The organism is Haloactinomyces albus (genome assembly GCF_031458135.1).
GTDB lineage: Bacteria > Actinomycetota > Actinomycetes > Mycobacteriales > Pseudonocardiaceae > Haloactinomyces > Haloactinomyces albus.
On sequence record NZ_JAVDXW010000001.1, the window covers coordinates 2,410,137 to 2,467,807 of the forward strand.

Genomic DNA, 57,671 nt, shown 5'->3' on the forward strand with positions numbered 1-57,671 from the left:
CCGCGACCTGCGCAAAGAGCTCGACGAGGGTCGGCTCGAACTGGATCCGTTCGACGTCTCGCTGATCCAGCCGTCGAGCATCGACGTGCGGCTCGACCGGTTCTTCCGGGTGTTCGACAACAGCAAGTACACCCACATCGACCCCTCCCGGCAGCAGGACGAGTTGACCTCGCTGGTCGAGAACACCGACGACGACCCGTTCGTGCTGCATCCCGGTGAGTTCGTGCTCGGCTCCACCTTCGAGGTCGTGCGCCTGCCCGATGATCTCGCGGGCCGCCTGGAGGGCAAGTCCTCACTGGGCCGCCTCGGCTTGCTGACGCACTCCACCGCGGGATTCATCGATCCCGGCTTCAGCGGCCACATCACGCTCGAGCTGTCCAACGTGGCGAACCTGCCGATCACCCTGTGGCCGGGTATGAAGATCGGGCAGCTCTGCCTGTTCCGCCTGTCGAGCCCCGCCGAGTATCCCTACGGGTCGAAACAGGCCGGCTCGCGCTATCAGGGCCAGCGCGGTCCCACACCTTCGCGCGCGTACCTGAACTTCGCCCGAATCGACACCCGGCGCTGATTCTCCCCGGACTTCTTCGGTTTTCTCCGCCCACTACGGGACTCTCCTGTTGAACAGGATTCATGCTGTTCAGAAACCCTCGAGTATCGATTCAGTCACCGACTGTTTCTGTACCCGTCACAGTGAGCAGCATCACGCTGAATCGAGGAAGTCAACACGGGTCAACGTGATTTAACTTATCCGAAACCCGGCGCTCCACAAACGGTCATGCAAAGAGGCGACCGGCGATCGGGTGCAGGAGTATTCGATGTCGTTAACGCAGCCACGAGGTGGTTCCACCGACCACCTCGGGCACGTGGTGATGATTGCAGGCGCCGCAGCGCTCGGTGGGTTCCTGTTCGGCTACGACACTTCGGTGATCAACGGTGCCGTGCAGTCGATCCAAGCCGAATTCCAGGTGGGCGCGGCCATTACCGGTGTGACCGTGGCGGCGGCTCTGCTGGGCTCGGCCGTGGGAGCAGGGATCGCGGGCGGCCTGGCCAACCGGATCGGCCGGATTCGGGTGATGCAGACCGCTGCCCTGCTGTTCATCGCCAGTGCCATCGGTTCGGCCATGCCCTTCACCATCTGGGATCTCGCCATCTGGCGTGTCGTGGGCGGTATAGCTGTGGGTATCGCCTCGATGATCGGCCCGGCCTACATCGCCGAGGTCGCTCCCGCTGCCTATCGTGGTCGCCTCGGTTCCCTGCAGCAGCTGGCGATCGTGCTGGGCATCGCCATATCCCAACTCGTCAACTACGCCCTGGCCGCCTCGGCGGGCGGTAGCGCCTCCGCCCAGCTCGGGCCGTTGGACACCTGGCAGTGGATGCTGGCCGTCGAAGCCGTCCCCGCCCTGATCTACCTCGTGGTCTCCTCGGTGATTCCGGAGTCGCCGCGCTACCTCGTGGCCACCGGAAAGATCGATCGTGCCCGCAGCGTCATCGCCAAGATCGAAACCGGCGATCCCGACGACAAGATCACCGAGATTCGCGATGCTCTCGGCGGCGAGCGGAAGCCGAGGCTCAGCGACCTGCGTGGACGGCTCGGCCTGCTGCCGGTGGTGTGGGTCGGCATGGCGATCGCCGCCCTGCAGCAGTTCGTCGGGATCAACGTCATCTTCTACTACTCGGCCTCGCTGTGGCAGTCCGTCGGCGTCAATGCGAGCAACTCGCTGCTGCTGAGCCTGTTCACCTCGATCGTGAACATCATCGGTACGTTCATCGCGATCGCGCTGGTCGACAAGGTCGGCCGCAAGCCACTGCTGATCGTCGGCTCGACCGGAATGACGATCGCCCTCGCGATCACCGGTTGGTCGTTCAGCCACGCCAATGTCGTGGGCGAGAACGCGCAGCTGCCGTTCCAGTGGGGTGTGGCCGCACTGCTGTCGGCGAGCGCCTTCGTGCTGTTCTTCGCAGGCTCCTGGGGTGTCGTGATGTGGGTGCTGCTCGGCGAGATGTTCCCGCCGCGCATCCGTGCTGCCGCGCTCGCACTCGGCACGGCGACCAACTGGATCGCGAACTGGCTGGTCACCGTCAGCTTCCCGGTCATGCGGGACTGGAACCTGCCCGCGACCTATTACATCTACGCGGGCTTCGCCTTCCTGTCGCTGGTGCTCGTCATGCGCTACCTGAAGGAGACCAAGGGCCGCTCCCTGGAGGAGATGGGTACCTGAGGTGCCGTGCACGGGTGGCGGCCGTAGTGGTCCCGGCGGCCGCCACCCCTTTCGGTCGGGCTCGCACCGGTCGGCTCAGACCCACACCAGGGCGAGGCCGAAAATCGGGCCGTACAGGGCTGCGGCACCGTCTGCCGAGTCGAACAGGCCGAACTGGGAACAGCGATCGGGACCCTCCCGCCAGTGCATGATGCTCCGTTCTCGGATTCCATGCCCCAGATCCGGACGCGTTGCGGATCACCCTCTCCGGTTTCCTCGTCGATCTCGACGAGTCCGAACACTCGTGGCTTCATGGGATGCCTTCCGTTGTCGGTTCCTCCGTGGCATCGAGTTTCCGAGCGGGAATTCGAGATCGGGAGCCGTGCTGATGGGATCGCCGAAAGCGGGAATCCCGGTTTCGGGTTCCCGCTGCGATCATGGAGTGATCACCGCTACTCGGGAGATCGCTCAATGGCAGCACGGACAAGCCCCACGTTCCGTCGTAGGCAGCTCGCGCGCAGGGTGCGCTGCCTGCGCGAACAGGCCGGGCTGACGCAGGAACGAGCCGCCGCCGAGCTGGACATGTCCACCAGCGCACTCAGCCGCAAGGAAACCGGCGAAGCAACGACCTCGGTGCACGAGGCACGATCCATGATGGATCTCTACGACGTCCACGACCCCGGCCTGCTCGACCTTGCCCGCACGGCCAGCCGGAAAGGGTGGTGGCGTGCCTACGGTATCGAAGACCGCGGCTACGTCGACCTGGAAACCGAAGCCTGCACCGTGCGAGACTTCCAGGTCACGAACATTCCGGGTCTGCTGCAGACGGAGAGTTACGCGCGGGCACTGCTCAAGTCGGGTCGTCTTGCCGGTTCGAATCGGCAGATCGAGAACGATGTAGCAGTGAGAATAGATCCGTCGCCAACGACTGGCTGAAGACATTCCGGTTCAGCTCAGTGCCATCATTGACGAGGCTGCGCTATGGCGGCGGGTCGGTGGACAAGTGGTTGCGCGCGAGCAGCTGTGTTATCTACTGGAGCAGGCTGAGCTTGCGAATGTCACCCTTCAAGTCCTTCCGCTCGACTCGGGTGCACACAGCGGGATGAACGGTGCCTTCACTTTGCTCGAGTTTCCCGATCCCAGCGACCCGGGAGTGCTCTACGTCGAGTATCCGACTGGCTCGCTACACGTGGAAAAGGACACGGAAGTAGCAGCAGGTAGGCTTGCCTTCGATGCTCTACATTCCGAGGCTCTTGACGTGATCGAGTCGAAGTCGCTGATCAGGAATCTCTCGGAGAAGCTCTAAGGAGAAGCCATGCCGACTGTGGACATGTCTGCTGTGACGTGGCGGAAGAGCGCACGTAGCGGTAATCACGGGAGCGGTGGTAACTGCGTCGAGGTCGCGTTCACCGGGCCTGCGGTGGCGGTGCGGGACTCGAAGGAGCCCGAGCGCGGGGCACTGGCCTTCACGCCACAGGCGTGGTCGGCGTTCCTGGCGAGCCTGCGCTGAACGATACCGCGCACATGAATTCGAAGGAGCCGAACATATTAAGATCATTGGGTGATCGATCCCGCTGTTCGGCAGGCTTTTGTCGACGAGTCGTTCCACGAAGCGGCCATCGACGGGTTCTACGTACTGGCGGCAGTGGTCTTCGAGGCAGCCACCCATGAGGCCGTACGTACCGCTATGCACGAGCTGCGGGGCAAGCGTGGCACCGGCAAGCTGCACTGGAACGAGATGGACACCCAGCAGCGGCACGCTGCTACCAAGACCGTGGCTGATCTTGAGGGATTCCACATTGTCACCATCGGTGCTCCCGTGCCGGGGAGACGCCAGGAGCGCGCCCGCTCAGCCTGCTTGAACCGCTTGGTCGCCGAGCTGCACGGCTATGAGGTGACCCAGTTGTTCATGGAGAGTCGTACTCAGTCGTTGAACAAGCGCGATATCGACACGGTGCGCGGTGCCCGTTACGCCCTTCCCAAAGGCACGCTTTTTCACATCGACCACATACCCGGCAAGCAAGACGCACTGTTTTGGGCCGCCGATATCGTGGCCGGTGCGGTGCGCGCTCACCGTGAAGGTATTGAAGACTACCGTCGGCTGCTCGACGAGTGCCTCTACGAGGTAGAGGTCATGACCGATTGCTGATCGGTCTTGTGCATGCGTAAGGCCAGGGTCCCGGTCTGCCCCAGGTGCACCTGGCCTTGCGTCTCGCCCGGCACCCACGATGTCAGGCTCCTCATCATCATAGCTCATGCGTTCGCACAACTGCGATGCCACACAGCACCACTGTTGCCCGGGATCATGGCGCGGTAGGTCAGTGAAGTCCGGGCATGCGACGCTGGCCTCCACGCCACAGGCGTGGTCGGCGTTCCTGGCGAGCCTGCGCTGAGCCGACCCGGTTCTCCGGCGAACTCAGTCCTCCAGCAGTTCGGCGGGGTCGAAGGACAGCGGGAACGGCACCTCGGTGGTGAACGTGCTGCCCGCCAGCGCCTTGGCGTGTACGCGGTAGTCGCCCTTGTCGAGACGCATTAGCACGATCTCCGCGTGCCGGTGCGCGTAGGAGACCTCCACCTGCATGAAGTACTCGATCCCGGCTGCGGCGCACAGGGCGGGCTTGTCGATGCGGTCGGCCTTGCGGCTCGACGGGGAGACACACTCGCCGACCAGCAGAACCTGCTCCGGCGGGATCCAGACCTGCCCCCGGGCGGGTTGTTTCAGCACCGCGAAGTCAGGCTGAATCCAGCGCTTCGGCCCGAGCTGGATATTCAGCGTGGTGTAGGCGCCCCCTCCCGCGCTATGCGCCGGTTTACGGAGCCGCACGAAGATCTCGTCGGCGGCATGGATGTTCGCGGAACCTTCGTAGGGGCTCAAGATCAGCTTTCCGTCCAGGCACTCGTACTTCGCCGGGGGCATCCCGGGAATCGGTAGGTACCGGTCGGCGAGCTCAGGGGTCCACAGTCCGTGCAGCTCGACCAGCGGGTCGAACTCGTCCGGGTCGTACGCCGGTGCGGCCACGGTCATCACCCCTCCCGTCACCACAGTACTCATGGGTCCATGATCCCGGCATCGGTGACATCACCGCCGAAATCCGGTGATCTTCACCCGAACGTGTGAAAATATCGCCGCTTACACGAAGAGGGGCGGACCCGGGTGGATCCGCCCCTCGTTCATGTGTATCGCTGTGTGTCTCGGCCCGAGTTTTTCACCCGATTGTGTGATCTTTTTGCAGTTTCGCGCGAAACTGCAAAAAGATCACACGAGGATCAGCCGTTTGTCTTGTCCTCCTGCGGAAGTGTGGTGCCGGTGGGTTCGACGTCGGTGGGGACATCGGCCTTGCCGTCGGCCTCGGCCTCCCCGCCGATCTCGGTACCACCGGGCTGCTCGGCCGAAGCACCGTCGGTGCCGCGTTTGACGCTGGACAGCAGCAGCTGGGCGACGTCGACGACCTCGACGTTGTCCGAGGCGGCCTGTTCGTTCTGTCGGGTGGTGAGGCCGTCGGTGAGCATCACCTTGCAGAACGGGCAGCCGGTGGCGACCTTCGACGGCGCGGTCCCGAGGGCCTCGTCCACGCGCTCGTTGTTGATGCGCTTACCGGTCTTTTCCTCCATCCACATGCGCGCGCCGCCGGCACCGCAGCACATCGCGCGGTCGGCGTGCCGGGGCATCTCGCGGAAGGAGGCGCCCGAGGCGTTGACCAGCTCGCGCGGCGGCTCGTAGACCTTGTTGTGGCGGCCGATGTAGCAGGGGTCGTGGTAGGTGACGTCCTCGGCGATCGGGGCGACCGGCGTGAGTCGCTTCTCGCGGACCAGCTTGTTCAGCAGCTGGGTGTGGTGCACCACCTCGTAGTTGCCGCCGAGCTGGGTGTACTCGTTGGCGAGGCTGTTGAAGCAGTGCGCGCAGGTGGCCACGATCTTGCGCTTGCCCGGCTCGCGGCCCTCGAACACCGAGTTGAGGGTCTCGACGTTCTGCTGGGCCAGCATCTGGAAGACGAACTCGTTGCCGGCACGGCGTGCCGGGTCGCCGGTGCAGGTCTCCTCCGGGCCGAGTACCCGGTAGTTGACCCCGGCGATGTGCAGCAGCTCGGCCACGGCACGGCTGGTCTTTTTCGCACGGTCCTCGAACGCACCTGCGCAGCCGACCCAGAACAGGTACTCGACGTCGTCGTCGAGCTCCCCGTCGGCCACCGGGACCTCGAAGTCGAGGTCCTCGGTCCAGGCCAGCCGGTCCTTGGCGTTCTGGCCCCACGGGTTGCCCTTGTTCTCGAGGTTTTTGAACATCCCACCGAGCTCGGTCGGGAAGTTCGACTCGATCATCACCTGGTAGCGGCGCATGTCGACGATGTGGTCGACGTGCTCGATGTCGACCGGGCACTGCTCCACACAGGCACCGCAGCTGGTGCAGGCCCACAGCACCTCGGGATCGATGACCCCGGCTTCCTCCGGACCGCCGACCAGGGGCCGCTCGGCCTCGGCCAGCGCGAGCGCGTCGATCTTGCCCAGGCGTTGCTCGGCATCCTCACCGGTGATGCCGACCTCGTCGCCTGCCATGTCCTTGCTGCCCCCGGCCAGCAGATAGGGGGCCTTGGCGTGCGCGTGGTCGCGCAGGCTGGTGACCAGCATCTTCGGCGACAGCGGCTTGGCCGTGTTCCAGGCCGGGCACTGGTCCTGGCAGCGGCCGCACTCGGTGCAGGTGGTGAAGTCCAGCCAGCCCTTCCAGGAGAAGTCCTCGACCTTGCCCGCACCGAAGACGTCCTCGTCCGGATCGGCCTCCTCGAAGTCGAGTTCCTTGCCGCCGCTCATCATCGGCTTGAGCGGGCCGAGTGCGGTCCGCTCCGGATCCCGCTTGAAGTAGATGTTGAAGAACGCGGTGAACCGGTGCCAGGCCACACCCATCGTGAGGTTCGCCGAAATCACGATCAACCAGATCATCGCCGAGAGGATCTTGAACGCGGCGAAGACCGACACGGCCGCGGCACTGGCGGGCAGGACGCCGCCCAGCGCGTAGGTCACCGGAGAGGACCATACCGGGGCGTGGAACAGTCCCGAGGACTCCTTGAACGCGCGCAGCCCCAGGATGCCCACACCTTCGAGGATCACCACGGCCTCGACGAAGTAGGCCTGCCAGAAGTTGGAGCCGGCAAAGCGCGACACCCGGCCCGCGCGGCGCGGGTGGTTGAGTTGGCGTACCCCGATCAGCCAGAAGCCGCCGAGGATCGTGGTAATGCCGAGAATCTCGATGAGCAGGTTCCACGGGCCGAACCCACCGAGGAAGGGGAACTCGAAGGACGGGAAGAGCACTTCACCGTAGGCTTCGAGCACGCTCAGGCTCAAACCAACGAAACCGAGCATGACGAACCAGTGGGCGATGCCCACGTGGGTCAGCTTGAGCATCTTGGTGTGCCCGAGAACTTCTTTCAGCATATTGCCGAACCGGGGACCGAACGGTCCCTTCCGGTCCGGATCCGGTTGTCCGAGTCGGATGGAAGCGACCATCCGCCGCACGGCCCTGACGACCATCACCACCGCGACAACGGTCACGGCCAGACAGATCAGGCCCAGGACGAGCTGTAGCGCACCCATGCTCGCGGCCTCCTGTTCGCAGGTTTGGTGGGAGCGTACGCCCTGTTACTCGTCGGTAACCACCAGGGCGGCACTCGCGGTGGGAACAGAGGGTGATTCTGCGAGACAGTGCGGTGAAAAGCCAGTTGGGTCATGGTGCGATTTTCACCACGCCTACCGCTGTGCAGCGGCCGGTTCCGCGCTGGTAGACACCACCCGCGCTGCTGCCTTGTCTGCGTGGCGGGAAACGCAATCTTCGGCGCCGTACAGCATGCACGGCAATCACGGCCGGTCGACGGCGGCGGCTCCAACGGTTTCGCCGGCCCGCTGCGACCGGAGAGTTCGCAGTCTTGCGGAAGCGTTTCCCCGCAGGCCCTGCGGTCCCGGCAGCGGAAGTGCGTGCGGGCCGGATGCGACCACCGGGAGTATCCTGAAAACTGGTGCAGTCGTTCAGGTTTTTCTGTTCGAGTGCGGGCCTGGCATTGGGAGGACCAGTTGGTGTACATGGTGTTGGCGGCGGCGATCCTGTGCGAGGTCGTCGGCACGGTCTCGCTGAAATTCATCGACGGCCTGAGCAGACCATTACCCCTGATCCTGGTGATCCTCGGATACGGATCGGCCTTCGTTGCCCTGGCCAGCGTGCTCAAAATGGGCCTGCCGGTCAGCGTCACCTATGCCATCTGGTCCGGGGCCGGTGTCGCCCTGGTCGCCGTCATCGGTGCTGTCTTCCTCCGGGAAAGCATCACGCTCGTGCAGGTGGGCGGTATCGCGCTGATCGTCGGTGGTGTGGTCGCGCTGGAGTTGGGAGGCGCGCATTGACGGCGTCGAGTGGTACGTCCCGATCGCAGGCCGGGGCGCAGGAGTCCGGGCCGCAGGAGTCCGGGCCGCAGGCCGAGCGGAGTCGTGACGGCCGGCGGGCCAAGGGTGAGCGCCGTCGGCGCGCGATCATCGACGCGACACTCCGGGTCATCGAGTGCGACGGGATCTCCGGCGTCAGCCACCGCAACATCGCGCGTGCGGCGGAAGTGCCTCCGGCCTCGATCGCCTACTACTTCGACAACATCGACGACCTGTTGGTGGCGACGCTCCTCGACAGTTGCGAAACGTTGATCGCCGAGATGCACCGGCTCCCCGACGCGGTGGCCGACGACAGCTCGCGATGGGTGTCGGCCACCGCGGCGATGCTGGCGAACATGGTCCGCAATCACCGCGGACGCACGATCGCCGAGTACGAGCTCTACCTGCTCGCAGCGCGCCGACCGGCGCTGCGCTCCGCGGCACGCCGTTGGATCGAGGCCGCTTCGGGGTATGTCGGCGCCGGTGCGGAGGGCTCCGAGGGCGCGGCAAAGGCGCTGTTCGCGGTGATCGACGGTTTGCTGCTGCAGGCGCTGATCGCCGATGAAACACCGGGCCCGGAGTACTTCGAACCCGCACTGGCCTATCTCGTGCGGCCAGCGCATCCATAGTGCACCGGCCGCACCCGCGATCACATTGAAGCATCAAATCATCAATTACGTCGTGCTCTGATGTATGAGAACGACCGTCACCCTCGAAGACGAGCTTGCGGTGTTGCTGGGGAAGCGGCGAAGCGAGCGTGGCCAAATTTTCCAGGAAGCACTCAACGAGGCACTGCGGAATGGTCTTGTCGAACATGCCGCAAGTCCCATGCCCGGCCGGAGGGCCGCTGAATACGAGTTCAAGAGCTTCGATCTCGGCCGTCCGTTGATGGAGAACATGGACAACGTTCACGAGGTTCTCGCCGCTGTGGAGGGCGAGGACCATCGGTGAGCTATCTCGTCGACGCAAACCTTCTGGTCCATGCGATCAACCAGCGTGCGTCCGCGTATCGACTCGCGCACGAGTGGCTTGCCGAGCAACTGCCCGGGCCGGTCCGCACTGTGGGTATCCCCTGGCAGAACGTACTGGCGTTCCTCCGGGCGTGACGCACCCCAAGCTATTCGAAACACCGCTTTTGCCCGCCGAAACCGGTCCGGGGAACTTCCGGGGCGACTCGGGGACACCCCGGATGTGGTCGCGCCCGTGCCTGCGTAGGTTCGCTCGTGACGGTGGACGCAAGGGGGCGGACATGGCTCGTACGGGACTGGCGGTCGGTGGGGTGCTTCTCATTCTGGCCGGTATATCGGTGCTGACCTGGGGAGGTTCCGACAGCGCCGAAGTCCGCACCACGGCTTTGGGTGACATTCGCGGTATCGAGATCGACAGCGGCAGCGGTAGTGTCGATGTGCGGTACGAGCCCGGTGCCGAGGCCGTGGTGCAGCAGCGGGAGCACCGCTGGTGGGGTGGTTGGTGGGCCGACGATTCCAAGCCGAATCACAGCGTCGCCGACGGCGAACTGCTCCTCGACACCCACTGCGGTTGGAACTGCACTGTCGACTACGTGGTGACCCTGCCGAAGCGAGTACCGGTCACCGGCGAGCTCGGCTCCGGCTCGCTCGGGATCGCGGGCATGTCCTCGGTGGATGTCGAGGTCGGTGCCGGCTCGGTCCTGGTCCGCGAGGTGTCGGGGCCGGTCACGGCCCACACCGGATCCGGTGGGATCGAACTCGTCGACATCGCCGGGAACATCGAGGCCGATACCGGCAGCGGTTCGATCGAGGGCCGGGATCTGCGCGGAGGTGACATCACGGCGCACACCAGCTCCGGCGGTGTCACGCTCGACCTGCTCTCGCTCCGCTCGGTCGACGTGGACAGCGGCAGCGGACGGATCGAGCTGACCGTGCCGCGCGGTCCCTACCGGGTCGACGCGGAGACCGGCAGCGGCTCGAAGGAGATCGACGTCGGCCGCGCCCCGGCGGCCGAACGCAGCCTGACACTGTCCACCGGCAGCGGCGGAATTCACGTCGACCGCGCCTGAGCGGTGGTGGCTCCCGGGGCGAGCAGGACGTAGTGGCTTCCGGCAGGACCGCATGCCCTGTGCCGCTGGCTATTGCCCTGCCGAGGAAATATTCATCGCAGGTCAGGCGTTGCACAGGCAGAAAGATTGAGCCTGCTGTACTCAACCCCGGTTTGACGTCCGGGTGGAGTCGGCGGTAAAACTTGAGTCGTGAAGGCTCAGGGCCGATGAGCCCCGGAGCATGTACTGCAAGAAGCTGGAGGAACTTCCATGTCGCGAGCGGTCGGTATCGACCTGGGGACGACCAACTCCGTCGTTTCCGTCCTCGAGGGCGGTGAATCGACGGTGATCGCCAATTCCGAGGGCTCGCGGACCACTCCGTCCACCGTCGCCTTCGCCAAGAACGGCGAGATCCTCACCGGTCAGCCCGCCAAGAACCAGGCGGTCACCAACGTGGATCGCACGATCCGGTCGATCAAGCGCCACATGGGCACCGACTGGAAGACCACGATCGACGAGAAGGAATACACCCCGCAGGAGATCAGCGCCCGCGTGCTGATGAAGCTCAAGCGGGACGCCGAGGCCTACCTCGGCGAGGACGTCAGTGAAGCCGTGATCACCGTCCCCGCCTACTTCGAGGACGCCCAGCGGCAGGCCACCAAGGAAGCAGGCCAGATCGCCGGCCTGGACGTGCTGCGCATCGTCAACGAGCCGACCGCCGCCGCACTGGCCTACGGCCTGGACAAGGGCGAGAACGAGCAGACCATCCTGGTCTTCGACCTCGGTGGCGGTACCTTCGACGTCTCCCTGCTGGAGATCGGCGAGGGTGTGGTCGAGGTCCGCGCCACCAGCGGTGACAACCACCTCGGTGGTGACGACTGGGACGAGCGCATCGTCGAGTGGCTGGTCGAGAAGTTCAAGAGTGCCAACGGCATCGACCTGACCAAGGACAAGATGGCGCTGCAGCGGATCAAGGAAGCCGCCGAGAAGGCGAAGATCGAGCTGTCCAGCTCCTCGCAGGCCAACATCAACCTGCCCTACATCACCGTCGACGCCGACAAGAACCCGCTGTTCCTGGACGAGACGCTCTCCCGCGCGGAGTTCGAGCGGATCACCTCCGACCTGCTGGAGCGTGCCCGCAAGCCGTTCGAGTCGGTCCTCAGGGATGCCGGTATCAAGGTCGACGACATCAACCACGTGGTGCTCGTGGGTGGTTCCACCCGCATGCCCGCGGTCACCGACCTGGTCAAGAACCTCAGCGGCAAGGAGCCGAACAAGGGCGTTAACCCGGACGAGGTCGTCGCGGTCGGCGCCGGCCTGCAGGCCGGCGTGCTGCGCGGTGACGTCAAGGACGTCCTGCTGCTCGACGTCACGCCGCTGTCCCTGGGCATCGAGACCAAGGGTGGCGTGATGACCAAGCTGATCGAGCGCAACACCACGATCCCGACCAAGCGTTCGGAGACCTTCACCACCGCCGACGACAATCAGCCGTCGGTGCAGATCCAGGTCTTCCAGGGTGAGCGCGAGATCGCCGCGCACAACAAGAAGCTCGGCATGTTCGAGTTGACCGGACTGCCCCCCGCCCCGCGTGGCGTGCCGCAGATCGAGGTCACCTTCGACATCGACGCCAACGGCATCGTCCACGTCCAGGCCAAGGACCAGGGCACCGGCAAGGAGCAGTCGATGACCATCACCGGTGGCTCCGCGCTGCCGAAGGAGGACATCGACCAGATGGTCGCCGACGCCGAGGCCCACGCGGAGGAGGACAAGAAGCGCCGCGAGGAGGCCGAGACCCGCAACCAGGCCGAGTCGCTGGTCTACCAGACCGAGAAGGTGCTCAAGGACAACGACGAGCAGCTTCCGGACGAGACCAAGCAGAAGGTCCAGGCGGCGATCGACGAGGTCAACGAGGCCCTGAAGGGCGAGGACACCTCCGCGATCTCCTCGGCGGTGGAGAAGCTGGCCACCGAGTCGCAGTCGCTGGGTCAGGCCCTCTACGCCGACGCGGGCGCAGGCGCCGCGGGCGCCGGTGCCGATGCGGGCGCAGCCGGGGACACCGGTGAGGCCACCTCGGGCTCGTCGAGCTCCAGCGCGGAAGAAGATGTGGTGGACGCCGAGGTCGTCGACGACGAGGACGAGAAGAAGAAGTGACCCCGAACAGGCCAGACAACGCGGACAGGTCGAACGCACCGCAAGAGCAGGGCGAGCAGGAGCCCGTGGTGGTGCGGGACCGGCGCCGGATCGACCCGGAAACGGGCGAGCGCCGGTCCCCGGCCGAAGGGGACGAACCGACTCCGGCCGACCGGCCGGGCGGGGAGGTTACGGAGAGCATGTCCGGAACGTTGGACGACGAGCTCGTCCAAGTGGCAGCCGAGTCCGGCGAATCCGGGGACACCGGCGAGCAGGACGACCTGCAACGGCAGGTGGACGAGCTCACCGCGGATCTCAAGCGGGTCACCGCCGAGTACGCCAACTACCGCAAGCGTGTCGAGCGCGATCGGGAGTCGGTGATCGAAGGCGCGAAGGCCTCCGTGGCGGGTGAGCTGCTCACCGTGCTCGACGACATCGAGCGGGCCGACTCGCACGGTGATCTCACCGGAGCGTTCAAGGCGGTGGCCGACAAGCTCACCGACTCGCTCGGTGGTGCGGGTCTGGAGTCCTTCGGGCAGGAGGGCGACGAGTTCGACCCATCCGTGCACGAGGCCGTGCAGCACGCCACCTCTCCGGAGGTGTCCGGGCCGACGGTGACCATGGTGATGCGCCGCGGTTACCGACTCGGGGAGAAGGTGCTGCGGCCCGCGATGGTCGCGGTCACCGATCACGAACCGGAGGAGTCCGGCGGCCAATCCGCCGCTGAGGAACAGCCTGTCGTGGAACAGCCGGGCGCCGACGAATCCGGCGGCGATTCGGCACGAGAAGGCTGATCTTCAGCGAGAGGAGGGACGTCCGGTGAGTGCAAGGGAATGGCTGGACAAGGATTTCTACGCCGAACTGGGCGTCTCTTCGGACGCTTCGGCGGACGAGATCAAGAAAGCTTACCGGAAGTTGGCTCGGGAGAATCATCCCGACGCCAACCCCGGTAACTCTCGTGCGGAGAACAAGTTCAAGGCCGTCTCCGAAGCCTACGGCGTGCTGTCGGACCCGGAAAAACGCAAGCAGTACGACGAGGCACGCTCGTTGTTCGGTTCCGGCGGGTTCGGCGGTGGCGTCGGTGCCGGTGGCCGCGGTGGTTTCGGCGGTCCCGGCGGAGCAGGTGGCCCCGGTGGAGCGGGCGGATTCGACCTCGGGGATCTCTTCGGAGGCGCCCAGCGTGGTGGCTCCGGTGGCCTCGGGGACCTGTTCGGCGGACTGTTCGGCAATCAGCGTGGCGGTGGAGCGACGACCGCGAACCGTCCGCAGCGGGGCGCCGACGTCGAGACCGAGGTTCGTATCGACTTTACCGAGTCGGTGCGTGGGGCCACGGTCCCGCTCCGGCTGTCCAGCCCCACGACGTGCGCCACGTGCCACGGCTCGGGCGCACGTCCGGGGACTCGTCCGCGGACGTGCTCGAACTGCTCGGGCGCGGGCCTGGTCACCCGGAATCAGGGTGCTTTCGCGTTCAGCGAGCCCTGCCCCGACTGTCGCGGGCGGGGCAGCATCATCGACAACCCGTGTCAGGAGTGCCGCGGTGAGGGAGTCAGTACCAGTACCCGGACGCTGACCGTGCGGATTCCGCAGGGAGTGTCCGACGGACAGCGCATCCGGCTGGCCGGGCAGGGTGAACCCGGACGCCAGGGTGCGGGCTCCGGAGACCTCTATGTCGTGGTGCATGTGCGCCCACACCAGGTGTTCGGCCGCTCCGGGCATGATCTGACGATCACCGTTCCGGTCACCTTCCCCGAACTGACGTTGGGTGCGACATTGACTGTGCCCACACTCGACGGGAAGGTGTCCCTGAAGGTCCAACCCGGCACGAGCAGTGGTCGCACGCTGCGGGTGCGTGGCAAGGGCATCGGCAAAAAGGACGGTGGAAGCGGGGATATGCTGGTCACGTTGCAGGTGGCTGTTCCGTCCAAACTGGATGACAAGGCGAGTGCGGCGCTGGAGGCGTACGCGCAGGCCACCGCCGAGCACGATCCGCGCGCCGAGCTCCACGAACTGCTCGGAGGATCGGCATGACCGGAGAGCAGTGGCCCCGAGGAGCCGGTGTCACGATCGGATTCCCCCCGGGAGCGACCGAGGACACACCGGTGTTCGTCATCTCGGTCGCGGCCGAGCTTTCCGGACTGCATGCTCAGACACTGCGCAGCTACGATCGTCTGGGGCTGGTCTCGCCCGGCCGTACCCCGGCTGGCGGTCGGCGTTATTCGGCCAAGGACATCGCCGTGTTGCGAGAAGTGCAGCGCCTGTCCCAGGAGGAAGGTGTCAACCTCGCGGGCATCAAGCGGATCATCGAGCTGGAGAACCAGGTCGATGCTCTGCGGGGACGTGTGCAGGAGTTGATGGAGGAACTCGCAACCGCACACGCCGCCGCGGAACAGGCGGCGGCGCAGGTGCATGCTTCCTACCGCCGCGATCTCGTTCCGGTGCGGCAGGAGACGGCACTGGTGGTCTGGAAACCGAATCGCAGGCGCAGGCGCTGACTCGGTGATTTTTACAGTTTCGCGCGAAACTGCATTTTTCTATGTGCGGTTTCGCGCGAAACTGCATTTTTCGGGCGGGTCAGTCCGCGGTGCGGTGCGACCCGGCCACCGACCGGAAGGTGACGCCGAACCGGTTCCATGCGTTGATCGTGGCGATCGCCGTGACCAACGCGACGAGCGTGCGATCGTCGTAGTGTCGACAGGCCTCGTTCCAGACCTCATCGGACACACCCTCCGGGCCGAGCCGGGTCGCCTCCTCGGTCAGGGCGAGGGCTGCTTGCTCGGCTGAGGTGAAAAACGGTGCCTCGCGCCAGGTGACCACGGAGAACAGCCGCTCATCCGTTTCCCCCGCTGCCTTCGCGTCGTGGCTGTGCATGTCCACGCAGAAACCGCAGCCGTTCATCTGGCTGGCTCGTAATTTCACCAGTTCCAGTGTGGCTTTCGGCAGCGTGCTTTGGTTCAGGTACTTCTCCAGGCCGACCATTGCCGTGTAGGCGTCCGGATCGGCTTCGATGGACAGGCGAGCGTTCATCATTGCCCCTTTTCATTCCGTTTCATTCCGGCACGCGCATGCGCGCGCGAGCTTTTCCGGGTGTAGAACGATGTCGATGGCGGTGATCCGGTCGTCGCCGATGGTCGGTGCGATCACCGAGGTCAGGTACTCCCCGTTGAACTTCAGCAGCCCTGCCGCACCGTTGACTCGGGCAGGCCACAGCTCGGTGTCGGGTTGCTTGCGGCTGATCCCGGCCAGGAAACGAGCCACCTTGCCCGCGCCCCGGACAGGGTGCCGGGCCGCCGTGACCACTCCGCCGCCGTCGCTACGCAGGACGATGTCCGGGTCGAGGAGATTCAGCAAGGCGGTAGGGTCCGCACCTTCGCACGCAGCGGAGAATGCCCGCACCACTTCGCGTTGCCGGACCGGATCGGCATCGAACCTCGGTGTGCGGCCCCGCACCTGTTTGCGGGCACGCGCGGCGAGCTGGCGAACCGCAGCGGTACTGCGCCCCACGGCTTCGGCGACCTCGGTGAAGGGAAGCCCGAAGACATCGTGCAGCACGAAGGCGGTCCGCTCGGCTGGGGACAGTGTCTCCAGCACGACGAGCACGGCCATGCTCACCGAATCGGCGAGCGCGGCCCGATCGGCAGGATCCGTATCGGCGGATTCGACCAGAGGATCGGGCAGCCACGGACCGACGTAGTCCTCCCTGCGCTTGCGCGCGGAACGCATCACGTCCAGGGCGAGTCGCGAGGTGGTGACCACCAGCCAGCCGCTGGTGTCGTCGATCTCCGCCGATGCGCGGCACAGGCGCAACCATGCTTCTTGCACGACGTCCTCGGCCTCGCCGAGATCACCGACGATGCTGTAGGCGATGCTGAACAACCGTTGTCGTTCGTGGAGAAACCGTTCCGTCGTCCCGTTGTCCCTGTCGTGCACACCTATAGGACGACAGAGCGCTCCGGCGGTGTGACATCGCTGCGGCGACATCCGGTGTGTTCTCGGTCACGGAAGCTGTGTTGTGTACCCGGCGCCGGCGCCGGCGATTTTTACAGTTTCGCGCGAAACTGCATTTTTACCAGTTCAGTCCAGAGTGAACGGGTCGTAATGGATCCGATCGAGCGGTGTGCCTGCAACGAGCATTCGTGAGACGGTGCCGCGAATCATCGCAGGCGAACCACTGACCAGTACGTCATGTTCGGACCAGGAACCGTGTCTGGTGACGGCATCGGCGAGTGTGCCGTGCTCGGCGCCCTGGGCGTCCGGATCGTTCTCCAGTACCGGAGTGATCGTCAGCCAAGGATTGCTCATGGCCAACCGCTGCAGGTTTTCCAGATCGTGGAGGTCCTCGCGGGTCCGTCCACCGTAGAAGACCTGTACCTGCGGGTTGTTGCCGTACTGGGCGAGTTCGTCGAGGATCGCGCGCATGGGAGTGAGCCCGGTGCCGCCTGCGATCATCAGCACACTTCGCTCGGAGTGCCGGTCCACGGAGAGGCGCCCCATCGGTGCACCGATGCGCCACTGGTCACCCAGGGCGGAGTGGCCGACGATGGCACGGCTGACCCAGCCGCCGGGCACGCTGCGGACGTGAAATTCCAGAATCCCGTCGTCTGCGGGAGCGTTGGCCGGAGTCAGGTAGCGCCACAACCTGGGGCGCTGCGGCACTTCGATGCTGACGTACTGACCGGGCTGGTGGGGAACCGGTTGATCGGGCTGAACCCGGACCACTGCCACGTCCCAGCTGATTCGCTCATGGTGGATGACCTTCCCGGTGTACCAGGCAGGTCCCTCGTCGTTGGCGGCGGCTTCGGTCATGGCCGAAGCCATCACTGTGTAGGCCTCGGCCCAGGCGTGCTCGACGTCTTCGGTCCAGGTGTCACCGGCGTATTTCTTGATGGCGGCGAGCAGTGCGGTGCCGACGGCCTCGTAATGATCGGCCACGACACCGAACTTGCGGTGATCCCGACCGAGCTGGTGCAGGAACGGCAGTAGCTCGTCGGGGCGGTCCACCATCTGGATGAAGTGCACCAGGGCGCGCAGCAACCTGCTGCGCTGCACTTCCATGTTCACCGGGAACAGCTCGCGGGTGGCGGGCGAGAGGCTGAACAGCATGCCGTAGAAGAACTGCGCGACCTCTTCGGTGTGCGGCTCGACCACGGCCCAGCTTTCGCGGATCAGGCGGACCATCGTGCTCGCCCCGGGCGACACGTCGTCATTCGGGGACGGTTCGGGGTTCAAAACGGCGTTCGCTGTCATGGTTCGCGCGCAGTCTTCTCCACGTTGGCGGGCGTACCTGTACGGGCACGCCGTCTCCGATATCTGTCCCCCGACATGAGAGACCCTAACGTGTATTCGGGCGAATGTAGCTCATATGCCACTTTCGGGTAAGTCGCGGTTACTCGGTGCCGGTATTCGGTCACTCTGGAGAGTGATAATCGGTTCCCGAGGCTGCCGGGATGACCCACATAGTGGTTTGCGGGGTTCGGGCGTGGCACGGTGTCCGTCGTGATCTCCGATCGCCACCCCTCCCCCGATCCGCTCCCGCCGACCGGCACGGCGACCGCCGATCTCCTGGAACTGGAGATCGCCGACTCGCCCACTCCGGTTCGGGAGCACGCCACCCGTCCGATGATCCGGCCTCCGAGTCAGGAGGCACCGGCCACCCGGCGGATCACACCGGCAGCTTCCGCAGACCTCCGATCTCCCGAAAGTGTCGGCCTTGAGGACCCGCTCGGAGGGCACGAACGGACCGTGCGCCTGCACGAGCCCGGATCGTCCGGCGAGCATCTGCTGCAATGCGCCTACTCCAGCGAGCAGCGAGCCAAGCGGTTCTACGATGAGCAGGTTCTGGATCACCTCAATTCGGCCATGAAGGAGTTCGTCGCGCGAATGGAAATGATGTTCATTTCCACCGCCGATGCTCGAGGCGAATGCGACTCCAGCCTGCGTGCCGGCCCGTGTGGCTTCATCGAGGTGCTCGACAGCCGACACCTCGCCTATCCCGAATACCGGGGCAACGGCGTGATGGCCAGTCTGGGCAACATCAGCGAGAATCCGCACATCGGGATTCTGCTGGTGGACTTCGTCACCGACCTCATCGGCCTGCACGTCAACGGCAAGGCCCGCATTGTCGAGGACCCCGACCTGCGTGCGATCCACCCGCAGTTGCCCACGGATTTCGAGCGGGGCCGCACCCCCGAGCGCTGGGTGGTCGTCCAGGTGGAGGAGGCCTACATCCACTGCCGCAAACACATCCCGCGGATGGAGCCGGCCCAGCGGCAACGCGCTTGGGGAACCGACAATCCCAAGCGCAAGGGCGGTGACTACTTCGCGGCCAAGGGGACGCCCAGGCCCTGGCATCAGACGGAAACTCAGCGGTCTTAGGGGCCTTGGCTGCAAGCTCGCGCGGGCGGTGGCTCATCGCCCGGTGGGCAGGTGGTCTCCTGTTTCGCATGTCCGGACGGGCACACTGGTGTCGAGCATCGGCTCGACGGGTGGAGGGACAGGTCTTGAGCGACCAGGGCCAGTACGACGAGAGTCGGCGTAGTGCGGCGGACGCGATCGAGCGTGAGTTGGCGATGATGTTCCGGCGTGCGCGCAAGCTGTCCCTGACCGCGGCAACGGAGATTCATCCCGACCTGGACCCGGCCTCGTACAGCCTGTTGCTGCTCGTGGACGACGCGGGTTCCCTGCGCGGCATGGACGTGGCCGATCGGATGGGGCTCGACAAGTCCACTGTGAGCAGGCAGATCGCCACCCTGGTAGCTCTGGATCTGCTGGAACGTGTGCCGGATCCCGACGACGGCCGCGCCCGGCGCATTCAACTGTCCGAGGAGGGCAGGAGCAGATTGACCGAGTTTCGCAGGCAGCGAAGCGAGAGCCTGCACGACGAGTTCGCCAACTGGTCCACCGATGACCTGCGGGAGTTCGCACGCCTGCTGTCGAAGCTGAATACTCCGTCCTGATTTCGGTACGGGTCCGTGTCCTTTGTCATACGTGGAACTCATCCAGAAAGTTGCCTTTAGCAACTAAACAAATTATAGTTGCATGCAGCAACCAAGGAGATGGCTACATGGAACCGGATCCCGCAACCTGCGGTGAGCTCCTCGGTCCACTGCGAGCGCTGATCGGACTCAAGCAGCTCGCCTCTCACTGGGGAGCCTCCCAAGGTGACGACGCACTGCCCTACGCGGCGGCAGGCCTGCTCGGTGAACTCGTGCACTGCGGGGAATCCCGCGCTTCCGAGCTCGCCCAGCATCGGATCGTCGACGCGTCGGTGGTGAGCAGACAGGTGGCCCAGCTCGAGCAGGCCGGACTGATCACGCGCAGATCGGCGCCGGACGACCGGCGGGTCTCGCTACTGAGTGCCACGCCCGAAGGGAAGCAGGCCTTCGCCGAACTCGAACGGGAAAAAGAAGAGTGGCTCAGCCACGCACTGCGCAACTGGAGCGATTCCGAAGTGCGGCGACTCACGGACCTGCTGCAGGCGGCCTCCCGCGATCTGCGCAGCGCCGCACACGAGCTACTGGACCACACCGACAACTCGACGAAGGAAGGAGCCCGATGACGACCGCAACAGGTCAACGGACGGTGCCGGATGACGCGGCCCCGAACAACGCGGCCTCCGAGCGCCGCGAGCCGCAGTCATCGGGCTCACCGATGACGCGCAGCCAGGTAAACAAGGCGATGGTGGGCCTGATGCTCGCCTTGGTCGTGGCGATCCTGAGTTCGACGATCGTGTCGAACGCACTGCCCGTCATCACCGCGGACCTGGGGGGCACGCAGGGCCAGTACACCTGGGTGGTCACGGCGATGCTGCTGACCGCCACGGCCACGACACCTCTCTGGGGCAAGCTCTCCGACCTCTACAGCAAGAAGATGCTGTACCAGCTGGCGATCACCATCTTCATGCTCGGCTCGGTGCTGGGCGGTTTCGCTCAGTCGATGGCGATGCTGATCGGTTTCCGTGCTCTGCAGGGCATCGGGATGGGTGGTCTGCAGGCTCTGATCCAGGTCGTGATCGGGGCGATGGTCTCGCCGCGTGAGCGTGGGCGCTACAGCGGTTACATCGGTGCGGCCTTCGCGGTCGCCACCACCAGCGGACCTCTGCTGGGAGGTCTCATCGTCGACACATCGTGGCTCGGCTGGCGCTGGTGCTTCTGGGTGACGGTGCCGATCGCGGTCATCGCGTTCATCGTGCTGGGCAAGACGCTGAAGCTGCCCGTGATCAAGCGGGATGTCTCCATCGACTGGTTCGGCGCCTTTTTCCTGGTCGGTGGCGTGAGTTTGCTACTGGTCTGGATCTCGCTGGCGGGTAAGCAGTTCGACTGGCTCTCGGTGCAGACGGCGGCCTACGTCGGGGGCGGTGTCCTGGCACTGATCGTCGCGCTGGTTATCGAGTCGAAGGTCCGCGAGCCGATCGTGCCGCTGGGGATGTTCCGCATCCCGACGGTCAGCCTGGCCATCATCGCGATGGTCTCCGTGGGCACGGCGATGTTCGGTGGTGCGGTCTTTCTCGCCCAGTACTTCCAGATCGGCCGTGGCTACACGCCCACGCATGCGGGTCTGATGACACTGCCGATGGTGCTCGGACTGTTCGTGTCCTCGACGGTCTCCGGGCAGGTCATTTCCCGCTGGACCGGCAAGATCAAGCCGTTCCTGATCGGCGGCAGTATCGTGCTGATCATCGGCATGGGGCTGCTGAGTACCATCGACGCGACGACCGATCTCGTGCTGGTGGGCTGCTATCTGGCGCTCATGGGGACCGGTGTCGGTTGCCTGATGCAGAACCTCGTGCTGGCGGTCCAGAACAGCGTGGGCACCAGGAACATGGGGTCGGTGACCTCGGTGGTCACCTTCTTCCGCACTCTCGGGGGGTCGGCCGGTGTCTCCGTGCTCGGCGCGGTGCTGGGCATGCGGGTGACCGATTACGTCCGCGAGGGGATCGCCGAAATCCCCGGGGCACCGAGTGGTGGCGCCGGCTCCGGGGCAGTGTCCCTGGACGTGCATAGCCTGCCCGCGCCGATCGAGAACATCGTGCGCAACGCGTACGGCATGGGCGTGGGGGACCTCTTTTCCATCACGGCTGGTATTTCCGTGATCACACTTATCGCGGTTCTGTTCATCAAGGAGGTTCCGTTGCGTACCACGGTCGAGTCCTCGGAAGAGCGCGCTGAGGCCACAGCGGGTGACGATCAGCAGCACAATGTGGATAACTCCGGTGAGACTGTGGACAACCGGGTGGAGGCCGTGGCTGCTGTGCGTGGCAGAGAGGCCGAATCCCCCCACGTTGTGCCCGTGGTCGGCGGCGCTGCGCACACCCCGGGCGGAGCTGCGGGGAAACCTGTGGACAACTCTGTGGATGATGCGCGCGGTGAGCCACGTGATCGCTGGTCAGCGACGGACACGACGAACGGCCGTCCGGCCGACGGCGGCTCTCTCGCTTCCGGTATGTCTCTCGGAGGAGCGTTGCCCCCCGGCGAGGGCGGCGGCGGTGTGTTCGTGCACGGACTCGTGCACGGTCCCGGTGGCGATCCGGTCTCGGGTGCGGTGCTCACGCTGACCGACTCCGGTGGGCGCCAGATCGATCGCACCCGAACCGGTGAGGACGGCCGCTATCGGTTGACCCCCGACAGTGGCGGTACCTGTGTCCTGATCGCCTCCTCCGGCCAGTACCAGCCCTCCGCGTCGATGGTTGCGATCGCGGATCGACCGGTGCGTCACGACGTGGAGCTTTCCGGAGCCGCGGTCCTGTCCGGCACGGTGCATGTGGGCACGATGCCGGTATCCGGGGCGACGGTCGTGCTGACCGATGTACGGGGCGAAGTCATCGCCGCCGGCATGACCGATACCGCGGGCGGCTACCGACTGCTCGACCTGCTCGGCGGCTCGTATGCGGTCACCGTGACCGCGGAGGGCCACCGGCCGATGGCCACTCAGGTCACTCTCCCCGACGGGCAGGAGACCACCGTTGACGTGCCGCTGCAGACGGGCACACGGTTGTCCGGCGTGATCCGCTCGGCGAGCTCGGGGCACGCCGTGCCGGAGGCGCAGGTGACCCTGCTGGATTCCTCCGGCGGTGTGGCCGCGTCCATGATCACCGATGCCGAAGGCTCCTACACCTTCACCGACCTGCCCGGCGGTGAGTACACGGTGATCGCCACCGGCTACCCACCGGTTGCGACATCCCTGAAGATCGAAGGCGAGGAGCTCTACCACGACATTGCCCTCGGCCATTCGTGAAAGGAAGGACGGACATGATTTTCGACCGGGAGGCGTCCGGAACGCAGGATGTGGCCCAGGACGCCGGTGCGGTCACGGCAAGTCTGCAGTCGGTACACGAATGGCCCTTGCCGGAAGCGGTGCTGACCGTGACCGACGCCAAGGGTGTGCAGGTGGCCAGGGTCCAAGCCGATGACGCGGGTGTGGTCACCACACCCGGGTTGTCCCCCGGCAACTACACCGCAATCGTCACCGCGCTCGGTTACCAGCCGCTTGCCCGCACCGCTGTGGTGCCGCAGGGCCGAGTGGCGGAGCTGGGCGTGCTGCATCTGGAACGTGTGGGTGGGGCAGACCTGCCTGCCGCGGGGGTGTGGCGGATCGATCCCGTGCACTCATCGATCCGGGCGACCGTGCAGCATCTCGGGATCGGCAGCATTCACGGGCGGCTCAACGAGTTCGGCGGTGAGGTCCGGGTGGGCGATCCGATCGAGTCGTCGAATGTCGACGTGCGTATCGAGGCGGCCAGTGTGGACACCGCCAACGCCGCGCGGGACGAGCACCTGCGCAATGCGGACTTCCTGGATGTGGAGCGGTATCCGACCATCACCTTCGTCTCGACCGGTTTGACTCCGCGCGGCGACAACAGGTGGGACCTCGATGGTGAGCTGACCTTGTGCGGGGTGACCCGGCAGGTGCGGCTCGATACCCGGTTCACCGGGGTCGGGTCCGACCCGTGGGGAGGTACTCGCGCCTCGGCCACCGCCACGACGCGGCTGCGCCGTGATGATTTCGCGATGAACTTCAACCAGGCGCTCAGTACGGGGATCGCGGCGATCGGCACGACCCTGCGGATCGATATCGACATTCAAGCCGTCCACCAGGAGTGAGTGAACAACCGTGGTGGTGAGCCAATTTCGCGAGAAATTGGTCCACCCACCGTCACGGGGCGGTGAGCACGAGTGGACCCTCTTCGGCGATCAGCGTTCGTGGATTTCGCGGCGATTTCCGAGATCGATGACCTGATCCGCAGAACGGTGTTGCCGGTCCTGGCCTGTTCGACGCGCTGGGCCCGGTAGGTGTCTTCGATGGGTTTCGTGGTTCTCGACGATATCGGCAGGCACGAGCGCGGTCACCGTGCTCGCCCTTCGCTCTTTCATGCCGCTATACTTGAGTCGCCAAGGCTCAAGTTTCTTGTAGTAGGAATCGGCGCGCGAGCATGGAGCTGACGCGCCGCTGCTGCCATGAGGTGAGGGATGGACGCTTTCAACCCGACCACGAAGACCCAGCAGGCGATCTCCTCGGCCGCGCAGGCCGCGACGGTCGCCGGTAACCCCGAGGTCGTACCGGCACACCTGCTCGGCGCTTTGCTCGCGCAGGGCGACGGGCTGACCGCGCCGCTGCTGTCGGCCGTGGGCGCCGATCCGGCACAGGTACGCAGCGAACTCGACCAGCTCGCCAACGCCCTTCCCGCCGCGAGCGGCTCGACCGTCTCGACGCCCCAGCTGTCCCGGGAGGGCGTCAAGGCACTCACCCACGGCCAGCGGCTGGCCACCGAGATGGGCGACGAGTACGTCTCCACCGAGCACCTGCTGGTGGGGCTGGCAGCCGAGGGCGGTCAGATCGCCGATCTGCTGCGCAGGCACGGTGCGACTCCCGAGGCGCTCACCGATGCCTTCACGAAGGTGCGTGGGTCGGCACGCGTGACGAGCCCGGATCCCGAGGGCACCTACCAGGCACTGGAGAAGTACGGCCAGGACCTCACCGAACGCGCCCGCTCCGGTGACCTCGACCCCGTGATCGGGCGCGACGCGGAGATCCGGCGTGTCGTACAGGTGCTGTCCCGACGCACCAAGAACAACCCCGTCCTGATCGGTGAACCCGGTGTCGGCAAGACGGCCATCGCGGAGGGGCTGGCCCAGCGCATCGTCGCGGGCGACGTCCCGGAATCGCTGCGGAACAAGCGGGTCGTGGCCCTGGATCTCGGATCGATGGTCGCGGGCGCGAAGTACCGGGGCGAGTTCGAGGAGCGCCTCAAAGCCGTTCTCAAGGAGATCACCGACTCGGCGGGGCAGATCATCACCTTCATCGACGAGCTGCACACCATCGTCGGCGCGGGTGCCACCGGGGAAGGTGCGATGGATGCGGGGAACATGATCAAGCCGATGCTGGCGCGCGGTGAGCTGCGCATGGTCGGCGCGACCACCCTCGACGAGTACCGCAAGCACATCGAGACGGACGCGGCCCTGGAACGTCGCTTCCAGCAGGTCCTCGTCGGCGAGCCGTCCCCGGAGGACACCGTCGGGATCCTGCGTGGCCTCAAGGAGCGCTACGAGGTGCACCACGGCGTGCGCATCACCGATGGCGCGCTCGTGTCGGCAGCGACGCTGTCCGACCGCTACATCACCGACCGGTACCTGCCGGACAAGGCGATCGACCTGGTGGACGAGGCCGCCTCCCGGCTGCGGATGGAGATCGACTCCCGTCCGGTGGAGATCGACGAGGTCGAACGTGCGGTGCGGCGCCTGGAGATCGAGGAGATGGCGCTGTCCAAGGAGAGCGATGCGGCGTCGCTGGAACGGCTGGCCACGCTGCGTGCCGAGCTCGCCGACCGTCGTGAGCGCCTGTCCGAGCTCACCGCACGGTGGCAGGGTGAGAAGGAGTCCATCGACCGGGTCCGCGACCTCAAGAGCAGGCTCGAACAGGTGCGCGGCGAGTCCGAGCGCGCCGAGCGTGATGGTGACCTCGGCAAAGCGGCGGAGCTGCGCTACGGCCGGATTCCGACCTTGGAGAAGGAGCTCGACGCGGCCACCGAGTCGCAGAGCGAGCACAAGGCGATGCTGCAGGAGGAGGTCACGCCCGACGACGTCGCCGACGTGGTCAGTGCGTGGACCGGTATACCCGCCGGGCGACTGCTGGAGGGAGAGACGGCCAAGCTGCTGCGGATGGAGGATGCCGTCGGTGCGCGCGTCGTCGGCCAGGCCGAGGCGGTGCGGGCGGTTTCCGACGCGGTGCGTCGTGCGCGCGCCGGTGTTGCCGACCCCGACCGGCCCACCGGTTCCTTCCTGTTCCTCGGACCGACCGGTGTCGGCAAGACGGAACTGGCCAAGGCACTGGCGGAGTTCCTGTTCGACGACGAGCGCGCGATGGTCCGGATCGACATGAGCGAGTACTCCGAGAAGCACTCGGTGGCCCGCCTGGTCGGTGCTCCGCCCGGCTATGTCGGCTACGACCAGGGTGGTCAACTGACCGAGGCGGTGCGCAGGCGCCCGTACTCGGTGGTGCTGCTCGACGAGGTCGAAAAGGCCCACTCGGACGTGTTCGACATCCTGCTGCAGGCGCTCGACGACGGTCGGCTCACCGATGGACACGGCCGCACGGTGGACTTCCGCAACACCATCCTGGTACTCACCTCCAACCTGGGATCCCAGGCGATCGCGGATCCGAACCTGTCCGAACGGGAGCGGGACGAGGCCGTGATGGCAGTGGTGCGCGGGCAGTTCAAGCCGGAGTTCCTCAACCGGCTGGACAGCTCCGTGGTGTTCCACTCGCTGTCCACGGAGGAGCTGACGGCCATCGTGGACATCCAGGTCGACCGGCTCGCCCGCAGGCTCTCCGACAGGCGGCTCACACTCGACGTGCAGCCGGCGGCGCGGGACTGGCTCGCGCTCAACGGGTTCGATCCGGTCTTCGGCGCGCGCCCGCTGCGGCGGTTGGTGGAGTCGGCCATCGGGGACCAGCTCGCGCGCAAGCTGCTGGCCGGGGAGATCCGCGACGGCGACAAGGTGACCGTGGACGTCACCGACGACAATTCCGAGCTCGCGGTCACTGCCGCGTGAGGAGGCACCGAAGCGCGGCTCCGGTGGTTTTTTGCAGTTTCGCGCGAAACTGCAAAAAACCACGAGTCCGAGTTTCCTCGCCCGGCGATCACCAGCGGTGGTGCCCTGAGAAGTTCCAGGAGCGGCTACGGGGCGACGAGCGGCAACCTCATAATGGGCGGCGACAGCCCTCTGACGGCTCTGCAGAACCACCGGGGAAGGTCGATCACCCCTGGCCACGGGTGGTCCGGAGGTGTGCAGCATGAAGAAACCCCTTGTCGATCACGACAAGGGGTTCCGTGCTATCTTGACTCCGCCAAGAGATCAAAATGCAAGGCCGAGTGTACCGCCTGGAAGACACTCCCGCTACGGTGATCCCACGCACGCCGTAGGACGGTCCACGTCGTGGCCACGGCTCGCACCCGTGCGTACCCCCGTCAGATGGGGCCGGTTGTCGAGCGTCGCAACATCTGGCGTCGGTAGCCCGGTTCAGCGGTCTTGGAAGAGTGCGACGTGAGCTGGGCGGCTCCCACCGCCCCAACCCCGGCTGGCTGTGGAGTAATGCCCACAGCGAGGACAGATCCTCCCTTGAGATCCATGGCCTGCACGAACTGTGTCGGTTGTGGCTCAGGGGGATGTACCCGTGCCGATCCCGTCGGCACCTCCGGAGCTCCATCCGTGCCACATCACCGGGCATGTTCACGAAACAGTGCTGGGCACGTTGCTTGCCTGGTCGGCTGAGCAGCGCAAGTCAAGCGGGTGAGTTCCTGACCGCGCGCACGCGCGCGGAGCGGGTCGCACCTCTCGCCACCGAGGAGGGCTCGGAGTTCGTCGTCTCGGTACCGGCCGGCTCCCGGCCCGGTCAGGTGCGGGCCGGGGCGGAGCCGTGCAACAGCGTGCTCAGTCCTGCCACGGCTGCGAATGCCACGGCTGCGAACAGCGCTGCGGCCGAGCCGAATACGACGGTCGCCGTGAGCAACCCCAGGGCCGTGGTGAGGAAACCGATCGCGACCGCGGGCACACCCATCGACAGGTAGGCGACCACGTAGATCATCGCCGTCGTGCCCGCCCGGTGCTCGGGCGTGGCCAGCGCGGCGAGCATCCGGAAACCGCCCAGGAAGGTCAGCCCCCAGCCGATCCCGAGCAGCACGGAACTCGCCAGGAACACCACCGGAAGGTGCGCGAGCACCGACCAGGTCAGTACGGCGAGGCCGGCGATGAGCAGCGGTGTCCCGACTCGGACGGCCCGGATCCCCGGCCAGCCGGACAGCACCGACTGCACGATCGCTCCGGTACCGGTCAGCGCGGTGATCGTGAGTCCGCCGACGAGGTAGGGCAGTCCGTCGACCATCTCCTTGGCCAGCGACGGGCCCAGTGACAGGTACATGCCACCGACGGTCCACGAGGCGAGGATGCTCGTGGACAGCAGAGCGAAGGTGCCGCGGCGTCCCGCGGGGACGTTCGGGCGCTGCGGCCGTAAGGCCCGGCGTGGCGAGACCGTCCCGGTACCGATCGGTTCGGGCATGGCCACCACACCGAGAAGCGCGAGGGCCAGCGCGGCGAGGATCACCAGGTAACCGAGCACGGTGGGGGCCGGTGCGAACTGCACGAGCACGCCCGCCAGCGCGGCCCCGAGTGCCAGCCCCGCGGAGGACGCGACGGCGTTGACCAGCGCCCCGCGCTGCTTGCCGGGTGGCTGGAGGTCGAGCAGTGCCCCACTCGCCGCGCTGGTCACCGCACCCGTCGCCAGCCCCTGCAGCACCCGGCCGAGGTAGAGCCACCCGACGCCGGGAGCGGCGGCCAGCACCACCACGGACAGGATCTCCAGCGCGACGGCACCGAGCAGAACCGGGCGGCGTCCCACGTGATCGGACAGCGAACCGAACAGCAGCAGGGAAACCAGAATGGCCAGGCCGTAGACCGCGAACACCGCGGTCAGCACGGTGGCCGAGAAGTCCCAGCGCTGCTGGTAGATGGCATACATCGGGGAGGGCACGGTCGCGGCCATCAGGAACACGCACAACACGGCACCGACGAACCAGAAGGCCACGCCGCGCGAGAGCGTGCGGCGCCGGGACGGGGACCTTCCGCCCGGCCTCCCGGGGGCCGCGAGCTGCTCTGTGGTCACCATTTCTCCTCCGGGAACCGACACACTGCCACCCGCGGCAACCGTCGCGCGCGGGAGCGCCATTTCCGTTTCCCGGTGATTGAGGGAATGAACACACCGATGTCGCTCCGGACGTGAGACCGCCCCGACCCCCGAACAGCCCAGCGCCGACCCCCGAACGGCCCAGCTTAGCCGTCCTTCGATAGTGCGATTCGGCGTGGCATCCCCCGGCGATCTTCGTGTTCGGCGTTCGGCGGACTACCCTGCCGGGTGTGGGCATACCTGCATGGGTTTGGTTCGTCGTTGCCGTCGTCGCGATCGTGGCGGGTGTCACGCTGCTGATCACCGACCGAATGCGGCGCACCTCGAAGAATCGGGAGCGACGTCGGTGGGCGACTCTGCGCGGCTGGCAGTTCGCCGAGAGCGACCAGGTACTACCGACTCGGTGGAAGCGTGGCGCACTCGCGCAGTACAGCGGAGGCATGGCCACCGACATCGTCGCCGGATCCACGTTCACCTCCGACGGTCGTCGGCAGGTTTCCGTGTTCGATCTGACGGTCGGCGGCAGTACGGTCGCGGTGCTGGCGGGTGTGCGCTGCCGCCGTCCGGTTCCCGCCACGATCGAGCTGTGGCTGCCCGAGGTGCCGGTGCCACAGGAGTCCGAACTCGACCTGCTCGGACCCGTCGGATCCCGCTACGCCTTCGTCACCGACGTCGCCGCTGCCCGGCCCCTGGTGACACCGGCCATGGTGGACGCGGCCGAGGAGGTCGGTGGAGACGTCACCGTGGTCTGGATGGAAAGCGACTGGGTACTGGCAGCCGCAGAGCCCGGTACGGACCCGTCGCGGCTGGAAAGCCTGCTTCGCGCGCTCGGCGGTCTGGTCGATGTGCTGGACCCGTTCGAGGTCGATCCCAACGAGCAGCGTGCCTCCGAGCGGCCCGCAGGGGACATGGATCTCGTACTCGCGGAAGACCCCGTTTCCGCGGAGGCCCCCGGTCCGGCGGGGGACGCCGTGCTCCAGGATGGTTCCGGGGCCGATGAGGAGCGGACCGAGGCGCACTCGGCCGAGGAGAGCAACCGGTAGGGTTCGCGGCATGCCAACCGCTGTCGTCACCGGTGCCACCGCGGGTATCGGCCGGGCTTTCGCCCGTCGCCTCGCCGCCGAAGGTCACACCCTCGTCCTGGTCGCCCGCGATGCCGAGCGGCTTCGTTCGCTGGCCGAGAGCCTGGGTACGCGCCACGGCGTCGAGACGGAGGTGCTGCCCGCCGACCTGACCGAGGAGGCAGGCTGCGCCGCGGTCGAGCAGCGGCTCACCGACCCCGGCAAACCCGTCGACCTGCTGGTCAACAATGCCGGATTCGGAACCTCCGGTGCCTTCTGGCACACCGACGCCGCGACGATGCGCAGGCAACTGGAACTCAACGTCGCCGCCGTGCTGCGGTTGACTCATGCGGTCGTGTCGCCGATGCGCGAGCGCGGGCACGGAGACGTGCTCAACGTGTCCAGCGTCTCCGGCTTCTTCGCGGTGTCGGGGTCGACGTACTCGGCATCCAAGGCGTGGGTGACCGCGTTTTCCGAGGGCCTGTCCCTGTCACTGGCAGGCAGTGGAGTGCGGGTCATGGCGCTGTGCCCCGGCTTCACGCGCACCGAGTTCCACCAGCGCGCCGAGTTGGACATGAGCAGGCTGCCGAAGGCGTTCTGGTTGGACGCCGACGCGGTCGTGCACGAGGCGTTGGCGGATCTGCGTCGCGGAAAGTCCGTATCGGTGCCGGGAACGCAGTACAAGGCGCTGGTCACCCTGGGACGGTTGATCCCGCAGAAGCTCCAGCGGTTCGTCGTCTCGCGGGCCGCGCCCGGCCGGACCTGAGGCCACGGGCACCTGGTGTCCGCCCGGGCCGATCACGCAAGCGAAGAACGCAGCACCGAAAGCCCTCCTCGGTAGGCAGCGGGAATACCGGGGGTAGCGAGCAGTGCCGAAACGGTGATCGACTCCTCCACGAGCCGTGGATGAGACATCGAACACGCCGAGCACACGTTTCGTCGCTGTTCACTTCCCGGTCGCCCGGTCCGCATAGCGTGCCGGTGTTCGCTCCGCAGCAGCCTTGGAGGGTCGTATGTCCGACAGACCGAACGGCGGGCGGGTCATCCCGCTCGCGCTCCTGCCTCAGCACTCCGCGAGCCGATCGGCGGTGACCTGCCAGTACCGCTGCGGCAACGCCTGCGCACACGATGCGCCCAACCCCTCGGGCAACGCCTACTTCGGTGACATCGTGGAGAGCGCGTTCAGTCGTCGGGACGCGCTGAGGGGAGCCGCGGTGGTGGCTCTGGCCGCCGGCAGTGCCGCAGCGCTCGGCAGCACGGCCACGGCAGCGGCACAGCCCACCACGCCACCCCCTTCCGGTCCGGACGGTGGTGCGGCGGCCGGTACGGATTTCGACCCCGTGGAACCCAACACCGCGGACCGTGTCGTCGTCCCCGAGGGCTACGAGCAGGGCGTCGTCGTCCGCTGGGGTGACCCGGTCGTGCCCGGCGCGCCCGAGTTCGACTTCGACGGCCAGACGGCCGCCGCCCAGGAACAGCAGTTCGGCTACAACAACGACTTCGCGGGCCTGATCCCGTTGGACGGGGCCGGTGTGCACAACCTGCTCGTGGTCAACCACGAGTACACCAGCGAGCCCCAGATGTTCTCGGGCTACGACGAGAACAACCCGACCGAGCAGCAGGTGCGCATCGCATGGGCCGCGCACGGGCAGTCCGTGCTGATGGTGCGGCGCGACACCGCCGACGGAGGCCTGTCGCCGGTCCCGAGCCACTACAATCGCCGGATCACGCTGAACACGGAGTTCGAGGTGCGTGGCCCCGCGGCGGGCAGCGACCACCTCAAGACCTCCGCCGACCCGACCGGCACCCGGGTGCTCGGCACCCAGAACAACTGCGCGGGCGGTATCACCCCGTGGGGCACCATGCTCTCCGGGGAGGAGAACTTCCAACAGTACTTCGCCCATGCCGACACGGTCGATGATCCGCAGGCGCGCAGGCGGCTCGAGCGGTACGGGATCGGCACCGGTGCCAGTACCCGCAAGTGGGAGCGGTTCGACCGGCGCTGGGATGTCGGCAAGGAGCCGAACGAGCCGAACCGGTTCGGATGGATCGTCGAGACCGATCCGCACGATCCCGACTCGACGCCGGTCAAGCACACGGCACTGGGTCGGTTCAAGCACGAGGGCGCGACCATCACGGTGGCCGAGGACGGCCGTGTCGTGGCCTACAGCGGTGACGACGAGCGTTTCGAGTACATCTACAAGTTCGTCTCGAGCGGCAGGATGAAACAGGGCCGCAGCGCCCACGCCCGGCGGCACAACATGTCCCTGCTGGACGACGGCACCCTCTACGTCGCCCGATTCACCGGGGACAGCCCCGCTTCCGAGATCGACGGTAGCGGCAAGCTGCCCGCGGACGGGCGGTTCGACGGCAGCGGCGAGTGGCTTCCGCTGGCCAGCGGGAACAAGTCCCACGTGCCGGGCTTCACCGCCGAGGAGGTCTACGTCTTCACCCGGCTGGCCGCCGACGCCGCCGGAGCCACCAAGATGGACCGTCCGGAGGACATCCAGCCCAACCCGGTCAACGGCCGTGTCTACTGTGCGCTGACGAACAACTCCAACCGGGGTGCCGCCGGGCATGCCGGTGTCGACGAGATGAATCCGCGCGTCGGCAATAAGCACGGACACGTGCTGGAGGTGCGGGAGAACGGCAAGAACCCGGCGGGGACCGAGTTTTCCTGGAACCTGCTGCTGGTCTGCGGTGACCCGAACGACCCGAACACCTACTTCGGCGGGTTCGACAGGAGCCGGGTCAGCCCGATCTCGTGCCCGGACAACGTCGCCTTCGACCGGCACGGCAACCTGTGGATCAGCACCGATGGCAACGAGCTGGGATCCAACGACGGGCTGTTCGCCGTTCCGGTCGACGGATCGCAACGTGGCCACGTCAAGCAGTTCCTGACCGTGCCGAAGGGAGCCGAAACGTGCGGGCCGGTCATCACCGACAGCGTGGTGACCGTGTGCGTCCAGCACCCCGGTGAGGTCGACGGTGCCAGTGCGGACGATCCCGCATCGCACTGGCCCGACGGCGGGAACTCGCAGCCGCGCCCCTCGGTGGCCGCGGTGTGGCGCAAGGAGGGGAACCGACCCGGCGAGATCGGCCGCCGCTGATCCGCCTGCCGCGCGGAGGCCTTCGAGAGCTGTGACATGCCGGAGGCCTCCGCATTCCTTGCGCATTTCTTACGTCGCACCGGCCGGATCCGGCTCGCCGCGGAGGACCCGTCGCGGTAAGGAGACGCCTGTCTCGTGGGATACGGTGCGGGTATGGCTTCACGACCGATCGCGCTGATCACCGGTGCTTCCCGTGGTATCGGCGCCGCGGTCGCACGCTCGCTGTCCGGCACCCACGAGGTGCTGCTGGGTGGTCGTGACAGCGATGCGCTGCGGTCCTTGGCCGAGGAAATCCCGGGATCACGAGCCTGGCCCCTCGAACTCACCGATGACGAGGCGGTGGCCGAGGCGGCTCGCGACATCGACACGCTGGACGTCCTGGTCCACAGTGCGGGCACGATCGAACTGGGCGGGGTGTCGGAGGTGTCGGTGGACTCGTGGCGGCGCACCTTCGACCTGAACGTGTTCGCCGTCACCGAGCTGACCAGGGTGCTGCTGCCCGCGTTGCGTTCGGCATCGGGGCATGTGGTGCTCGTCAACTCCGGTGCCGGGCTGGCGGCGAAACCGCAGTGGGGTTCGTACGCGGCCAGCAAGTTCGCCCTGCGTGCTTACGCCGACGTGCTCCGTGCCGAGGAGTTCGGCAACGGTGTGCGGGTCACCTCGGTGTTTCCCGGCCGGGTTGCCACCGACATGCAGCGCGGTGTCCGCGATTCCGAAGGCGGTGCGTTCGAGCCGGAGCGCTATCTGCGTCCGGAATCCGTCGCCGAGTCCATCGCCTCCGCCGTGCGGGCTCCCGCCGATGCCCACCTCACCGAGATCACCGTCCGACCCTCCGCCTGAGACGGCGGTTCGGTGGGGTTGATGTTTTCCAGGAAACTTCAGCCTCTCCCAGGAACCACTCAGCCGCGGACGTGCTGGGCGGCAGTACGTGCCGCCGCCTGTACGGAACGGCGGTCGACGCGGGTGGGTTCGCTGTCCCGCAGTACTTCCGCACCAGCGACCCAGACGTCCCGGACGCTGCGCGAGCCCGCCGCCCACACCAGGTTGGACAGGAGCTGCTCGTCGGGTGCGTCCAGCCCCGTCGCGAAGGCGGGATTGTCGACATCCACGTGCACGATGTCGGCCCAGCGGCCGGATTCGAGCGCACCGATGTCCTCCCGGTGCAGCGCGGCGGCCCCACCTCGCGTGGCGGCCAGCAGGGCGGATCGGGCCGTCACCGCCGTGGAGTCTCCTGTGGACAACCGGGCGAGCATGCCGGAAAGCTGGACTTCCTCCCACAGATCGAGGTCGTCGTTACTGGACGGACCGTCGGTGCCGAGTCCCACCGGCACTCCCGCCGCGAGCAGATCGACCAGCCGCGCCGTGCCGGAGGCCAGCTTGGCGTTGGAGCCGGGGCAGTGGGCGAGACCGACCCCGCGCCGCGCGAACAGTGCGATGTCCTCGTCGGACAGATGAACACCGTGCGCGGCCAGCACACGACCGTCGAGAACACCGAGCTCGTCCAGCAGCATCGGAACGGATCCGTACTGCTGCCGCAGCTCGGCGTCCTCCGTTGAGCTTTCCGCGACGTGGGTGTGCACGAGAGCACCGCGCTGCTGTGCGTTCTCCCCGATGACCTGCAGTGCCTCGGGAGGCAGCGTGTACGCCGAGTGGGGTCCGTAGCCGAGTTCGATGCGCTCGCCCGGACCGAAACGCAGCCCGTCGGCATCGATCCACCGGTTGACCCCCTCCACCATCTGCTGCCAGCTACCCAGCGTGCTCAGGTCCGGAGCGGCGATCACGGCCGAGGTCAGCAGCACTCGGGAACCGACGGCGAGCGTGGCCTCCACCACCGACTCCCCGACGAAGTACATCTCGGCGCTGGTCGTCACGCCTGCCCGCAGCATCTCCACCGCACCGAGTGCCATTCCGGCGCGCACGTCGGACGGGCGCAGCCGCGACTCGGCGGGCCAGACCACCTCGCGGAGCCACCGCAACAGCGGCAGGTCGCCCCCCATCCCCCGAAGCAGAGTCATCGGACTGTGCGCGTGTGCGTTGATCAACCCGGGCAACAGCACTCCCGTGCACTCCCGGACGACGGTGTCGTGCGGAAGCGCCGGAGCCCGCGTACGTGTTCCGCAGTACGCGATGCGGCCGTTGCCGTCGATGTCCACCACGGCATCCCGGATCACCGAGCAGGCCGCATCACAGGGCAGGATCACCGGGGCGTGCAGACGTAAGGCGATCGGCATACCCGCATTCTGCACGATGCGTTACAGCATCGGACTCGGCCAGGGGTCGCTGATCGGTCGGGTGGTTCGAGCGAACGAGAGCGCTCACGCAGCGACCGCATTGTCACCCGAACGGACCTATCGCTAGGCATAACCGGCCATATTCATGGCCGAATGGCCTCAGTTCCGCACCACATGGCCGATTCACCGATGGCGCTTGACCTACCACGCTCGGTAGGCGGCACCGCTGGACGGAGGGAACGCGATGATGATGAGTGTATTGGCGACGACGGGCACCGTGTTGGCGCTGGGAGTGCTGCTGCTCATGGCCTTGAGCTCGGTCCTGCCCGATATCTGGGAGGCCAGACACAACGGTGAGCGAGCACCGCGCAGAAGCACTTCCTACTAGGGCCGCTCAGACGCGCTCGAACAGCAGGTCGTGAATGACCCGTCCTTCCTCGTGCGCTCGCTGCTCGAACTTCGTCACCGGCCGCCAGGGCGGACGCGGTGCCCACCCATCCGGGCTCTCCGGATGAAGATTGCGCAGCATGCCCTGCGCCGTACAGATCTCCAGCATCTGCTCGGCGTACTGACTCCAGTCGGTCGCCAGATGCAGCACGCCTCCGTGCACGAGCCGCGAGGCGATCAACTCGACGGTGTCCGGCTGTACGAGCCGACGTTTGTGATGCCGTTTCTTCGGCCACGGATCCGGGAAGAAGATACGTACCTCGGACAGCGCGCCGGGCTCGATGTGCTCGCGCAACAGCACGACCGCATCGCCGCGCAGGAGCCGAAGATTGTCCACGCCCAGGGTCTCCGCCCGCAGCAGCAGCTGTGCCAGGCCGGGTTTGTAGACCTCGATGGCCACGTGGTTGGCCGCCGGTTGGTCCGCGGCCAGCTGGGCGGTCGTTTCGCCCATACCGGAGCCGATCTCCAACACCAGCGGTGCGTCACGGTCGAACCATGCGGTGGCATCCAGGGGCCCTTCGGGCAGCGAGGAGATCTCGCTGCCCAGTTCCGTCCAGTACCGGTCCCAGGCACGCTGCTGGCCGCTCGTCATCCGCTCGCCGCGCTGGACGTAGCTCACGACCGTACGCCGGTGGGGGACTTGCTGGTCAGAAGCATTCACGGAGAGCCAGTATCGCAAACTCGCATGGTGTTTCGGTCGGGTGTCGGGGCCGTTCTCGGGTCACCACGATTCCACCCGTGGTAAGAGCCGCTCGAGTTCGGCCACTGTCCGTATCGGGAACGGTTGTGCGGGTGTGGTGTCGGTGTGGGCGGGCACCACGTTCATCCAGCCGGGATGCCGGTCGGTCAGGACGACGGTGGTCGGCATCGTCATGGGTGTCCGGTCGGAGGGGCCGTACTCCCAGTACACGGTTTCTCCCGGAGCCACCCAGGGGATGAAGACCCAACCGGATCGGCTGGTCAGCAACGTGTGCAGCGTGTCTTCGAGGGAGAATGCCGCAGCGCGGGAGGGCAGCTCGCCCCGGTCGAGCGCGGGCAGCCACCAGGGAGCGGGAAGGTGGCCCGCGGACGATCCGTTCAGTCGCCGGAACAGGGTCAGCACCTGGTGTTCCGGTGCGCGGTGGATCCAGCCATGGCGAGTGGATTCGGGGGAGAGAGCTTCACCCTCCGGCGGGGAGAATTCCGTGGCCAGTGACCATTCCAGGCGTGGTAGCGGTTCCAGCCGGACATCGGACTGCGGACGTGAAACGCGAATCGGATTCCGAGGTACTGAAGTTGTCGAGCATTCGGTAAAACGGGTCACGACTCACCGCCTCCTTCGAGAAAGATGCGAGCACGCCTGGTCGGCGACTCTCGCGGCAGTGCTTTCCCACCGGCTTCCCCACCCGGGGCGCTCCGGGTGATCCTCCGGCAATGCCGGACCGGGACAACACCTTCTACTCCATGCAGTACCAGAAGTGACCAAAAATGTGACGAAAAGAGTCAAATTGTGTTCAAGATAACGATATGGCAACCTTCGTTGGGTTCTGGGTGGACCGCCTCGGCAATCCCGTGACCCGGAAGTGGGGTGGGGAAGTGACGGAGCAGACGCAGGAACGAGTGACCATCGACGGCGGAGTGGCCGTCGGCGTGGACAACTCGGCTTCCTCGATGCGCGCCTTGGCCGTCGCGGCGGAGGAAGCCGTACGGCGCGGCGCTGTCCTGCACATCGTGCGTGCATGGAGCATGCGAACGACACCGCTGCCCAAGGATTGGCCGACCGGCACAGTGCCGAGCCTCGAGCAGTACGAGGAGATGGTGCGCACCGAAACCGAGCAACTGCTGGCGGACAAGATCGGGAACGAACCCGGATGTGAAGTGCGCATGCACGTGGTGCACTCGCCGTCCCCGCAGGCCCTGCTCTCCGCGTCACGCGGAGCGGATCTGCTCGTCGTCGGACATCGTGGCCGGGGCGGTTTCTCCGGGTTGATGCTGGGCTCCGTGGCCGAACAGTGCGTTCGGCACGCTGCCTGTCCGGTTCTCGTCGTACGCCCGAGTATCTGAGCGACTTTTCGTATTCGATTTCATCGAAGCACGGGTTCTTTTAGCCGAAAAACACGAAGCATTCGCGGGAAAAGCACAGGACCCGGGCCATCCCCCGAATGACAGCCCGGGTCCTCCCCCGTCCCGACCGCCGGCGCCCCCGAGCGCTACTGCAGTCGGTCGATTTCGGTTGTGCCTTGATCACATTCCACACGGGTGTCCACACCGGACTCGGTGCTCCATCCTCATCACCATCGAAAGCGAGAGCACAGTGGACTATGCTGCGGCTGCGATCGCTGTTTCGATCCTATCGTCCGGGGTGACCAGTCTCTCCACCGGGATGGGTAACACTGGGTAACGGCATGGACGATATGTCCTGTCACGCGTCCCGGCGATGTGCCGTGACCAGCGCGATGATCAGCAGTGCTGTCGCGATGGCGAGGAAGTAGACCAGCGACCCCCAGGGGCTCAGGGGCATATCGTACGGGCCGCCCACGGAACCGCTCAGGAAGTGATCGGCCATCATGAAAGGCGTCCACTCCTGGATGTCCTGGCCGATCGTCGGGATCATCCCGATCAGACCTTCCACCAGCATCGACCAGACCAGCACGAGGCTCGTCGCGCCCGCTGTCTGTCGAATGAGGATACCCACGGCGAGCGCGAGCACCGCGCTACCGGCGAAGACCGGACCGAGCCCGGCGAGCTGGCGCCAATGCTCGGCCGTGGTGATCGCGAGATCGGCCTCCGGGGCGACCACCTGTGCGACTCCCCACGAGCCGAATGCGGCGGCCTCGCCGATCAGCAGGGCCAGAACGGCGATGAGGGCGGTCTTGGCCAGCAGCACCGCCGCTCGGTTCGGCACCGCCTGGAAGGTGGCTTTGATGGTGCCGAAGCGGTACTCGGTGGTCACGGCCAGCACCGCCATCACCATGGTGACGATGAGTCCGAACTGGTAACCGGTCTGCGTCATCGATAGCGACAGCGGGAACTCGGGTCCACTCTGGAGTGCCATCATCCCGGCGAAGCCGATGGTCAGCCCCAGTGCGAGGAATATCGACCACCACGGGGAGCGGGTCGAGAACAGTTTGATGCGTTCAACAGCGAGCAGAGTCATCGTTTCACTTTCCGGTCGTCGTGAGTGTGGTGGTGTTCTCGTTCGGCATGTCGGAACCGGTGCGGTACTCGACGGCCTGACCGGTGAGCTGCATGAATGCCTCCTCCAGCGAACCGCGCTGCGGCGAAAGCTCGTGCAGCACGATTCCGCCTTCGGCCGCGATTTCACCGACACCGTCGCTGAGTGCGCCATCGACGATGAGAGTGTCGGGAGTCCGCGGATCGACAGGTTGCACGGGCAGCCCTCGCGCGGTGATCAGGTCGCGCAGCTGCTCGGCCTGCGGCGAGCGGACCTTGACCGAGGCGGTACTCGCCCCCTCGACGAACTCTTCGGTACTGCACTGGGTGATGAGCTCGCCGCGGCCGACCACCACCAGTTCCTCGGCGGTCAGCGACATTTCGGACAGCAGGTGACTGGAGACGAAAACCGTCCGGCCCTCGGCGGCCAACCGTTGCATGAACTGCCTGATCCAGTGAATCCCCTCGGGATCGAGTCCGTTGACGGGCTCGTCGAACAGCAGGATCTGCGGATCACCGAGCAGTGCGGAAGCAATACCGAGGCGTTGCGACATACCGAGCGAGAACCCGCCCGCACGTCGGTGGGCGACCTGTTCGAGGCCGACCACTTCGAGAACCTCGTCGACCCGCTGCTTGGGAATGTTGTTGGAACGTGCCAGCCAGCGGAGGTGGGAGCGCGCGGATCGGTTCGGATGCACCCAGGTGGCCTCGACGAGCGCACCGACGGTGCGCAGCGGGTGCTTGAGTTCCCGATACGGGCGACCGTCGATGAGGACCTTGCCCGCACTCGGCCGGTCCAACCCGAGCATCATCCGCATGGTGGTGGACTTTCCGGCTCCGTTGGGGCCCAGGAAACCGGTGACCCGGCCCGGTTTCACGGTGAACGACAGATCGTTGACCGCCACCGTCGATCCGTAGCGTTTGGTGAGGCCGACAGCCTCGATCATGATCACTCCTGTGCAGATCGTCGAAGGCGGCCGGAGCCCGACCCTGGGCTTCCGGCGCCGATGTGCCGACCAGGATGCCGCTCCAGGAGTGCAGGGCGCATCGGTCCTCGGTCTGGACTTGATATCCGCTTCAGGTCGTAGATCGCCCCGGAGTCCGGATGAGGATCTCGGGGTCCTCCGGAAGGGAATCTCCAGGAGGGAGCAGCTGTAGGCTGCCGCTCTTCTCAGTGGGAGCGGCTCAGCGGAACCAACGGTCCAAGGACGTGACCAGGCCGTCTTCGGCGACCGTGCCGGTGACCTCGGTCGCGGTGGCGCGCACCACTGCCGGTGCCTGACCCATCGCCACGCTGTGTCCGGCCCATTCGAGCATCCGGATGTCGTTGTCGCCGTCGCCCGCGGCGAACGTGTCCTCCACGGCGATGCCGAGCTCGGTGCGGAGCTTCTCCAGGGCGGAGCCCTTGGTGACGCCGTCGGGTACGACGGTGATCCACGTTGTGTAATGGTCGATCGTGTACGTGCTGGCGGGCAGGAGCACGCCGTCGAGCGCCTCGGCGGCTTCCTTCGTGGTGTGTCCCGCCCAGTGCGCGATCATGCGGGGGACGTGTTTGCTGATGAGTTCCTCGACGTCGACCGACCGCTGCGGGCCGTGCAGGAGGTTCTGCGGGAACGAGCTGGTCACGAGGCTACCGGTGCCGACCTGCTCGACCGCGAAGTTCGAGCCGGGAAGCAGGGCCGACAACCGCGCGTGCACCGGCGCCGGATCGAAGGTCTCGATGGCGACGGTTTCGCGGGTGGCTGCGTCCAGCCTGATCGCACCGTTGGAGCACAGGGCGGCACCGCTGCGCAACCCCAGTTCGTCCAGGATCGGCAGGGTGCCCAGCATGCTGCGGCCGGTGGCCACGACGACATGGCTGCCCGCATCGACAGCTCGGCGGACGGCGTCGCGGACACCTGCGGAGACCGTCTGGGTTTCGGGATCGAGCAGGGTTCCGTCAACGTCGAGGGCGATGAGTCGGGGCTTGTACGCGGCTGTTTCGGACACCCTTGCAGGTTAGTCGTCAGTGCCGGGTCTCGGCGATGGAGAAGGCGCTCATTCCTCGCCGGGGCGCACGAGGCCGGTCTCGTAGGCCAGGACGACGGCCTGCACGCGGTCGCGCAGGTCGAGTTTGGACAGAATACGTCCGATGTGCGTCTTCACGGTGGCCTCGGACAGAAACAGGCGCTCGGCCAGTTCGGTGTTGGACAGCCCCCTTGCCGTGTGTGCCAGCACCTCGCGCTCGCGCTCGGTGAGTAGCTCCAGTATCGAGGCATCCCGCAGTCGGCCGCCGGATTCGCCGAGAAAGTGGTTCAGCAGTCGCCGAGTGACGCTCGGAGACACCACGGAGTCTCCGGCCGCCACCGAGCGCACCGCCGAGATGAGGGAGTCCGGTGGGGTGTCCTTGAGCAGGAACCCGGCGGCTCCGCCGCGCAATGCCGCAAGTGCGTACTCGTCCAGGTCGAAGGTCGTCATCACGAGGACTCTGGCACTGCCATCGCCGGCGATCCGCCGGGTCGCCTCCACCCCGTCCAGCACCGGCATCCGAACGTCCATCAGCACGACGTCGGGCCGGAGGTTCCGGGAAAGTTCCACGGCGTCCGCACCGTCGGCGGCCTCGCCGACGACCTCCACATCCTCCTGCGCATCGAGAACCATGCGAAGTCCCATGCGCATGAGTTCCTGATCATCCGCCAGTAGCACCCGAGCCATGCGGATCAGCTTAGAGGTCCCTGCGCGGAAGCGGAGCGCGAGAGCGGGAGTCCGGTGAGCGGAAGTGCCGCGTGCACGCGCCAACCACCTCCGTCGCGGGGACCGGCCTCGAACGAGCCACCGTAGGCCGTTGCCCGCTCGCGCATGCCGACCATGCCGTTACCACCCGAAGCCAACGGTGGCAGTATCCCCTTCGCACCGGTGTCGGACACGTCGATCTCGACGCACTGGCCGTCGTGGCCGATCCGTACCGACGCGGAGGCTTTCCACCCGGCGTGCTTGAGCACGTTGGTCAGCGACTCCTGCACGATGCGGTACACCCCGAGGCCGAGCCCTGCGGGGAGGTTCTTCAGGTCACCGTCGAGTTCCAGTTCGATCGGCAGCCCGAGAGCGCGAACACGTTCGACCAGGGATTCGATGGCGGAGATCGAGGGCTGCGGACTACGTTCCCGACCGGTTTCCTCCTGCGGATTGCGCAGCACCTGCAGCAGGCTGCGCAGTTCCGTCAGGGCCTCCCGGCCGGTGGTGCCGATGGTGTGCACGGCCTGTTCGGCGAGTTCGGGCTTGCTGCGCAGCGCGTAGGCGGCACCGTCGGCCTGGGTCACCATCACGCTCACCGAGTGCGCGAGAACATCGTGGAGTTCGCGGGCGATCCGGTTGCGTTCCTCCGCCACGGCGATCCGGGCCTGCTGGTCCTGTTCGAACTCCAGGCTGCGCAGCCGGTGTTCGACCTCGGCTTGATAGGCGCGGCGTGCTCCGACGAATTCGCCGAGTACCCAGCAGAAAGCCAGTTGCACCCCTTGTTGCAACAGCAGGAAGAGCAGCGCGACCGCGAGGCCCGCCTCGAAAAACCCGGTTGCCTGCTGGACCGTACCGACCGCGGACAGGACGAACACGGCAGCGGTGTAGAGCGCGGCCACTTTCCGGCCGACATAGGCGACCAGCGTATACAGCGTGATCTCGAGCGCCAGGCTTGCGGGGCGAGTAACCATGGTGGCCTGATCGAGCTGCTGCACCAGCAAACCCAGCAGCACGGTGCAGGCAGCCGGGATCGGCATCGTCCGCCGGAGCGCCAAGGGGCCGACCAGCAGGGCACTCGCGAGGACGTACCGGACCGGTGTCGTGGTGCCCGCGCTGTCGACCAGGAAAATCAGCACTTCCGGCACCAGCAGCAGCATGGCGACGGCACTGTCGCCTGCCACCGGGTGCGCGCGCATCCACAGACTCAATCTCCGCACGCTGTCAGCGTAGGGAAGGCGCCGGTGGGCGGACGTCATCCCATGGCGGCAGGCACGCTCCCCCGAGGTCGTAGCTCCTCAGGAGCGGTCCTGTTCCATCCGTTCCTCGGCGCGGGTGGTGAGTTCGGCCTTCATCCGCTGCTCCCGTTGGCGCGAGCGGATCCGGGAGAGCGCCCAGATCGTGATCGCATGCGCCACGGCCAGCACGAGCAGCATCACGCCGGTGCGGGCGACGACGGTTTCGATCGGGCTGCCGACATTCATCTCGGCCGTGGAGAACAAGGCGAGGATGCCCAGAACGGCCAGGTGGAACAGGACCGTGATGAGGCGGTTCACGGAATCCGCGACCTTCGGATCGGGGTAGACCTCCTCGAGGTAGGTCTCTCCGCTGCGCCGGATGAGCCTCCCGTCGACGAACACGAGCGCGACCCCGATGATCAGGAAAACGACATAGGACAGTACGCCCGGTTCCATGTGCCACACATCCTTCCGCGCGCGGTGCACGCCAAGATCGCAACAGGCCGTATGGACATCATTACCCACGGCAATGGATCTCGTAAACGCGCAGTCGGGGGTTTTGGGCGGTGTCCACCCGCCGGGTTGCTCTCCTGCCCGGTGCCCGCGTGGCAGGATGGTGCGCACATTTCTCACGCGACTGCTCGAACGAAGGGCCCGAGGTGAGTACGGGAGCACGGCACCAGTATTCGCACGGCCCGCTCTCGGCCGCCGTGGCGCAGCTGTGTACCGGTCTGCAATCGCAGGTGTCCGCGGCAACGGCCGCCGGTTTCCGCGAGGTGCTGCACCGACTGTCCGTCCCACTGCAGGTGGTGGTGGCCGGACGGATCAAGTCCGGCAAATCCACCCTGGTCAACGCTTTGATCGGGCGCCGCGTCGCCCCGACCGACATCGGGGAGTGCACGCATCTGGTCACCCGCTTCCAATACGGCACCGTGGACCGCGTCGAGATCGTGTTCCACGACGGCACCAAGCAGGCACTGCCGTTCGACGCCGACGGTGCCATTCCTGCCGATCTCGGAGTCGAGGTCGGCAGGGTTTCGCATCTGGAGGCGTACCTGACCAATGCCGTGCTGCGGGACCTCACGGTCATCGACACGCCGGGCCTGGGCTCACTGGATGCCGCCTCGGCTGCGCGTGCCGAACAGTTGCTCGGTTCCGGGCGGGAACACGCGGCCGATGGTGAACTCGATCCGGTCTCGCGCAGCGCCGTGGCCGGGGCCGAGGCCGTCTTGTACGTGGTGACCCAGGGGGTGCGAGCCGATGACCGACAGGCTCTGGCGACGTTCACCGCTGCGACCGGCAGTCGTGACGCCGGGCCGGTCAACGCGGTGGCGGTGTTGAACAAGGCCGACACCGTCGAACCGGACTCGGTGGCGGGCTCCGGCGGAGACGTGTGGCGGGCGGCCTCGATGCTCGCCGAGAAACAGGCCGAGCAGCTCAAGCCCAGGGTGGCCGACGTGCTGCCGGTCATCGGCCTGCTCGCCGAGACCGCGGAGACCGGCGAGTTCACCTCCGCCGATGCCGATGCCCTGCATGAGCTCGCCCGGCTCGATACGGCCACCAGGGACACGCTGCTGCTGTCGGCGGATCTGTTCACCGGCTGGGAGTGTGCCGTTCCGGCGGATGTGCGGAGTGGCCTGCTGAAGCGGATGGATCTCCACGGTATCGGGCGTGCGCTGGAGGCCATCGACGCCGATCCGGGAATCACCGCCGGTGCCCTCCGGCGCGCGATCCTGGACTCCTCCGGTATGGCGACGGTTCTGAGCAGACTGGACTCGGTCTTTCGCGCCCGTGCGGACGGGATCAAGGCAGCGGCCGGGCTGGGCTCGGTGAGTGCGCTGGTCCGTGCCTCCGGCGATCGCGGCGAGCACCGGAGGGTCCACGATGCCATCGAGGCCCTGCTTGCCCGGCCCGAAGCGCACCGGTTGCGCCTGCTGGAGGCGTTGACGCTGGTGACCTCCGGGGCGGTGTCGATGCCCGACGACCTCGTCGAGGAGGTGCTGCGAGTCGGCGGCACCGCCGATGTCGGTGAGCAACTGGGGCTGCCGGGGCATACTCGCCAGGAACTCGTGGAGCATGCGTTGGAGCGTGCGGGTTGGTGGCGCTCGTTCGCCTCGTTCGGTGCCACGCCCGCACAGAGCCGGGTGGCGCATGTGGTGCACCGTACGTACTTCCTGATCTGGCGGCAGCTCACGAGCCGGGGATAGCCGGTGCCGTGGTGCGGTTTTGGCGTGAAATCGCACCACTTAAGGTGAGAATCCGTGTGCATACCGCATCGAGGAGCGCGACCATGACCCCGACCGGTTCGTTGGGAAGTCCGACCGGTCCGTTGGGGAGTCTGCCGGGAGGAAGCACGGGTACCGCCGCCACACCCCTGCCCCGAGTGGTCAAGCAGGCCAGGGACAAGCTCTCCACACTGGTCCGCGAGGTCGACCCGAAGGCAGCCGAATGGGTCGAGCAAGTTCGCCGGTCGAGACCGTCCACACCGAGTGTGGTCGTGGTCGGTGAGACCAATCGAGGCAAGAGCTCGCTGGTCAACGCACTGATCGGCAGCGCAGGACTCTCGCCCGTGGATGCCGAGGTCGCCACGGCGAATTACCTGCGGTTCGAGCACGGTCCGGAGTGGGCCGCGCACGCCTGCTACCCGGGGCAGCAGGAACCCGTGCCGTTCGACCTCGACGAGCTGGCCAACTGGGTATCGGCGAACCATGAACTGCCCGAGGGCAGGCTTCCGCCGCGCTCCGTGCGAGTGCAGGCACCGCTGGAGACACTCGACCGGATCACCGTGGTCGACACCCCGGGCGTGGGTGGGCTGGAATCCCCGCATGGGGAACTGGCGGTGGAGGCGGCCGCATCGGCGACCGCTCTGCTGTTCGTCCTCGATGCCTCGGCCCCGCTCACCCGCGGCGAGCTGGACTTCCTGCACAACGTCGGTGACCGCGTGGAGACGGTGGTGTTCGCGCTGACCAAGACCGACCGGTATCGCGGATGGCGGCGGATACTGGAGGAGAATCGCAGGCTGCTGGCCGAGCACGCGCCGCGATTCGCCGAAGTCGCCTGCTACCCCGTCTCGGCCCGGATGACCGAACTCGCGGTGACGGCACCGCGTGAGCAGGCCGGTGACCTGCTGCGACAACGCTCGGGCATCATCGAGCTGCGGTCCGCGCTCGAGCAGCTCATCGGCGGCCGATCGGCGATGCTCGGCGAGGCGAACACCATGCGTGCCCTGTCCACCGTGCTGGGCGAGCTCATCGCGACGCTGGAAACCGAGAAACGTGCGCTGACTGTCGGTGCGGACGAGGCCGAATCGCTGCGTGCGCGCCGCGACGAGCTCTCGGCCGCCCGCCGTTCCTCCACGCGCGGACGGCAGGTGAAGCTGCGCGGAGAGATTCAGCGCACCAGGGTGGAGACCAATCACGAGGTCGCCAATCGGATCCGCGAGGTGCAGAACTGGTTCCGGCGAGCCATCGAGACCGCCGACCGCAAGCAGCTCACCGAGCTGCCGCGGCATGTCGACGCGGCGCTGCAGATGGTCTCCGCACGAATCGCCGCGATGCTGTCGAGCCGGCTCGTGGACGTGGCCGAGACTTCGCTGGCGGAACTGTTCTCCCGCGCCGAACTCGACGTGCTTCGCTCCCGGTTCGCCCGAGGTGCCCAGGCACCCGTGGCGCTGCGTCCGCCGGACAGGCGAGCACCGACGGCGGAGGACAAAATGCTGGTGTTCATGGGTGTCTCCGGCGGGCTCGGTGTGGGGCGCGCGGCGGCGATGCCGCTGGCGGGAGTCGGTGTGACCGCGCTGAGCCCGGTCGTCCTGCCGGTGACGATCGTGCTCGGCCTGGGAACGGGCTGGTGGATGGCCCGCACGCGTAAGCACGCGGCGGACAAGCAGCATCTGAAGCAATGGTTGGCCGAGGCGATCGCCGAGGCGCGTTCCACTCTCGAGCAGTTGGTGTCCGAGCAGCTCATCGAGGCCGAGCAGCAGCTTTCGCTGTCGCTCGACGAGGCCTTGATCGGGCGGATCGAGGCCATCGACCGCGAGCTGCACGAGGTGGAGCAGGCATTGAAGGTGGACGCCGCCGAGCGCGGCAGGCGGTTGCAGACCGTTGACCGCCGTCTCGACGAGATGCGGGCAGGGCACGAGCGAGCCGAGCAGCTGCTGGACCGCATCCGAGGCCTGCGTGACGGCGCTGAGTGAACGGACGTGGCCGGGCACGAGAACTGTCGTCTCCGCCTGTCGCGGCGGACGTCTTTCGTCCACTCGGGCTCGGCCTGGTGGAACCGACGAGTTCCACGCTGCGTCTCGAGTACGGAGAGATCGAATTCTCGGTTGCCGAACGGGGGAAGTATGTACGTCGAGGACACGGGAGCCGGTGACGGTGATATCCGGGTCACCGTCGAGGGGGAGGAATACACCGCCGAGGCCAATTACGATCTCGACGGCAACGGGATCGACGAGACGGCCGCGATGATGACCGAGGACCATTTCGTGGCCTACACCGACCAGGATGCCGACGGCGCGGCCGACATCATGCGCACCGTCGATTCCGAGGGCACCGTGGTCGCTCGGGCCCGTTACGAGGAGGCCGCCGGTCACTGGGTGTCCGAACGACCCCAGCAGCGATCACAGCAACAATCTCAGCAGCCGCACCGGCAACAACCCGCTGATGACGAGCCCCCGGGGCAAGCGGGCGCGGGATCGATGACGGTGGACACCCCGCAGGGAGACCGCCGGATCGGCCCGCCGACCGAGGACACCGACAACGACGGCAGGCCCGACACCGCGATCGTGCACACCGGTAGCGGCAGACTGATGGTCACCGATGTCGACGGGGACGGCTCGGCCGACCAGGTCGTCGAGATCAGTGACACCGGCGAGGTGACCGTGGTGCAGCACACCGGCGATGGGCAGTGGGCCGTGGTCGAGGACGGTCGCGTCGACCGGGCAGGCGGCTATGCCTCGAATCCGGACATGAGCAGCACCGAGGACGCGGCTTGGGAGGACTCCCCGCGGGACGTCGGTCGGCGGTACACCGAGCCCGCCGGATACCGGCAGGCCGGGGATCGGCAAGACGGGGATCGGCAAGACGGGGATCGGCAGGCCGATTCGGCGTGGCGCCCGGACTCGGACTCGCTTTGGGAATGGGACTAACCACAGCCGGTATGCGAAACGCTTCGCGCGGTGACCACGGCCGACTTTCGCGGAGTGGCCGGATGGTTGTGTGCGTGGCGATATGGCCGTGTGCCGGTCGCTTCGATGTCACCCGGTGTTCGTACTCATGTCCGATACGACGGAAATCCTGAAGCGGGATAGGACCGCAACGGGCGGATCTTTCGTCCCCACGCCGAAAAGATGGCTTTCTGAATCGATTCCCTTATCGTTCCTGTGAGCGAAGCGACAAGCTTGATCTCCGTCAGCGGCGCTCTGTCCAGTTAGCCTCGATGCATTCCCCTTGAAGTGTTCCGCCCGGGCTCACCGGGCGGGGCGGAGCATTCCCAGAAACGCCGCCGGGTAGTCCGGCGGTACGAACATTCCGGGCTGTGGCGCCCAGTCAGGAGACACGACGCGATGACCGCTCTGACCATCCCCGGTCTCGACCAGGCCCCCGTCGCGCACGAGCGCCTGCTGTCGTGGGTACGTGAGGTCGCGGAGCTGACCACCCCCGAGCGGGTGGTGTGGTGCGACGGGTCGCAGGAGGAATGGCAGCGACTGACCGACCGACTGGTCGAGGCGGGGACGTTCAAGCGCCTGGACGACGCCAAGAAACCGAACTCGTTCTGGACGGCCTCCGATCCCAGTGACGTTGCCCGCGTCGAGGAGCGCACCTACATCTGCTCCCGTGATCGCAAGGACGCCGGTGTCACCAACAACTGGATGCACCCGGACGAGATGAAGGCAACCATGGCCGAGCTCTACCGGGGTTGCATGCGGGGCCGCACGATGTACGTCGTGCCGTTCTGCATGGGTCCGGTGGAGGCCGACCCGCCGCGTCTCGGTGTGGAGATCACCGACTCCGAGTACGTCGTGGTCTCGATGCACATCATGACCAGGATGGGCGAGCGGGTGCTGGAGAAGTTCGGTACGGACGCCGATTTCGTTCCCGCCCTGCACTCGGTGGGTGCGCCGCTGGAGCCGGGCCAGCAGGATGTGGCCTGGCCCTGCAACGACACCAAGTACATCACCCACTTCCCCGAGGAGCGGCTGATCTGGAGCTTCGGCTCCGGCTACGGCGGCAACGCGCTGCTGGGCAAGAAGTGCTACTCGTTGCGGATCGCCTCGTCGATGGCCCGGGACGAGGGCTGGCTGGCCGAGCACATGCTCATCCTCAAGCTGATCTCCCCGGAGAACAAGGTCCACTACGTCGCCGCCGCGTTCCCCTCGGCCTGCGGCAAGACGAACCTGGCGATGCTGCAGCCGACGATCCCCGGCTGGAGGGTCGAGACCCTCGGTGACGACATCGCCTGGATGCGCTTCGGTTCCGACGGCCGGCTCTACGCGGTGAACCCGGAGGCCGGGTTCTTCGGTGTCGCGCCCGGGACGAACTGGAACACCAACCCGAACGCGATGCGCACCATCAACCAGGGCAACTCCATCTTCACCAACGTCGCGCTCACCGACGACAACGACGTGTGGTGGGAAGAGATGGAGGGTGACCCGCAGCACCTGACCGACTGGAAGCAGCGGGAGTGGACGCCGGACTCCGAGGAGAAGGCCGCGCACCCGAACTCCCGGTACTGCACGCCGATGTCGCAGTGCCCCATCCTGGCGCCCGAGTGGGACGACCCGAACGGCGTGCCGATCTCGGCGATCCTGTTCGGTGGTCGCCGTAAGACGACGATTCCGCTGGTCAACGAGTCCTTCGACTGGCAGCACGGGGTGTTCATGGGCGCCACGCTGTCCTCGGAGAAGACGGCCGCGGCTGCGGGCAGCGTCGGTGAGGTGCGGCGCGATCCGATGGCGATGCTGCCGTTCATCGGCTACAACGTCGGCGACTACTTCCAGCACTGGGTGAACGTGGGCAAGGAGGCTGACTCCTCCAAGCTGCCCCGGATCTACTACGTGAACTGGTTCCGGCGTGACGAGTCCGGCAAGAAGATCGTGTGGCCGGGCTTCAGCGAGAACTCGCGCGTGCTCAAGTGGATCGTCGACCGGATGGAGGGCAACGCGGCTGCCGAGGAGACGGCGATCGGCCGGGTCCCCTCCGCCGACCAGATCGACCTGTCCGGGCTCGACACTCCGCGTGCGGACGTCGACACCGCGCTGCACGTCGATCTCGACGAGTGGAAGGACGAACTTCCGCTGATCGAGGAATGGTTCGACACCATCGGTGACGACCTGCCCTCCTCGATGCGGGACGAGCTGGAAGCTCTCAAGCAGCGCCTGAACGGCTGAGTCGCTGGAGTCCCCTGGGTTGGTCGATTTCTCGAGAATTTGACCAACCCAGGGGAACGGGATCTGCTGGACCCGTCGTTCGCGGAGTCAGCGTTCCCGGCGCAGTGAGCGGGTGATCCCGGCGGCGACCGTGGTGGCCAGAATCCACCCCACGGCGATCAACACGACCGTGATCCACTGTGAGTGCCCCGTGGCCCGCCACATCACGTCATGTCCGAGGTTGATGATCGGTACGAGCTGATCCACCGTGTACAGGAACGGATTCCACACGGGGTGATCCTCCTCGTTGATCGGGTCCAGACGGTGGTATCCGAACCACGCCGTTCCCGCCACCGCGAACAGCAGCAGCCACAGCAAAGCACGAACCGGCTGGTAGCCGTAGTTGACCGTCACTCGCTGCAGCAGGCTCCACAGCAGTACCGGGACTCGCAGCGGGCGCCATGACGTGCCTGCGATCGCCCGGTAGCGGCGTCGCTGCTTTTCGATCAGCACGGTCACCGCATGCTGCTCGTTACCGTTCTCCCGGAACACCGTCGCGAGCTGGTCGTACGGCCCGGCCTGGTAGCGGCCCTTCGAGGTCGAGTGCAGCCACGCCAGCCGTTGCCGTACCCGCGTATGGTCGTTGAGCTCCACCGGTTTGGCGAAGTTGTCGTAGACGAAGTCCTCCACGTCGACGCCACCCGCCGCGGTCCACAGGGCGGCGTTGTCCTCCAGCAGCTCGCAGTGTGCCTGACGCAGCAGGATGCGCCCCTGCGGAGCCTCGGTGGGCAGCATCGTCAGTTCCTGCGTGTCCAGGCCGAAGGCATTGACGGCGTTGGTCCTTCCCGCACCCAAGTGGCAGCCCCAGAAGTTCGCCTGCCGCCCGATCACGGCCCGCCGCAGCTGCACCTCGCCTTCGGCGTTGAAGGTCCGCCTGCCCGAGGCGCACACCAAGTCACGCCCGACCGTGCTCGCCCGCAGGTCCAGTGCGGGCTTGTCGGCCTTGCGGTGGGGATGCCATGCGGGCTGGACCAGGTGGGTGGAGCGCAGGTCGATGTTGGCGCCGACCTGCGCATTCTGCAGGTGCAAGGTGCCCGAGATATCGGCATCACGGCAGTCCAGATTGCTGCCGACCTGTATCCGGTTGGCCAGCACGACGTCGGTGCGCGGCCCGACGAGCGTTGCCCTGTTGAGTTGGAAGCTGCCGGACACCTGCACATCGACCATGCGCAGTTGCCCGTGCAACGTGACCCCGACGGCTTCGAGGTTACCGAGGATGCCCGCGCCGTCGAGGTGCATCGCGCGCAGCGGTTGCTCGGTCGAATCCGTCGCCGACCGCGACCAGCTCAGATCGATTCGTGCCCCCGACAGATGCAGGTCGCCTGCGATCCTGGTGCTGACCATGCGAATCGTCCCGCCGCTGGTGAAGCCCTGGTCGAGCTGGGCATCCCCTTGAATCTCGCCGCGGTCGAGGATCAGCGTGCTGACGGGGTCGCCGTGTTTCGATGCGCCCCGCTGCGGCGGGCCGGTTCCCGGTTCGAGGACCGCATCGCGTAATCGAAGGTCACCGGACACGTATGCGCTCGGCATGTAAATCAGGCCTGCTGCCGAGAACACGCCGCCCTGGTGGAGTTCCATGTCGGCTCGCAGCGAACCGGCGATCCGGATCCCGTTGGCGTTGAGGGCGACACGGCCCCTGTTGCGCAGCGCGGCTCCGCACAGGTTGAGATTGCCGCCGATCTTCGCACCGGGAAGGCGCAGCTCACCGGCCACCCGGGTGCGCATCGCCAGCAGCGCACCGCCCACATTCAGACGGTCGGCGTGTACGGCACGCCTGGCCGGATTGTGCAGGCCACTGCCGGTGAGTTCGAGCGAGCCACCGATCTGGGCGTCGGCGAGATTGACGACGCCGCCGACGCTGGTGCAGCCGATCAGTACGGCGTCGTTGCCGGTGGTCAGATTGCGCGCGCGCAGGCCGGGGAAGCGGCACTGCTTCAGCACCAGGCCACCGAGCTGTGCCTGGCGCAGGTCCGGGGGCTGCTCGAACCGGCACCGGACGAATTCCAGCAGGTAGGGCAGATCCGCCGCGCGCAGGTCGAGATGGCCGGTGACGACCGAGTCCTGCACGCAGATGACCGGTGGTTGCGCGCTGCGGCGCCAGAACGGGCGCCACCCGCCCTCCTCGGGAGATTCGACGAGCCTGCGTGTCAGGTACTCACCACGGACTTCCTGCTCGGGGTCGTGCGGATCGGCATGCACGTCGAGCTCTTCGAGTTCCGTGTCGCTGCGCCGGTTGCCCCAGGGTCTTGCCTGGCCGAGCATCTCGTCGAGGCGTTGCTCGGCCGGGGTCGGCGATCCGTTGTTCTCCCAGGGTTTGCCCGCCACTGCTGCTCCCACGTCGATGGCCCGCTGATCGACTCGACCAGTGCGATCCACCGAGGTGCTCCGGTGGGACTCACCCGGCGTGAACGACACTGTCGGTATTCGATCATCCACTCATCAACACGGACGCATGAGACGGCGCATCGGTTCCTGCGCCGAGAGTGCCCGAATCATCACGATCACTGCTCGCTCACCACGCGGACCTCGGTGAGGCCACCCCTTCCGGTGAGTTTTTTGCAGTTTCGCGCGAAACTGCAATTTTTCGTCGGCAGCTACTCGGCGGCTCCGGTATGGGTCGGATTGAGGACGCGGGCCAGGAACGAGCGGGTGCGCTCCTCCCGTGGTGCGCCGATGACCTCGGCGGGCGGCCCCTGTTCGACGATGCCGCCGCCGTCCATGAACAGCACCCGGTCGGCGACCTCCCGGGCGAACTGCATTTCATGGGTGACCACGAGCATCGTCATGCCCTCCTCGGCGAGCCCGCGCATCACGGCGAGCACATCGCCGACGAGCTCCGGGTCCAGCGCCGATGTCGGCTCGTCGAACAACATCACATCGGGATTCATCGACAGCGCCCGCGCGATGCCCGCGCGTTGCTGTTGCCCCCCGGACAGCTGCGGCGGCATCGCATCGGCTTTGTCCGCCAGTCCGACGCGATGCAGATTCTCGCGCGCGATGCTCTCGGCCTCGGCCTTGCCGCGCCGGAGCACCTTGCGCTGTGCCACGGTCAGGTTCGACAGCACCGACAGATGCGAGAACAGGTTGAACTGCTGGAAGACCATGCCGATGCGCCTGCGCACGGTATCGATGTCGGTGTCCGGATCGGTCAGCTCGACCCCGTCCACCGTGATCGAGCCCGCCGTCGGTTCCTCCAGCAGGTTCACGCATCGCAGCAGCGTGGACTTGCCCGAGCCCGACGGCCCGATCACACAGACCACCTCGCCGGTGGCGACCTGTTGGTCGATGTCGCGCAGGACTTCCAGCGCTCCGAAGGACTTGCCGAGTCCCGAGATGTCGATCATCGCGTCGCTCATGCCTTACCTCCGTTGGTACGGCCGGACTTGCTCGCTGTGCCTTTGACATAGCGACGTTCCAGTAGATCCGAGACCCGGGACAGCGGAACCGTGATCACCAGGTAGCACAGCCCCGCGATCAACAGCGGCGTCAACGACTCGTGCTCGGTCAGTGCCGCTCGGCCGAACTTGGCGAGTTCGTACTGGCTGTTCGCCAGTCCGAGCAGGTAGATCAGTGAGGAATCCTTCGTGATCAGGATCAACTCGTTGGTCAGCGGAGGCAGGATGATCCTGAATGCCTGGGGCATGGTCACGGTGACCATCGTGCGCATGGGCGACATGCCCAGTGAACGCGCTGCTTCGATCTGGCCGGGTGGTACGGCCTGCACTCCCGCACGGATCGTCTCGGCGATGTAGGCAGCTCCCACCAGCCCGAGCGCGAGCATGGCGGTGGAGTAGATGTCGAACCGGATTTGGAAGGCGATCGGCACACCGAAGCCCAGCACGACGAACACCAGCAGGGCGGGAAGACCGCGAAAGAACTCGATGTAGGCGGTGGCGATCCAACGGTACGGGCCGACCGAGGACAGGCGCATGAGGGCGAGCACGATCCCGAGTCCGAGCCCGAATCCGAATCCGAGCGCGGTGTAGATGATCGTGTTCCGCAGTGCGAGGGTGATGATTTCCGGGAACTGCGCCATCGCGACATCGACGTTGAAGAACGCCTTCGCGATCGCCGCCCAGTCGGCCAGGAAGGCCGCGAGCAGCGCTACCACGACGAGCACGGTGTACTGGATGCCGCGGCTCAGCCGAGCCCGTTGTCGTCGCCCCAGCCCCTGCTTGGGGCGCCCCTGTGTGGGCTGCTGGGCCTCTACTGTCATCGAATCTCCTGGTTTGGTGGGCGGGGCCGACGGTGGCCGGACATCGGCCCCGTGAACGACTCGAGCGGGTCACTCGGGTTGCTTACCGAACCACTTCCGGTAGATCTTGTCGTACTGCCCGCTTTCCTTGAGCCTGCTCAGGGATTCGTTGACCTTCTTCAGCAGTGCGTCGTCACTGGTAGCCACGCCGATGCCGTACTTGTCGCCGGTGGTGAACTCGTTGGTGATCTCGACACCGGGGTTGTTCTTGGTGTAGTACGCCAGCACGCTGTTGTCGTTGATCGCGACATCGACCCTGTTGGTTTCGACCGCCTTGATCATCAGCGGCAGGTTCTCGAACTGCACGACGGTGTAGCCGTTTTTCTCGGCGTGCTTCCGGGCGAACTTCTCACCGGTCGTGGCCAGCTGCACCCCAACCTTCTTGCCCCGCAGGTCGGACAGCTGTGTCATACCGGAGTCCTTCGGCGTGAGCAGTGCCTGCGTCGCCTCGAAGTAGGGGTCGGAGAAGTCGAAGTTCTCCTCTCGAGTGGGGGTGATGCTCATCGCTGCCGCGGCGACATCGCACTGCCCGCTGTTGAGGGCCACACCCGACTGGATGCCCGAGAAGGGAGTGTCCACGATCTTTTGCTCGACTCCGAGGTCCTCGGCGATCAGGTCCACCAGTTCGACGTCGAAGCCGACGATCTCTCCGTTCTTGTGGAACTGGAACGGCGCATAGTCGGTGTGCGTGCAGGTGGTCAGCTTGCCCGGGTTGGTCAGGGCAAGGCCGTCTCCCGAACTGCCGGACGTTGTCGACTCCGCACAGCCGGCCATCGCGGTCAGCAGTGCCAGGGCCGGTACCAGGGCGACTGCTCGGAGTGTTCTTCGACGCGCCACGGTGTCTCCTCCTCGACGTGAATCCAGATGCTGGGATCCTGCCATCCGCAGGAAACCGTTCATACAGTCGAGTGGATTTCGATCCCGTCAATATTTGCCCACTCGGGATGGACAGGATGAAAGAGACACTTTTGGTGACCCGGAGTGATTGCCGTGATCGGAACGGGAACGGGAAGTGCCGCTGCGAGTCGGCACTTCCCGGGTGACTGCGGGGCCTCACGTGCGCCGAGGTGCGCTCGGCAGCGGTTCGGGCCTAGGGTGATCGGCGTCGAGAGGAGCCGACCGTGCGTGCTGTGCAGTATCACACCGTGGGGCAGCCGCCCGAGCTGCGCAGGATTCCGGAACCGGAGCCCGGTCCGGGAGAGGTCCTGCTCGAAGTCACCGCCGCAGGGCTGTGCCACTCCGACATCGCCGTCATGAACTGGACCGCCGAGGAATTCCCCTATCCGCTTCCGCTCACCCTGGGCCACGAGGGCGCGGGCCGGGTGGCGGCTCTGGGCAGCGGTGTGCACGAGTTCTCCGTCGGTGACTCGGTGATCGTCTACGGCCCGTGGGGCTGCGGCCAGTGCCATGCCTGCGCACGCGGGAAGGAGAACTACTGCCTGCACGCCGCCGAGCGGGCGATCCGCCCACCGGGCCTGGGGGCGCCCGGGGCGCTCGCCGACTACCTGCTCGTCGATGCGCCGAGACACCTGGTACCGATCGGCGACCTCGATCCGGTGCGGACGGTGCCGTTCACCGACGCAGGACTGACTCCGTATCACGCGATCAAGAAATCGCTGCCCAAACTGGTTCCGGGCAGCACGGCCGTGGTGATCGGCGCGGGCGGGCTCGGCCATCTCGCGATCCAATTGCTGCACGCGCTTTCGCCTGCGCACGTGGTTGCGCTCGATATCAGCGAGGACAAGCTCGCGATCGCCCGCGAGGTCGGTGCCGACGAGGTGCTGCTCTCCGACGAACACGCCGTCGGGAAAGTCCGCGACATCACCGAAGGGCGCGGTGCCGAGTTGGTGCTCGACTTCGTCGGCAATGACGCCACCGGGAGAACGGCCGCCGGCTGCGCGGGGATCGAGTCCGACCTGACGATCGTCGGTGTCGGCGGTGGCAGCCTCCCGGTCGGCTTCGGGCTGACTCCCTTCGCGTGCTCGGTCTCCGCACCGTACTGGGGTGGGCGGGACGAGCTGATCGAGCTGGTGCGCCTGGTCGAGCAGGGCGTCGTGTACTCCGAGGTCGAGGTGTACAGCCTCGACGAGGTGCCCCATGCCTACGCGGGACTGGAAAGCGGCACGATCAACGGTCGCGCCGTCGCCGTTCCCTCGGGAGGACCCTCCGCCTGAGAGGTCCGCGGGCCGTGCCGATCGTGGCGGGAAGGGCCACCGACCTCTCGCGCTGTGCTCCCGTCAGCGCCGGGCGTGCGCGTCGAGGACATAGGCGATGGCGGAGGTCACCTTCGTGGCGTAGGCGAGATCCAGCGATTCGTCCGGGACGTGGGCGTTGCTGCTCGGCCCGAGCGCCCCCGTCACGACGAACTGCGCGTTCGGGTAGGCGTTGTGCAGCAGTCCCATGAACGGAATCGAGCCGCCGAGCCCCATGGTGCGCCAGCCTCCGCCGAAAACCTCCTCGCCGGCTGCGTCCAGTGCCGTGCTCAGCCACGGCGCCACTTCCGGAGCGTTCCAGCCCAGGTTGGCCTCGGAGCGACCGAAGGTGACGCGCGCGCCGTAGGGCACATCGATCGACAAGGTCGAGCGCACCGCATCCAGTGCTGCCTCGGGGTCGGCGGTCGGCGGGATTCGGAAGCTCAGGCTCAGCGTGGTGGAGGGCCGCAGTACGTTGCCCGCGTCGCCCGGAGCGGGCAAGCCCTCCGCGCCGATCACCGACAATGTCGGCCGCCACCAGTTGTTCAACGCCAGCTCGGTCTCCTCATCGCTGACCAGACGCATGCCGTCGAGCGGGGAAACCTGGTCTGCGACCAGGCCGGGAGCGGCCTCGACCCCGGCCCGTGCTTGCCGTGCGCGATCCGCGGGAATGGCCACGTTCATTTCGGGCAGCAGGACCTCGCCGGTCGCCGAGTCCTCCAGCCGGTCCAGCAGTTGCCGCGCGACCCGGAAGGAGCTGGGTACCAGTCCACTGGCCGTACCGGAGTGCTGGCCACTGTCGAGGACCTGCACGGTCACGTCGAGCTGCACCATGCCGCGCAGCGAGTTGGTCAGCCACAGTCGCTCGTAGTCGCCGCCGCCCGAGTCCAGGCACACCACCAGCGAGACGGTGCCGAGCCGGTCGG

52 protein-coding genes (2 of these 52 cut by a window edge) are annotated in these 57,671 nt (G+C 66.5%); 32 read left to right on the forward strand and 20 right to left on the reverse strand.

Annotated features, from left to right (window positions below):
* The 6 genes from dcd to JOF55_RS11315 form a co-directional block, all read left to right on the forward strand.
* On the forward strand, positions 1-568 hold the 3' portion of the coding sequence (gene dcd / locus JOF55_RS11290; protein ID WP_310273293.1) for a dCTP deaminase. 14 nt of this gene lie to the left of the window's left edge; 568 of the gene's 582 nt are visible here — the last part of the coding sequence; the start codon falls outside the window, past its left edge; it ends in the stop codon at positions 566-568.
* A 247-nt stretch (positions 569-815) separates the two neighbouring features.
* Positions 816-2,219 (forward strand): sugar porter family MFS transporter, encoded by a 1,404-nt coding sequence (locus JOF55_RS11295; RefSeq protein WP_310273294.1) that lies wholly within the window; start codon positions 816-818, stop codon positions 2,217-2,219.
* Positions 2,220-2,669: 450 nt separating this feature from the next.
* Positions 2,670-3,134, forward strand: coding sequence for a Scr1 family TA system antitoxin-like transcriptional regulator (locus JOF55_RS11300; RefSeq protein WP_310273296.1), 465 nt, complete (start codon positions 2,670-2,672; stop codon positions 3,132-3,134).
* 28 nt (positions 3,135-3,162) lie between these two features.
* Positions 3,163-3,504, forward strand: a complete 342-nt coding sequence (locus JOF55_RS11305) for a DUF5753 domain-containing protein (RefSeq protein ID WP_310278336.1) — start codon at positions 3,163-3,165, stop codon at positions 3,502-3,504.
* Positions 3,505-3,513: 9 nt separating this feature from the next.
* Positions 3,514-3,708: a DUF397 domain-containing protein gene (locus tag JOF55_RS11310; RefSeq protein ID WP_310273299.1), complete on the forward strand. Its 195-nt coding sequence runs from the start codon at positions 3,514-3,516 to the stop codon at positions 3,706-3,708.
* A gap of 51 nt (positions 3,709-3,759) precedes the next feature.
* On the forward strand, positions 3,760-4,347 hold the full coding sequence (locus tag JOF55_RS11315; protein ID WP_310273302.1) for a DUF3800 domain-containing protein: 588 nt from the start codon (positions 3,760-3,762) through the stop codon (positions 4,345-4,347).
* Positions 4,348-4,614: 267 nt separating this feature from the next.
* Here the strand turns inward: JOF55_RS11315 and JOF55_RS11320 are convergent, their stop codons facing one another.
* Together JOF55_RS11320 and JOF55_RS11325 are read right to left on the reverse strand one after the other, a co-directional pair.
* On the reverse strand, positions 4,615-5,250 hold the full coding sequence (locus JOF55_RS11320; protein WP_310273305.1) for a Uma2 family endonuclease: 636 nt from the start codon (positions 5,248-5,250) through the stop codon (positions 4,615-4,617).
* Between the two features lie 215 nt (positions 5,251-5,465).
* Entirely contained in the window at positions 5,466-7,781 is a 2,316-nt protein-coding gene (locus JOF55_RS11325; RefSeq protein ID WP_310273308.1) for a heterodisulfide reductase-related iron-sulfur binding cluster, read from the reverse strand.
* A 474-nt stretch (positions 7,782-8,255) separates the two neighbouring features.
* On the opposite strand from JOF55_RS11325, the gene JOF55_RS11330 reads away from it, so the two are divergent.
* From JOF55_RS11330 to JOF55_RS11370, 9 genes are all read left to right on the forward strand, one after another.
* Positions 8,256-8,579 carry a DMT family transporter gene (locus JOF55_RS11330; protein WP_374727457.1) on the forward strand — a complete coding sequence of 108 codons (324 nt, stop codon included), beginning with the start codon at positions 8,256-8,258 and terminating at the stop codon, positions 8,577-8,579.
* Positions 8,576-9,226: a TetR/AcrR family transcriptional regulator gene (locus tag JOF55_RS11335; RefSeq protein WP_310273313.1), complete on the forward strand. Its 651-nt coding sequence runs from the start codon at positions 8,576-8,578 to the stop codon at positions 9,224-9,226. Before JOF55_RS11330 ends, JOF55_RS11335 begins: the two co-directional genes overlap by 4 nt.
* Positions 9,227-9,290: 64 nt before the next feature.
* Positions 9,291-9,548: a hypothetical protein gene (locus JOF55_RS11340; RefSeq protein WP_310273315.1), complete on the forward strand. Its 258-nt coding sequence runs from the start codon at positions 9,291-9,293 to the stop codon at positions 9,546-9,548.
* The gene (locus JOF55_RS11345; RefSeq protein WP_310273319.1) at positions 9,545-9,703 is read left to right on the forward strand and encodes a hypothetical protein; all 159 of its coding nucleotides are present in this window, start codon (positions 9,545-9,547) and stop codon (positions 9,701-9,703) included. Before JOF55_RS11340 ends, JOF55_RS11345 begins: the two co-directional genes overlap by 4 nt.
* A gap of 143 nt (positions 9,704-9,846) precedes the next feature.
* A complete protein-coding gene (locus JOF55_RS11350) occupies positions 9,847-10,635 on the forward strand; it encodes a DUF4097 family beta strand repeat-containing protein (protein WP_310273323.1) in 789 nt (262 codons plus the stop codon).
* Between the two features lie 249 nt (positions 10,636-10,884).
* Positions 10,885-12,765 carry a molecular chaperone DnaK gene (gene dnaK / locus JOF55_RS11355; protein ID WP_310273326.1) on the forward strand — a complete coding sequence of 627 codons (1,881 nt, stop codon included), beginning with the start codon at positions 10,885-10,887 and terminating at the stop codon, positions 12,763-12,765.
* Positions 12,762-13,538 carry a nucleotide exchange factor GrpE gene (grpE, locus tag JOF55_RS11360; RefSeq protein ID WP_310273328.1) on the forward strand — a complete coding sequence of 259 codons (777 nt, stop codon included), beginning with the start codon at positions 12,762-12,764 and terminating at the stop codon, positions 13,536-13,538. The genes dnaK and grpE overlap by 4 nt, the downstream gene beginning before the upstream one ends.
* 25 nt (positions 13,539-13,563) lie before the next feature.
* Positions 13,564-14,772 carry a molecular chaperone DnaJ gene (dnaJ, locus tag JOF55_RS11365; RefSeq protein ID WP_310273330.1) on the forward strand — a complete coding sequence of 403 codons (1,209 nt, stop codon included), beginning with the start codon at positions 13,564-13,566 and terminating at the stop codon, positions 14,770-14,772.
* Positions 14,769-15,236: a heat shock protein transcriptional repressor HspR gene (locus JOF55_RS11370; RefSeq protein ID WP_310273332.1), complete on the forward strand. Its 468-nt coding sequence runs from the start codon at positions 14,769-14,771 to the stop codon at positions 15,234-15,236. The genes dnaJ and JOF55_RS11370 overlap by 4 nt, the downstream gene beginning before the upstream one ends.
* Positions 15,237-15,315: 79 nt before the next feature.
* On the opposite strand, the gene JOF55_RS11375 is transcribed toward JOF55_RS11370, so the two are convergent.
* From JOF55_RS11375 to JOF55_RS11385, 3 genes are all read right to left on the reverse strand, one after another.
* Positions 15,316-15,768 (reverse strand): carboxymuconolactone decarboxylase family protein, encoded by a 453-nt coding sequence (locus tag JOF55_RS11375; RefSeq protein WP_374727458.1) that lies wholly within the window; start codon positions 15,766-15,768, stop codon positions 15,316-15,318.
* Between the two features lie 12 nt (positions 15,769-15,780).
* Positions 15,781-16,671: an RNA polymerase sigma factor SigJ gene (gene sigJ / locus JOF55_RS11380; protein WP_310273338.1), complete on the reverse strand. Its 891-nt coding sequence runs from the start codon at positions 16,669-16,671 to the stop codon at positions 15,781-15,783.
* A gap of 144 nt (positions 16,672-16,815) precedes the next feature.
* Positions 16,816-17,988 carry a globin domain-containing protein gene (locus tag JOF55_RS11385; protein WP_310273340.1) on the reverse strand — a complete coding sequence of 391 codons (1,173 nt, stop codon included), beginning with the start codon at positions 17,986-17,988 and terminating at the stop codon, positions 16,816-16,818.
* A 249-nt stretch (positions 17,989-18,237) separates the two neighbouring features.
* On the opposite strand from JOF55_RS11385, the gene JOF55_RS11390 reads away from it, so the two are divergent.
* The 6 genes from JOF55_RS11390 to clpB all read left to right on the forward strand — a co-directional run bounded on the left by JOF55_RS11390 (position 18,238) and on the right by clpB (position 26,789).
* Complete coding sequence (locus tag JOF55_RS11390) at positions 18,238-19,116, forward strand: pyridoxamine 5'-phosphate oxidase family protein (protein ID WP_310273343.1); 879 nt, start codon at positions 18,238-18,240, stop codon at positions 19,114-19,116.
* A gap of 125 nt (positions 19,117-19,241) precedes the next feature.
* Positions 19,242-19,697: a MarR family winged helix-turn-helix transcriptional regulator gene (locus JOF55_RS11395; protein ID WP_310273346.1), complete on the forward strand. Its 456-nt coding sequence runs from the start codon at positions 19,242-19,244 to the stop codon at positions 19,695-19,697.
* 107 nt (positions 19,698-19,804) lie between these two features.
* On the forward strand, positions 19,805-20,299 hold the full coding sequence (locus tag JOF55_RS11400; RefSeq protein ID WP_310273349.1) for a MarR family winged helix-turn-helix transcriptional regulator: 495 nt from the start codon (positions 19,805-19,807) through the stop codon (positions 20,297-20,299).
* The gene (locus tag JOF55_RS11405) at positions 20,296-22,974 is read left to right on the forward strand and encodes an MFS transporter (protein WP_310273351.1); all 2,679 of its coding nucleotides are present in this window, start codon (positions 20,296-20,298) and stop codon (positions 22,972-22,974) included. Before JOF55_RS11400 ends, JOF55_RS11405 begins: the two co-directional genes overlap by 4 nt.
* Positions 22,975-22,988: 14 nt before the next feature.
* Positions 22,989-23,840, forward strand: coding sequence for a YceI family protein (locus JOF55_RS11410; RefSeq protein ID WP_310273353.1), 852 nt, complete (start codon positions 22,989-22,991; stop codon positions 23,838-23,840).
* Positions 23,841-24,206: 366 nt separating this feature from the next.
* Positions 24,207-26,789 (forward strand): ATP-dependent chaperone ClpB, encoded by a 2,583-nt coding sequence (gene clpB / locus JOF55_RS11415; protein ID WP_310273356.1) that lies wholly within the window; start codon positions 24,207-24,209, stop codon positions 26,787-26,789.
* Positions 26,790-27,630: 841 nt separating this feature from the next.
* Here the strand turns inward: clpB and JOF55_RS11420 are convergent.
* Positions 27,631-28,896 carry an MFS transporter gene (locus tag JOF55_RS11420; RefSeq protein ID WP_310273357.1) on the reverse strand — a complete coding sequence of 422 codons (1,266 nt, stop codon included), beginning with the start codon at positions 28,894-28,896 and terminating at the stop codon, positions 27,631-27,633.
* A 251-nt stretch (positions 28,897-29,147) separates the two neighbouring features.
* Between JOF55_RS11420 and JOF55_RS11425 the strand changes: the two genes are divergently transcribed.
* From JOF55_RS11425 to JOF55_RS11440, 4 genes are all read left to right on the forward strand, one after another.
* Positions 29,148-29,960 (forward strand): TtfA family protein, encoded by an 813-nt coding sequence (locus tag JOF55_RS11425; protein WP_310273360.1) that lies wholly within the window; start codon positions 29,148-29,150, stop codon positions 29,958-29,960.
* Between the two features lie 10 nt (positions 29,961-29,970).
* Positions 29,971-30,744, forward strand: a complete 774-nt coding sequence (locus tag JOF55_RS11430) for an SDR family NAD(P)-dependent oxidoreductase (RefSeq protein ID WP_310273362.1) — start codon at positions 29,971-29,973, stop codon at positions 30,742-30,744.
* Positions 30,745-30,991: 247 nt separating this feature from the next.
* The gene (locus JOF55_RS11435) at positions 30,992-33,088 is read left to right on the forward strand and encodes a PhoX family protein (protein WP_310273365.1); all 2,097 of its coding nucleotides are present in this window, start codon (positions 30,992-30,994) and stop codon (positions 33,086-33,088) included.
* 153 nt (positions 33,089-33,241) lie between these two features.
* On the forward strand, positions 33,242-33,928 hold the full coding sequence (locus JOF55_RS11440) for an SDR family oxidoreductase (protein WP_310273368.1): 687 nt from the start codon (positions 33,242-33,244) through the stop codon (positions 33,926-33,928).
* Between the two features lie 59 nt (positions 33,929-33,987).
* Here the strand turns inward: JOF55_RS11440 and JOF55_RS11445 are convergent, their stop codons facing one another.
* A complete protein-coding gene (locus JOF55_RS11445) occupies positions 33,988-35,319 on the reverse strand; it encodes an amidohydrolase family protein (protein ID WP_310273371.1) in 1,332 nt (443 codons plus the stop codon).
* Between the two features lie 244 nt (positions 35,320-35,563).
* Between JOF55_RS11445 and JOF55_RS11450 the strand changes: the two genes are divergently transcribed.
* On the forward strand, positions 35,564-35,707 hold the full coding sequence (locus tag JOF55_RS11450; RefSeq protein WP_310273374.1) for a hypothetical protein: 144 nt from the start codon (positions 35,564-35,566) through the stop codon (positions 35,705-35,707).
* A 6-nt stretch (positions 35,708-35,713) separates the two neighbouring features.
* On the opposite strand, the gene trmB is transcribed toward JOF55_RS11450, so the two are convergent.
* Together trmB and JOF55_RS11460 are read right to left on the reverse strand one after the other, a co-directional pair.
* Positions 35,714-36,427 carry a tRNA (guanosine(46)-N7)-methyltransferase TrmB gene (gene trmB / locus JOF55_RS11455; protein WP_310273376.1) on the reverse strand — a complete coding sequence of 238 codons (714 nt, stop codon included), beginning with the start codon at positions 36,425-36,427 and terminating at the stop codon, positions 35,714-35,716.
* 60 nt (positions 36,428-36,487) lie between these two features.
* Positions 36,488-37,069, reverse strand: a complete 582-nt coding sequence (locus JOF55_RS11460) for a hypothetical protein (RefSeq protein ID WP_310273378.1) — start codon at positions 37,067-37,069, stop codon at positions 36,488-36,490.
* Between the two features lie 203 nt (positions 37,070-37,272).
* Between JOF55_RS11460 and JOF55_RS11465 the strand changes: the two genes are divergently transcribed.
* Entirely contained in the window at positions 37,273-37,809 is a 537-nt protein-coding gene (locus tag JOF55_RS11465) for a universal stress protein (protein ID WP_310273380.1), read from the forward strand.
* A 358-nt stretch (positions 37,810-38,167) separates the two neighbouring features.
* On the opposite strand, the gene JOF55_RS11470 is transcribed toward JOF55_RS11465, so the two are convergent.
* The 6 genes from JOF55_RS11470 to JOF55_RS11495 all read right to left on the reverse strand — a co-directional run bounded on the left by JOF55_RS11470 (position 38,168) and on the right by JOF55_RS11495 (position 43,325).
* On the reverse strand, positions 38,168-38,902 hold the full coding sequence (locus JOF55_RS11470) for a hypothetical protein (RefSeq protein WP_310273382.1): 735 nt from the start codon (positions 38,900-38,902) through the stop codon (positions 38,168-38,170).
* A gap of 4 nt (positions 38,903-38,906) precedes the next feature.
* Positions 38,907-39,866 carry an ABC transporter ATP-binding protein gene (locus JOF55_RS11475; RefSeq protein ID WP_310273385.1) on the reverse strand — a complete coding sequence of 320 codons (960 nt, stop codon included), beginning with the start codon at positions 39,864-39,866 and terminating at the stop codon, positions 38,907-38,909.
* 238 nt (positions 39,867-40,104) lie between these two features.
* Complete coding sequence (locus JOF55_RS11480) at positions 40,105-40,908, reverse strand: HAD family hydrolase (RefSeq protein WP_310273387.1); 804 nt, start codon at positions 40,906-40,908, stop codon at positions 40,105-40,107.
* A 48-nt stretch (positions 40,909-40,956) separates the two neighbouring features.
* Positions 40,957-41,613: a response regulator gene (locus tag JOF55_RS11485; RefSeq protein ID WP_310273388.1), complete on the reverse strand. Its 657-nt coding sequence runs from the start codon at positions 41,611-41,613 to the stop codon at positions 40,957-40,959.
* 5 nt (positions 41,614-41,618) lie between these two features.
* Positions 41,619-42,851 (reverse strand): sensor histidine kinase, encoded by a 1,233-nt coding sequence (locus JOF55_RS11490; protein WP_310273390.1) that lies wholly within the window; start codon positions 42,849-42,851, stop codon positions 41,619-41,621.
* Positions 42,852-42,929: 78 nt separating this feature from the next.
* Positions 42,930-43,325, reverse strand: a complete 396-nt coding sequence (locus JOF55_RS11495; RefSeq protein WP_310273392.1) for a hypothetical protein — start codon at positions 43,323-43,325, stop codon at positions 42,930-42,932.
* A 203-nt stretch (positions 43,326-43,528) separates the two neighbouring features.
* Here JOF55_RS11495 and JOF55_RS11500 point away from each other — a divergent pair, with 203 nt between their 5' ends.
* The 4 genes from JOF55_RS11500 to JOF55_RS11515 all read left to right on the forward strand — a co-directional run bounded on the left by JOF55_RS11500 (position 43,529) and on the right by JOF55_RS11515 (position 50,259).
* Complete coding sequence (locus tag JOF55_RS11500; RefSeq protein ID WP_310273394.1) at positions 43,529-45,076, forward strand: dynamin family protein; 1,548 nt, start codon at positions 43,529-43,531, stop codon at positions 45,074-45,076.
* Positions 45,077-45,159: 83 nt separating this feature from the next.
* Positions 45,160-47,064, forward strand: coding sequence for a dynamin family protein (locus JOF55_RS11505; protein ID WP_310273396.1), 1,905 nt, complete (start codon positions 45,160-45,162; stop codon positions 47,062-47,064).
* Between the two features lie 150 nt (positions 47,065-47,214).
* Positions 47,215-48,018, forward strand: coding sequence for a DUF6802 family protein (locus JOF55_RS11510; protein WP_310273398.1), 804 nt, complete (start codon positions 47,215-47,217; stop codon positions 48,016-48,018).
* A gap of 417 nt (positions 48,019-48,435) precedes the next feature.
* Complete coding sequence (locus tag JOF55_RS11515; RefSeq protein WP_310273400.1) at positions 48,436-50,259, forward strand: phosphoenolpyruvate carboxykinase (GTP); 1,824 nt, start codon at positions 48,436-48,438, stop codon at positions 50,257-50,259.
* Positions 50,260-50,346: 87 nt separating this feature from the next.
* Here the strand turns inward: JOF55_RS11515 and JOF55_RS11520 are convergent, their stop codons facing one another.
* The 4 genes from JOF55_RS11520 to JOF55_RS11535 form a co-directional block, all read right to left on the reverse strand.
* Positions 50,347-52,674, reverse strand: a complete 2,328-nt coding sequence (locus JOF55_RS11520) for a hypothetical protein (protein WP_310273402.1) — start codon at positions 52,672-52,674, stop codon at positions 50,347-50,349.
* A gap of 218 nt (positions 52,675-52,892) precedes the next feature.
* On the reverse strand, positions 52,893-53,654 hold the full coding sequence (locus JOF55_RS11525; RefSeq protein WP_310273404.1) for an amino acid ABC transporter ATP-binding protein: 762 nt from the start codon (positions 53,652-53,654) through the stop codon (positions 52,893-52,895).
* A complete protein-coding gene (locus tag JOF55_RS11530; protein WP_310273405.1) occupies positions 53,651-54,514 on the reverse strand; it encodes an amino acid ABC transporter permease in 864 nt (287 codons plus the stop codon). Before JOF55_RS11530 ends, JOF55_RS11525 begins: the two co-directional genes overlap by 4 nt.
* Positions 54,515-54,583: 69 nt before the next feature.
* Positions 54,584-55,435: a basic amino acid ABC transporter substrate-binding protein gene (locus JOF55_RS11535; protein ID WP_510184016.1), complete on the reverse strand. Its 852-nt coding sequence runs from the start codon at positions 55,433-55,435 to the stop codon at positions 54,584-54,586.
* 239 nt (positions 55,436-55,674) lie between these two features.
* Here JOF55_RS11535 and JOF55_RS11540 point away from each other — a divergent pair, with 239 nt between their 5' ends.
* The gene (locus tag JOF55_RS11540; protein WP_310273409.1) at positions 55,675-56,727 is read left to right on the forward strand and encodes an NAD(P)-dependent alcohol dehydrogenase; all 1,053 of its coding nucleotides are present in this window, start codon (positions 55,675-55,677) and stop codon (positions 56,725-56,727) included.
* A 63-nt stretch (positions 56,728-56,790) separates the two neighbouring features.
* On the opposite strand, the gene JOF55_RS11545 is transcribed toward JOF55_RS11540, so the two are convergent.
* A protein-coding gene (locus JOF55_RS11545) for a M20/M25/M40 family metallo-hydrolase (protein WP_374727460.1) crosses the window boundary here: on the reverse strand, positions 56,791-57,671 show its 3' portion. It continues 544 nt past the right edge of the window; the window shows 881 of its 1,425 coding nt (coding positions 545-1,425); the start codon falls outside the window, past its right edge; it ends in the stop codon at positions 56,791-56,793.

Bases quoted from the DNA above. Each gene is read 5' to 3' on its own strand.
- JOF55_RS11400 (WP_310273349.1), top strand. From the start codon at position 19,805: ATGGAACCGGATCCCGCAACCTGCGGTGAGCTCCTCGGTCCACTGCGA.
- JOF55_RS11410 (WP_310273353.1), top strand. From the start codon at position 22,989: ATGATTTTCGACCGGGAGGCGTCCGGAACGCAGGATGTGGCCCAGGAC.
- JOF55_RS11505 (WP_310273396.1), top strand. From the start codon at position 45,160: ATGACCCCGACCGGTTCGTTGGGAAGTCCGACCGGTCCGTTGGGGAGT.
- JOF55_RS11350 (WP_310273323.1), top strand. From the start codon at position 9,847: ATGGCTCGTACGGGACTGGCGGTCGGTGGGGTGCTTCTCATTCTGGCC.
- JOF55_RS11510 (WP_310273398.1), top strand. From the start codon at position 47,215: ATGTACGTCGAGGACACGGGAGCCGGTGACGGTGATATCCGGGTCACC.
- JOF55_RS11370 (WP_310273332.1), top strand. From the start codon at position 14,769: ATGACCGGAGAGCAGTGGCCCCGAGGAGCCGGTGTCACGATCGGATTC.
- JOF55_RS11450 (WP_310273374.1), top strand. From the start codon at position 35,564: ATGATGATGAGTGTATTGGCGACGACGGGCACCGTGTTGGCGCTGGGA.
- JOF55_RS11320 (WP_310273305.1), bottom strand. From the start codon at position 5,250: ATGAGTACTGTGGTGACGGGAGGGGTGATGACCGTGGCCGCACCGGCG.
- JOF55_RS11530 (WP_310273405.1), bottom strand. From the start codon at position 54,514: ATGACAGTAGAGGCCCAGCAGCCCACACAGGGGCGCCCCAAGCAGGGG.
- JOF55_RS11340 (WP_310273315.1), top strand. From the start codon at position 9,291: ATGAGAACGACCGTCACCCTCGAAGACGAGCTTGCGGTGTTGCTGGGG.
- JOF55_RS11300 (WP_310273296.1), top strand. From the start codon at position 2,670: ATGGCAGCACGGACAAGCCCCACGTTCCGTCGTAGGCAGCTCGCGCGC.
- JOF55_RS11475 (WP_310273385.1), bottom strand. From the start codon at position 39,866: ATGATCGAGGCTGTCGGCCTCACCAAACGCTACGGATCGACGGTGGCG.
- dnaK (WP_310273326.1), top strand. From the start codon at position 10,885: ATGTCGCGAGCGGTCGGTATCGACCTGGGGACGACCAACTCCGTCGTT.
- JOF55_RS11525 (WP_310273404.1), bottom strand. From the start codon at position 53,654: ATGAGCGACGCGATGATCGACATCTCGGGACTCGGCAAGTCCTTCGGA.
- JOF55_RS11470 (WP_310273382.1), bottom strand. From the start codon at position 38,902: ATGACTCTGCTCGCTGTTGAACGCATCAAACTGTTCTCGACCCGCTCC.
- JOF55_RS11430 (WP_310273362.1), top strand. From the start codon at position 29,971: ATGCCAACCGCTGTCGTCACCGGTGCCACCGCGGGTATCGGCCGGGCT.
- JOF55_RS11465 (WP_310273380.1), top strand. From the start codon at position 37,273: ATGGCAACCTTCGTTGGGTTCTGGGTGGACCGCCTCGGCAATCCCGTG.
- JOF55_RS11515 (WP_310273400.1), top strand. From the start codon at position 48,436: ATGACCGCTCTGACCATCCCCGGTCTCGACCAGGCCCCCGTCGCGCAC.
- JOF55_RS11310 (WP_310273299.1), top strand. From the start codon at position 3,514: ATGCCGACTGTGGACATGTCTGCTGTGACGTGGCGGAAGAGCGCACGT.
- JOF55_RS11295 (WP_310273294.1), top strand. From the start codon at position 816: ATGTCGTTAACGCAGCCACGAGGTGGTTCCACCGACCACCTCGGGCAC.
- JOF55_RS11445 (WP_310273371.1), bottom strand. From the start codon at position 35,319: ATGCCGATCGCCTTACGTCTGCACGCCCCGGTGATCCTGCCCTGTGAT.
- JOF55_RS11405 (WP_310273351.1), top strand. From the start codon at position 20,296: ATGACGACCGCAACAGGTCAACGGACGGTGCCGGATGACGCGGCCCCG.
- clpB (WP_310273356.1), top strand. From the start codon at position 24,207: ATGGACGCTTTCAACCCGACCACGAAGACCCAGCAGGCGATCTCCTCG.
- JOF55_RS11375 (WP_374727458.1), bottom strand. From the start codon at position 15,768: ATGAACGCTCGCCTGTCCATCGAAGCCGATCCGGACGCCTACACGGCA.
- JOF55_RS11440 (WP_310273368.1), top strand. From the start codon at position 33,242: ATGGCTTCACGACCGATCGCGCTGATCACCGGTGCTTCCCGTGGTATC.
- JOF55_RS11435 (WP_310273365.1), top strand. From the start codon at position 30,992: ATGTCCGACAGACCGAACGGCGGGCGGGTCATCCCGCTCGCGCTCCTG.
- JOF55_RS11495 (WP_310273392.1), bottom strand. From the start codon at position 43,325: ATGGAACCGGGCGTACTGTCCTATGTCGTTTTCCTGATCATCGGGGTC.
- JOF55_RS11385 (WP_310273340.1), bottom strand. From the start codon at position 17,988: ATGACAGCGAACGCCGTTTTGAACCCCGAACCGTCCCCGAATGACGAC.
- JOF55_RS11535 (WP_510184016.1), bottom strand. From the start codon at position 55,435: ATGGCAGGATCCCAGCATCTGGATTCACGTCGAGGAGGAGACACCGTG.
- JOF55_RS11325 (WP_310273308.1), bottom strand. From the start codon at position 7,781: ATGGGTGCGCTACAGCTCGTCCTGGGCCTGATCTGTCTGGCCGTGACC.
- JOF55_RS11485 (WP_310273388.1), bottom strand. From the start codon at position 41,613: ATGGCTCGGGTGCTACTGGCGGATGATCAGGAACTCATGCGCATGGGA.